This is a genomic window from Streptomyces sp. PTY087I2 (assembly GCF_001687325.1).
GTDB lineage: Bacteria > Actinomycetota > Actinomycetes > Streptomycetales > Streptomycetaceae > Streptomyces.
In genome coordinates, this window is the sequence record NZ_LZRD01000041.1 from 1 (window position 1) to 45,522 (window position 45,522).

At 69.6% G+C, this 45,522-nt stretch carries 36 protein-coding genes; 16 read left to right on the top strand and 20 right to left on the bottom strand.

Annotated features, from left to right (window positions below):
• The 4 genes from A3Q37_RS31655 to A3Q37_RS31670 form a co-directional block, all read right to left on the bottom strand.
• Positions 1–3,102, bottom strand: a 3,102-nt coding sequence (locus A3Q37_RS31655; protein WP_255311998.1) for a condensation domain-containing protein, incomplete at its 3' end; no start/stop codon positions are given.
• A 2-nt stretch (positions 3,103–3,104) separates the two neighbouring features.
• Positions 3,105–5,930 carry a non-ribosomal peptide synthetase gene (locus A3Q37_RS31660; RefSeq protein WP_079138075.1) on the bottom strand — a complete coding sequence of 942 codons (2,826 nt, stop codon included), beginning with the start codon at positions 5,928–5,930 and terminating at the stop codon, positions 3,105–3,107.
• A gap of 81 nt (positions 5,931–6,011) precedes the next feature.
• On the bottom strand, positions 6,012–6,836 hold the full coding sequence (locus tag A3Q37_RS31665) for a mycofactocin-coupled SDR family oxidoreductase (RefSeq protein ID WP_065489935.1): 825 nt from the start codon (positions 6,834–6,836) through the stop codon (positions 6,012–6,014).
• Positions 6,837–6,848: 12 nt separating this feature from the next.
• Entirely contained in the window at positions 6,849–7,529 is a 681-nt protein-coding gene (locus A3Q37_RS31670) for a thioesterase II family protein (protein WP_369691478.1), read from the bottom strand.
• A gap of 396 nt (positions 7,530–7,925) precedes the next feature.
• Between A3Q37_RS31670 and hppD the strand changes: the two genes are divergently transcribed.
• The 11 genes from hppD (at position 7,926) to A3Q37_RS31725 (ending at position 21,084) form a co-directional block, all read left to right on the top strand.
• Positions 7,926–8,957 carry a 4-hydroxyphenylpyruvate dioxygenase gene (hppD, locus tag A3Q37_RS31675; RefSeq protein WP_065489939.1) on the top strand — a complete coding sequence of 344 codons (1,032 nt, stop codon included), beginning with the start codon at positions 7,926–7,928 and terminating at the stop codon, positions 8,955–8,957.
• Positions 8,954–11,404, top strand: a complete 2,451-nt coding sequence (locus tag A3Q37_RS36135; protein ID WP_218064578.1) for an aminotransferase class I/II-fold pyridoxal phosphate-dependent enzyme — start codon at positions 8,954–8,956, stop codon at positions 11,402–11,404. Before hppD ends, A3Q37_RS36135 begins: the two co-directional genes overlap by 4 nt.
• Positions 11,401–12,513 (top strand): prephenate dehydrogenase, encoded by a 1,113-nt coding sequence (locus A3Q37_RS31685; protein ID WP_065489941.1) that lies wholly within the window; start codon positions 11,401–11,403, stop codon positions 12,511–12,513. The genes A3Q37_RS36135 and A3Q37_RS31685 overlap by 4 nt, the downstream gene beginning before the upstream one ends.
• A 183-nt stretch (positions 12,514–12,696) precedes the next feature.
• Positions 12,697–13,947, top strand: a complete 1,251-nt coding sequence (locus tag A3Q37_RS31690) for a beta-ketoacyl synthase (RefSeq protein ID WP_065489944.1) — start codon at positions 12,697–12,699, stop codon at positions 13,945–13,947.
• Positions 13,944–15,071 (top strand): beta-ketoacyl synthase N-terminal-like domain-containing protein, encoded by a 1,128-nt coding sequence (locus tag A3Q37_RS31695; protein WP_065489945.1) that lies wholly within the window; start codon positions 13,944–13,946, stop codon positions 15,069–15,071. The genes A3Q37_RS31690 and A3Q37_RS31695 overlap by 4 nt, the downstream gene beginning before the upstream one ends.
• Complete coding sequence (locus A3Q37_RS31700; protein ID WP_065489947.1) at positions 15,068–15,973, top strand: beta-ketoacyl synthase N-terminal-like domain-containing protein; 906 nt, start codon at positions 15,068–15,070, stop codon at positions 15,971–15,973. Before A3Q37_RS31695 ends, A3Q37_RS31700 begins: the two co-directional genes overlap by 4 nt.
• Positions 15,973–16,734, top strand: coding sequence for an alpha/beta fold hydrolase (locus A3Q37_RS31705; protein ID WP_065489948.1), 762 nt, complete (start codon positions 15,973–15,975; stop codon positions 16,732–16,734). Before A3Q37_RS31700 ends, A3Q37_RS31705 begins: the two co-directional genes overlap by 1 nt.
• Positions 16,735–16,777: 43 nt before the next feature.
• Complete coding sequence (locus tag A3Q37_RS31710; RefSeq protein WP_065489950.1) at positions 16,778–17,788, top strand: hypothetical protein; 1,011 nt, start codon at positions 16,778–16,780, stop codon at positions 17,786–17,788.
• Positions 17,785–18,888: a beta-ketoacyl synthase N-terminal-like domain-containing protein gene (locus A3Q37_RS31715; protein WP_065489952.1), complete on the top strand. Its 1,104-nt coding sequence runs from the start codon at positions 17,785–17,787 to the stop codon at positions 18,886–18,888. Before A3Q37_RS31710 ends, A3Q37_RS31715 begins: the two co-directional genes overlap by 4 nt.
• Positions 18,885–19,826: a 3-hydroxyacyl-ACP dehydratase FabZ family protein gene (locus tag A3Q37_RS38120; RefSeq protein ID WP_255311999.1), complete on the top strand. Its 942-nt coding sequence runs from the start codon at positions 18,885–18,887 to the stop codon at positions 19,824–19,826. Before A3Q37_RS31715 ends, A3Q37_RS38120 begins: the two co-directional genes overlap by 4 nt.
• A 43-nt stretch (positions 19,827–19,869) precedes the next feature.
• Complete coding sequence (locus A3Q37_RS31725) at positions 19,870–21,084, top strand: cytochrome P450 (RefSeq protein ID WP_065489954.1); 1,215 nt, start codon at positions 19,870–19,872, stop codon at positions 21,082–21,084.
• Between the two features lie 22 nt (positions 21,085–21,106).
• Here A3Q37_RS31725 and A3Q37_RS31730 read toward each other — a convergent pair whose 3' ends face one another.
• From A3Q37_RS31730 to A3Q37_RS31750, 5 genes are all read right to left on the bottom strand, one after another.
• The gene (locus A3Q37_RS31730; RefSeq protein WP_218064579.1) at positions 21,107–23,059 is read right to left on the bottom strand and encodes an AarF/ABC1/UbiB kinase family protein; all 1,953 of its coding nucleotides are present in this window, start codon (positions 23,057–23,059) and stop codon (positions 21,107–21,109) included.
• Between the two features lie 90 nt (positions 23,060–23,149).
• Positions 23,150–23,356, bottom strand: a complete 207-nt coding sequence (locus A3Q37_RS31735; RefSeq protein ID WP_065489958.1) for an MbtH family protein — start codon at positions 23,354–23,356, stop codon at positions 23,150–23,152.
• Complete coding sequence (locus A3Q37_RS31740) at positions 23,353–24,030, bottom strand: 2-hydroxychromene-2-carboxylate isomerase (protein ID WP_065489960.1); 678 nt, start codon at positions 24,028–24,030, stop codon at positions 23,353–23,355. The genes A3Q37_RS31735 and A3Q37_RS31740 overlap by 4 nt, the downstream gene beginning before the upstream one ends.
• Positions 24,031–24,064: 34 nt before the next feature.
• A complete protein-coding gene (fabG, locus tag A3Q37_RS31745) occupies positions 24,065–24,811 on the bottom strand; it encodes a 3-oxoacyl-[acyl-carrier-protein] reductase (protein WP_065489962.1) in 747 nt (248 codons plus the stop codon).
• Positions 24,812–24,876: 65 nt separating this feature from the next.
• Positions 24,877–25,128 carry an acyl carrier protein gene (locus A3Q37_RS31750; protein WP_065489964.1) on the bottom strand — a complete coding sequence of 84 codons (252 nt, stop codon included), beginning with the start codon at positions 25,126–25,128 and terminating at the stop codon, positions 24,877–24,879.
• A 474-nt stretch (positions 25,129–25,602) separates the two neighbouring features.
• Here A3Q37_RS31750 and A3Q37_RS31755 point away from each other — a divergent pair, with 474 nt between their 5' ends.
• Positions 25,603–25,842 (top strand): DUF6269 family protein, encoded by a 240-nt coding sequence (locus A3Q37_RS31755; RefSeq protein ID WP_065489966.1) that lies wholly within the window; start codon positions 25,603–25,605, stop codon positions 25,840–25,842.
• 71 nt (positions 25,843–25,913) lie between these two features.
• On the opposite strand, the gene A3Q37_RS31760 is transcribed toward A3Q37_RS31755, so the two are convergent.
• From A3Q37_RS31760 to A3Q37_RS31800, 9 genes are all read right to left on the bottom strand, one after another.
• Complete coding sequence (locus A3Q37_RS31760) at positions 25,914–27,728, bottom strand: BTAD domain-containing putative transcriptional regulator (protein WP_065489968.1); 1,815 nt, start codon at positions 27,726–27,728, stop codon at positions 25,914–25,916.
• Positions 27,729–28,021: 293 nt separating this feature from the next.
• Positions 28,022–31,024 carry an AfsR/SARP family transcriptional regulator gene (locus tag A3Q37_RS31765; RefSeq protein ID WP_079138076.1) on the bottom strand — a complete coding sequence of 1,001 codons (3,003 nt, stop codon included), beginning with the start codon at positions 31,022–31,024 and terminating at the stop codon, positions 28,022–28,024.
• Between the two features lie 99 nt (positions 31,025–31,123).
• Complete coding sequence (locus A3Q37_RS31770; RefSeq protein ID WP_065489970.1) at positions 31,124–31,360, bottom strand: acyl-CoA carboxylase epsilon subunit; 237 nt, start codon at positions 31,358–31,360, stop codon at positions 31,124–31,126.
• A gap of 11 nt (positions 31,361–31,371) precedes the next feature.
• The gene (locus tag A3Q37_RS31775) at positions 31,372–32,919 is read right to left on the bottom strand and encodes an acyl-CoA carboxylase subunit beta (RefSeq protein ID WP_065489972.1); all 1,548 of its coding nucleotides are present in this window, start codon (positions 32,917–32,919) and stop codon (positions 31,372–31,374) included.
• 148 nt (positions 32,920–33,067) lie between these two features.
• A complete protein-coding gene (locus tag A3Q37_RS31780; RefSeq protein ID WP_065489974.1) occupies positions 33,068–33,415 on the bottom strand; it encodes a hypothetical protein in 348 nt (115 codons plus the stop codon).
• 33 nt (positions 33,416–33,448) lie between these two features.
• Positions 33,449–34,213 carry an IclR family transcriptional regulator gene (locus A3Q37_RS31785; protein WP_065489976.1) on the bottom strand — a complete coding sequence of 255 codons (765 nt, stop codon included), beginning with the start codon at positions 34,211–34,213 and terminating at the stop codon, positions 33,449–33,451.
• Positions 34,210–35,154 (bottom strand): ACP S-malonyltransferase, encoded by a 945-nt coding sequence (locus tag A3Q37_RS31790; protein ID WP_065489978.1) that lies wholly within the window; start codon positions 35,152–35,154, stop codon positions 34,210–34,212. Before A3Q37_RS31790 ends, A3Q37_RS31785 begins: the two co-directional genes overlap by 4 nt.
• Positions 35,155–35,344: 190 nt before the next feature.
• Positions 35,345–36,136, bottom strand: a complete 792-nt coding sequence (locus A3Q37_RS31795) for a LuxR family transcriptional regulator (protein WP_065489980.1) — start codon at positions 36,134–36,136, stop codon at positions 35,345–35,347.
• A 98-nt stretch (positions 36,137–36,234) separates the two neighbouring features.
• Positions 36,235–36,918: a LuxR C-terminal-related transcriptional regulator gene (locus A3Q37_RS31800; RefSeq protein WP_255312000.1), complete on the bottom strand. Its 684-nt coding sequence runs from the start codon at positions 36,916–36,918 to the stop codon at positions 36,235–36,237.
• 986 nt (positions 36,919–37,904) lie between these two features.
• Here A3Q37_RS31800 and A3Q37_RS31805 point away from each other — a divergent pair.
• The 3 genes from A3Q37_RS31805 to A3Q37_RS31815 are packed head-to-tail and all read left to right on the top strand — an operon-like array spanning position 37,905 to position 42,131.
• Positions 37,905–40,718: a non-ribosomal peptide synthetase gene (locus A3Q37_RS31805; protein ID WP_065489984.1), complete on the top strand. Its 2,814-nt coding sequence runs from the start codon at positions 37,905–37,907 to the stop codon at positions 40,716–40,718.
• A complete protein-coding gene (locus A3Q37_RS31810) occupies positions 40,712–41,644 on the top strand; it encodes an NAD(P)-dependent oxidoreductase (RefSeq protein ID WP_065489986.1) in 933 nt (310 codons plus the stop codon). The genes A3Q37_RS31805 and A3Q37_RS31810 overlap by 7 nt, the downstream gene beginning before the upstream one ends.
• 28 nt (positions 41,645–41,672) lie before the next feature.
• Entirely contained in the window at positions 41,673–42,131 is a 459-nt protein-coding gene (locus A3Q37_RS31815) for a nuclear transport factor 2 family protein (RefSeq protein WP_079138080.1), read from the top strand.
• A 28-nt stretch (positions 42,132–42,159) separates the two neighbouring features.
• Here A3Q37_RS31815 and A3Q37_RS31820 read toward each other — a convergent pair whose 3' ends face one another.
• Entirely contained in the window at positions 42,160–43,086 is a 927-nt protein-coding gene (locus tag A3Q37_RS31820) for a LysR family transcriptional regulator (RefSeq protein WP_065489991.1), read from the bottom strand.
• 131 nt (positions 43,087–43,217) lie between these two features.
• Between A3Q37_RS31820 and A3Q37_RS31825 the strand changes: the two genes are divergently transcribed.
• Entirely contained in the window at positions 43,218–43,889 is a 672-nt protein-coding gene (locus A3Q37_RS31825) for an FMN-dependent NADH-azoreductase (protein WP_065489993.1), read from the top strand.
• Positions 43,890–43,917: 28 nt separating this feature from the next.
• On the opposite strand, the gene A3Q37_RS31830 is transcribed toward A3Q37_RS31825, so the two are convergent.
• A complete protein-coding gene (locus tag A3Q37_RS31830) occupies positions 43,918–44,976 on the bottom strand; it encodes a polyprenyl synthetase family protein (protein WP_369691477.1) in 1,059 nt (352 codons plus the stop codon).
• Positions 44,977–45,522: the final 546 nt, after the last annotated feature.

Below are 45,522 nucleotides of genomic sequence, written 5' to 3' on the forward strand. Positions count from 1 at the left end.
CACCAGCGTCCCCGGGACCACCGCGTGATCGGTCGCGTTCCATCCCTCGACCACCCACCCCCGCTCCACCGCGGAGAGCACGTCCAGCTCACCGGTCCGTACCTGCGGGTCCGCCGCGACCGTCTTCAGCAACCGCACCAGACCCGCGGCCAGCCGGCCTGCCGTCTCCTCGTCGAACAGATCCCGGGCGAACTCCAACCGCCCCGACACACCCGCCGCACCACCCTCCCCATCCCGCGACTCCACGAGCCGGAAGAAGAGGTCGAAGCGGGCGCTCCCGGTGTCCATCAGCTCGGACTCGGCTTCGAGCCCCGCCAGATCCAGCCGCGAACCATCGCTGCTCTGTACGTCGAGCGCGGTTTGGAACAGCGGGTGCCGGGCCAGCGACCTGGCCGGATTGATCTCCTCCACCAGCCGCTCGAAGGACAGGTCCTGATGCGCGTACGCTGCCAGGTCGCTCTCGCGTACCCGGTCCAGCAGTTCACGGAACGTCGGATCCCCCGACGTGTCCGTACGCAGCACCAGCGTATTGACGAAGAACCCGACCAGATCGTCCAGCGCCGCATCCGTACGCCCTGCGATCAGTGAGCCGATCGGGATGTCCGAGCCCGCACCGAACCGCGACAGCAGAGCCGCCAGACCCGCCTGGACCACCATGAACAAGCTGGCGCCGCTGGCGGCCGCCAGATCCCTGAGCTGTTCATGGGTCCGCGCGGGCAGCTCGAACAGGACGCGCCCCCCGTCATGGGTGGCCACGGCGGGCCGCGGCCGGTCGATCGGCAGCGCGATCTCCTCGGGCAGCCCGTCCAGCGCCTCGCGCCAGTAGCGCAGCTGCCGGGCCAGCTCGCTGCCTTCCTCGGCGGCGTCGCCCAGCAGGTCGCGCTGCCACAGCACATAGTCGGCGTACTGCACCGGCAACGGCTCCCACACCGGCTCCCTGCCGGCACACCGCGCCGCGTACGCGACGGACAGATCCCGGGTGAACGGGGTCACGGACCAGCCGTCACAGGCGATGTGATGGACCACGAGCTGCAGGACGCACTCATCCTCGGCCGGTACGAACAACCGGGCGCGCAGGGGTATCTCGGCGCCGAGGTCGAACCCTTCCCGGGCCTCCTCCGCCAACGCGGCCTGAAGCCGGTCCCGGGTGACCGGTACGACGGGCAGCGCCACATCCGCGGCCACCGGGTCGAGGATGAGCTGACGTGCCTGTCCGTCTGCTTCCGGGTGGATCGTGCGCAGGCTCTCGTGACGCGCGACGACGTCGTTCAGAGCTGCCCGGAGCGCCGGGGTGTCGGGCTTGCCCAGCAGCCGGATGGCCACCGCTTCGTTGTACACGGAGTCCTGGCCGCCGAGTTGGTTGAGGAACCACAGCCGCTGCTGGGCGGGGGACAACGGGATCTCCGCCGGGCGCTCGGCGGCGACGAGCGGCTGCCTCGCGCCCCGAGCCCCGGCCAGCTGCTCGACCAGGCCTGCGACCGTCGGGTTCTCGAAGACGCTGCGGAGCGGGATCTCCGCCTTGAAGGCCTTGCGCACCTTGCTCACCAGCTTGGTGATGTGCAGCGAACGTCCGCCGATGAGGAAGAAGTTGTCGTCGACCTCGACCTTCTCCGTCTCGAAGACCTCCGCGGCGAGAGCGCAGACGATCTCTTCCTGCGGAGTGCGGGGGCGGTGCGCCGGGGCGTCTCCGGCCGAAGACAGCTCCGGGGCGCCGTCCTGCCGGCTGCTCTCCCGGCTTGCGGCGAGGGATGCCCGTGCCCGGTCCCGCACCTCCTGGGCGCGGTCGGAGACGGCGAGTGCGTCGACGCGCTGCTGCGGGCCCGCCTCCGAGAGTTCCCGGAGGAACGTCAGGAAGCCTTCTTGGTAGGCCTCCAGAGCGACCTCGTCGTAGAGGTCCGCGTTGGCGTCGCAGTCGATCTGCAGACCGGCCTCGGTCGTGCGGTCGTAGATCAGGAAGGACAGGTCGTCGGTCGGCCCGGTGGCCAGCGTGCGGGGCCGGGAGGGGACCTCGCCGAAGGACAGCTTGTGGTCGAACATCATGAGATTGACGTGCGGGCCGACCAGTCGGCGGTCTGCGGCCAGCATGCCGAGTTCCTGGCGGATGTCCTCGTACGGGTAGCGCTGGTGGCGGGTGGCTCCACGCAGCTCGGCCGAGACCTGGTGCATCAGCTCGGCGACCGTGACGCCGTCGGGGAAGGCGATCCGCAGGGGCAGAACGTTGGACACCATGGACGGCACGCTCAGCGCGGTGCGGCCCAGCCGGTTCGACACTGGCAGCCCGAGGATCACTTCCCGCTCGCCGGTCAGCCGCTGGAGGTAGGCGGCGACCGAGGCGAACAGCACCGGTGGCCAGGAGGTCTCGGCCGCACGGCCGAGGTCGCGCAGACGGTCGGTCTCCCGCTGTGGCAGGTGCGCGGTCCGGTGGACGAGCTCGAACACCGCACCTGGCTGCCGTCCGGACAGGCTGACCGGCTCGGGCGCGTCGGCCATTCGTTCCGCCCAGTGATCCCGGTCCCTGGCCCGACGCTCGGAGCCCTGGTACGCGGCGTGCTCGTCGAGCAGGTCGGTCAGCGGCGCGAAGGGACTGTCGCCGACAGGGAGCCCGGACGCCAGTGCCGAGTAGATCTGCGGTACGCGCTGCGCGATGACGACGACGGTGTAGCCGTCGGCGATCAGGTGGTGATAACGGTAGAACCAGAAATGCCGTTCCTCGCCGACCTTGAGCAGGGCGAACAGGAACAGCGGGTCCCGCAGGGGGTCCACCGGGCGGTCCAGCTCCGAGGCCATCCAGGCACGGGCGGCCGCCTGCGGATCGTTCTCGGTGGTGAAGTCGAGCCGGACGGGTTCGAAGGCGAAGTCCGCCGCGGGCACCACTCGTTGGGTCGGCTCACCGTCCGTGTGATCGAAGCGGACGCGCAGCGTGTCCGCCTCCTCGACCACGTGGCGCATGGCCTGTTCAACCAGCTCCGTGTCCAGGGAACCTTCGATGTCGAGGTACTCGCCCAGGAGGAAGACCGTGTTCTGCGGATTCAGCTGCTGTGCGTACCAGATACCCGACTGGGCGGCAGTCAGCGGCAGGGAAACGTCCTGTCGTACGGACACGGCTAGTTACCTCCATTGGCGCCGCGGACAAGCTGAATGAACTGCGTCGCGACCGAATTGCGGTAGAAGTCCTGGGTGGAGACCCGGGGCAGCCCCCGGTCCCGCATCTCCCGGAGCAGCCGGATCACCAGCAGCGAATTGCCACCGAGCTCGAAGAAGTTGTCGCCGGGCCCGACCTCGGTGCTCAGAATGCGGCTCCACAGCGCGAGCACCTCGTCCGCCAAGGGGTCGGCGGGCCCGGCAGCCGGTGCGGCGGCGCCCCCGGCCGCGTTGCCGCGGACGGCCGGCTCGGGGAGGGCGGCGGTGTCCACCTTGCCGTTGATGGTCAGCGGGATGGCGTCCACCCGGGTCACCGAGGCAGGCATCATGTAGTCCGGCAGCACACCGCCGGCATGGGTGGACACGTCGGCCTCGGACACGCTCGCGTCGCCGAGTGACACATACGCGTCGATGCGTGCCGTCGCCGTGTCACCCGGGGTTTCGTACCGGAGCACAACCGCCGCCCCCGACACGGCCGGGTGGCCCAGGAGTACATTGCGGATCTCGTCGAGTTCGATCCGGTGGCCTCGGATCTTGACCTGGTTGTCCAGCCTGCCCAGATGGTCGAGCCGCCCGTCCGGCCGCAGGCGTCCGCGGTCGCCACTGCGGTAGATCCGACCGCTGCCGTACGGGTCGTCGACGAAGCGCTGCGCGGTGAGTTCGGGCTGGTGGAGATAGCCCTGCGCCACGCCCGCGCCGCCGACGTAGATCTCCCCGGACGCCCCCGCCGGCAGCACACGGCCCCGAGGATCGCGCACCGACAGGGACCAGCCGGGCATCGCCCGCCCGACGGATCGGGTCCGGGCGACGACGTCGGCGGGCTTCACGGTCTGCTCCGTGACATGGACCGTGGTCTCGGTGATCCCGAACATGTTGGAGAGCCGGCAGCGGGTGTGGGAGTGGCGGGCGAACCACGGCGCCAGCATGGAGACGTCCAGCGGTTCACCGCCGAACACGACCAGACGAAGGGCCAGCGGCGAACGCAGTCGGCCGTCGGCCTCGATGAACTGGGCGAAGGCGGACGGGGTCTGGCTGAGCACGGTCACGCCCCGTTCGACGACCAGGTCGTAGAAGAGCTCGGTGTCCCGCGTCACCCAGTAGGGCACCACGACGAGTTCACCGCCGGTCAGCAGGCAGCCCCAGATCTCCCAGACGGAGAAGTCGAAGGCGCTGGAGTGGAAGAAGGTCCATACGTCGGATCCGTTCAGCTCGAAGTCCTCCCGGACGCCTTCCACCAGGGCGGCGACGTTGCGGTGCGGGACGACGACGCCCTTGGGGCGGCCGGTGGAGCCGGAGGTGAAGATGGTGTAGGCGGCCGCCGATCCGTCCTCGGCGAGCGGAGGCAGTTCATCGGCCGCACGGTCGGCGAGGGCGATCAGATCCGCCGGAGAGATCACCTTCACCCCCTCGATGCGCGGGAACGTGCCGACGGCCCCGACGACGATCCGCATCCCCGCGCTGTCCACGGTGTAGCGCAGGCGTTCCTCCGGGTAGCGGATGTCCATGGGGACGTACGCGCCCCCCGCTTTGAGGATGCCGAGGAGGGTCGCGACGAGCTCCGCCGTACGGTCCATGGCCACACCGACGAGACCGCCGGGCACGACGCCGAGCAGGCGCAGTCCCCGGGCGATCCGCTCCGCGCGTTCGTCGAGCTGCGCGTAGCTGAGCCGGGTGTCACCCTCGACCACGGCGGGAGCGTCCGGCCGGCTGCGCGCGACCTCCGCGAACAGCCCGTGGATGGTGCGGTCCTGCGTGCCCGGGGCGGTGACGGAGGCGGTGACGCCGCGGTCCACGGTCTCCAGCGCCTCGCCCTCGGACATGAGATCGACACCGGCGAGGGTGCCGCCCTCGCCGACGGCTCGTCCGCGGTCGGCCAACTGTTCCGCCACGTGGGCGACATGGCGTGCGAAGGCCCGGGCGATGCCCGGATCGGTCTCGCCCTCGTCATAGCTGAGGACGCCGGAGACCGAGCGGTCCGCTTCGCGTCGCCAGTGCAGGACGAGAGGAAGCGGCGGTGCGAGGAATGGCCGGTAGTGCACGCCGGGCCGCTGCGTGCTGACGTACACCCCCACGGTGGGCACCGGCCCGCGGTCGCCGAGCGGAACACCGTCGGTGGCGTGCCACTGGGCGACGTACGCGGCGGCGTCCTGGTCCTCGTCCACGGGTACGGAGAACACCGGGGTCCCACCGTCGGTGTCCTCCGGGTCGAACACGGCGACGGCGGTGTCCTCCCCCGCCGAGTACCGGGCCAGCACCAGGCCGACGGCGGCCAGCAGCAGCTCGTCGGACGGCTCCTGGGCCTTGATCTCCACCCCTGCCGTGCCCGTGCGGCCCGTGCGGGACGGTTCGCCGAGACCCCATGCGACACGGGGGCGTTCGCCGCCGGCGGGCGTCGCCCGACGGTCCGCCACGGCCGGAGCGTCCGGTCCGGTTCCTCCCGGCAGGGACACCGCCAGCTCCCGCAGCTCCCGCTCGCTCAGCGCCGCGCGCCGGGCGACCAGTACGAGGTCGGCCGGGCCGTCGGCGTACCGCAGCAGCACAGCACGGACCGGGGGGCCCGACAGCGCGAGCGGCCTCCCGGCCTCGGTGTCCCGGCGCGCCTGTGCGGCCGGGGACGAGGAGGCGGCCGGGACGGACTCGTGCCAGAGGCGGATGCCGCCCACGGTCCTCGGAGCGGCAGCGCCGTCGGCGACCCGAACGGTGAGGCTGTGGCACGACCTCGCCCGGGCGGCCGGCAGCCGGCCCGCACCGACGGGAACGGCCACACGGTAGCGGACAGCTGTCGACATATGCGGACTCCTGCGGGGCGAAGGTGATCGAAGCTAGGGGCGGGGCAGGGCAAGGGTGGGGCGAAAGCGGGGAGACACCGCTCAGCGGGCGGTGAAGCCTCCGTCGACGGTGACCGTGGTGCCGGTCACCTGGCGCGAGTCGTCACCCGCCAGCCAGAGGGCGGCTCCCGCGATGTCGTCCGGCTCGACGAGCCTGTTCATCGGCTGTGCCTGTACGAAGATCTCCTCGTGCTCCTCGACGGCCACATCGAGGGAGCGGGCGATCTCGGCGAGCATGCGGCCCTCGACCAGCGGGTCGTCCCGTACGGAGCCGGGGCAGAGCGCGTTGACGCGTACCCGGTGCGGGGCGTAGTCCAGGGCGGCGGCCTTGGTGAGGCCGATCAGCCCGTGCTTGGCGGCGACGTATCCGGCGAAGTGGCGGTAGCCGACGAGCCCGGCGGTCGAGGCGATGTTGATGACGCTGCCCTCGTTCCCGGCGACCATCGAGGGAACGACGGCCTTCATCATCCGCCAGGCCCCGGTGAGATCCGTGTCGACCATCAGATCCCACTCGTCCTCGGTGATCTCGTGGACCGCCTTGCCCGAAGGGGCCGCGATCCCGGCGCCGTTGACCAGCACCTGCACGGACCCGAACCGGTCGAGAGCCTGGTCGATAGCCGTCCGGCACGCATCAGGGCCGCGGACATCGGCGCTCAGCGCGAGCACGGCGGCCCCGTGGCGACGGCAGAGGTCGGCGGTGTGCTCCAACTGCCCGGTGGAACCGAGGGGATAGGGCACCCCGTCGAGGTCCTGCGCGATGTCCAGCAGGACGAGGTCGGCGCCCTCCTCGGCGAACCGGGTGGCGCAGGCGCGGCCGAGGCCACGCGCCGCACCCGTGATGACGGCTGTCTTGCCCTTCAGCTGCATGGTCCGGGCCTCTCAGCCGAGCGTGCGGGTGATGGCGGCCAGCAGCGGCGCCGGGTCGTCGGCCAGATACATGTGGTGGCCCGGGATCTCCTGGAACCCGAACTCCGCAGCGGTCGCCTCCCGCCACTCCTCGGCCTGTTCCCTGGTCACCAGGTCGTCCGTGGTACCGCGCAGCGAGGTGACGGGGATCCCCAGCCGGTCCCGGGACAGCGGCCGGTAGTTCTCGTGCATCTCGACGTCGGCACGCAGCAGCGGCAGCAGCAGCTCCCGCATGTCGGGGTCCTCCAAAGCCTCGTGCTTGTAGCCCGCGAACGCCTCGACCTGGCCGAGGAACGCGTCGTCGTCGAGGCCGGTGGCCCGGTCGCTGCGGCCGGTCCACGGTCCGGGGGATCCACTGACGAAGAGGTGGACGGGCCGCGTGGCACCCTCCCGGTCGAGGTTGCGTGCGATCTCGTATGCGAGAACGGCCCCGAGGCTGTGGCCGAACAAGGCGACACGGCGATACCCCCGGGTCAGCTCGGCGACCCCCGAGGCGAGCTTCTCGCCGGCCACGACGGCGTCGCGGAAGAGCTCGTCGAGGAAGAGCTCCTCGCGCCCCGGCAGCTGCAGGGGGATAACGTCCGGGCTGCCCTCCGGCAGGTCCTTCCAGCCTCGGTAGAACCCGGCGCCCCCACCCGCGAAGGGCAAGCACACCAATGCGCAGTCCGCACGGCCTCGGGCATCGCCGTAAAAGGGGTCGGTAGCCATCGTCAATGTCTTCCTTTTTCGACGAAAGAAAAGATCCGGCGGGCAGGGCTTGCACCCGGCCCGTGCCATCCTGCGGGCGGCAGCTTTTCCCCGGCAATCTCCTCGGCAACAAGCTGCCATCGGCAGCAGCACCCGCCGCCGCCCCTCATGGCAGTTTGCTGCAGCGCCACTTGAGGGGATTACAGGTCGGCCACCATGCTGAGGAAGTCATTATTCTCAGACGCCGGTGCGAACTTCGACCCGCCCACAGGAATGGCTGCGCGATATGCCTGCGGGGCCCGAAACACGTCGCCGCGAAGCCTCATCGAAGCCGGACCCAAGAATTCCTGACAGGGGAGCGCCATGACCGCGTACGACGTCGAATACATAGAGATCTATGCAAGCGACCGGAAGTACACCATCGACTACTTCGTCTCCTCGTTCGGGTTCACGGAGGTGGCCCGGTCGACGACGGCCGGCCGGGATTCGGTGCTGCTGCGTCAGGGCGGCGTACAGCTGGTCGTCACGACGGGGCCCGACACCGAGGACTTCCTCTCGCTGCACGGTGACGGTGTCGCGGACATCGCGTTCGCTTGCGAGGACGTCCTCGGCACCCTCGACGGTGCGCTCGCGGCCGGCGCCACGCTGCTGAGCGAAACCGCCACGGGAGCACCGGTCGTCTCCGGATTCGGCGTGGTCCGCCACACGCTCGTCCAGCGCCCCGCGGGCAACGCCCCGGCGTTCCCGGCCGACCGGGAGTGGACAGCGTCGGCCACCGCCCCGGCCGCGGCCCCGGAGACGCCCGTGCTCCGCAAGCTCGACCATGTCGCGGTGTGCCTCGAAGCGGGCACCCTGCGCGACGTCGTCCGCTTCTACATCGAGGGCTTCGGCTTCACCCAGTTCTACAGCGAGTACGTAACCGTCGGCGAGCAGGCGATGGACTCGATCGTGGTGCGCAGCCCCTCCGACGACATCACCTTCACGATCATCGAACCGGACACCACCAAGAAGTCGGGCCAGATCGACGAGTTCCTGGACCGCAATGGTGGCGGCGGTGTCCAGCATCTCGCCTTCCTGGTCGACGAGATCATCCCCTCGGTCCTCGAGTTCCAGCACCGCGGAATCGAGTTCCTGCAGACGCCCGGCACCTACTACGACGCTCTCGCGGAGCGCATCCCGAGCCTCGAGACGGAGATCGCGGGCCTGCGCAAGGCAAACGTCCTGGCCGACCTTGACGAGTGGGGCCACCTGCTGCAGCTGTTCAGCCGTTCCCCCTTCGAACGGCGCACGCTGTTCTTCGAGCTCATCCAGCGCCAGGGCGCGCAGGGCTTCGGCAGCGCCAACATCCGCGCGCTGTACGAGGCCGTGGAGCGGGCCCGGGAACTCGCCTCGTGACGATCTCCGGGCTGCGGCTGACGGCGAAGCCCCCGCTGACCCTCGACGACTACGCCGAGCTGGCACGCACCGCGGTGGACCCGGACGTCTGGGACTTCATCCAGGGCGGGGCCGGCGAGGAGCGGACCCTGGCCTCCAACGTCCAGGCCTTCGACCGGGTGCGGTTGCGTCCCCGGGTCCTGTCCGGGGTCGCCCGCGCCGATGCCTCCACGACGGTGCTCGGCCGTCGCTGGGCGGCGCCGCTGGGCATCGCGCCGATGGCGTACCACACGCTCGTCCGCCCCGAGGGGGAGCTCGCCACCGTACGGGCGGCGGGCGCGGCGGGCCTGCCGACCGTGGTGAGCACCTTCGCCGGACGGACTTTCGAAGAACTCGCCCGGGCCGCCTCGTCGCCGCTGTGGCTGCAGGTCTACTGCTTCCGCGACCGGGCCACAACCCGGCGCCTCATCGAACGGGCGGAGAACGCCGGCTTCGAAGCCCTGGTCCTCACCGTCGACACTCCCCGGCTCGGCCGGCGCCTGCGAGATCTGCGCAACGACTTCCGGCTGCCGTCGGGCATCGCGCCCGTCAACCTTCCGGACGCCGACTACTCCTCCCCCGCCGACCACGGCCGCGCCGAGATCGATCCCGCGCTGGGCTGGTCCGTGGTGTCCTGGCTCCGGTCGGTCAGCACCCTGCCGATCCTCCTCAAGGGGATCATGACGGCCGAGGACGCGGAGCGCGCCGTGGCCGCGGGCGTCGACGGCGTCGTCGTCTCCAATCACGGGGGCCGGCAGCTGGACGGCGGGCAGGCGACGCTGGAGGCTCTCGGCGAGATCACGTCCTCGGTTGCGGGCCGCTGCCCGGTGCTCGTGGACGGCGGCGTCCGCCGCGGTACGGATGCCCTGGCCGCCCTCGCCCTGGGCGCCGACGCGGTCCTGCTGGGCCGGCCGGTGCTGCACGGTCTGGCGGTCGACGGCGAGCGGGGCGTCTCGCAGGTGCTCGACATCCTCGTCGAGGAACTGGCCGACGCGCTGGTGCTCACCGGCACGGCCTCGGTGGTCGACGCCGGACCCTCGCTCCTGGACGGATCCACCGCTCCTTCCGTCCGGCTCCGGGCCCCGACCCCGGCACCGGCCCCGGTGGCGGAGCCCCGGCGATCCTCCGGCACCGGCCTGCGGAAGGAGGAGCTGCACCGCAGCGTCTCCGCCCCGGTGCTGGACACGATGAACTTCCTCAACGAGATCACCGGGCGCTTCCCCGACGCGGTCTCCTTCGCCCCGGGGCGCCCGTACGAGGGGTTCTTCGAGACCGAGGACGTCTTCACACACATCCGCCGCTATCTGGACCACTTGCGGGAGAGCGGGGTCAGCGACGACGGCATCCGTACCGCCATCTATCAGTACGGCCCCACCGCCGGTCTGATCCGTGACCTGATCGCCGACTCCCTCCGCAAGGACGAGGGGATCGACGTCCCGCCCGCATCGATCGTGGTCACGGTCGGAGCCCAGGAGGCCATGCTGCTCTCCCTGCGCGCGCTGTTCGCGCGACCGCGGGACGTGCTGCTGGTCGCGAGCCCCTGCTATGTGGGGATCACGGGTGCCGCCGAACTGCTCGACATCCCGCTGCGGGAGGTCGCGGAGCGGGAGGACGGGCTGTCGATCGCCGATGTGGAGGCGGCGGTCCGGGAGGAACTGGCCGAGGGACGTCGGCCGCGGGCCTTCTACGTGGTGCCCGACCACTCGAACCCGTCGGGGAGCACCCTGTCCGCGCAGCGCCGTACCGAGCTGCTGGAACTCGCCGCGCGGTACGACCTGATCATCCTGGAGGACAGTCCGTACCGGCTGGTCAGTGACGGCGAGCAGCTGCCGACGCTCAAATCGCTGGACCGCGGGCAGCACGTCGTGCATCTCGGCTCCTACTCCAAGACGGTCTTCCCGGGCGCGCGCATCGGCTTCGTGATCGCGGACCAGCAGGTGCGCGACGATTCCGGCGCCACCGGCCTGCTCGCGGACGAACTGGCCAAGATCAAGAGCATGGTGACGGTGAACACCCCGCCGCTGAGCCAGGCTGCGCTCGCCGGCATGCTGCTGGCGTCCGACGGCCGGATCTCGGAGCTGAACACCGGCCCCGCCGCACACTACGGTGACGCACTGCGGGTCACTCTCAAGCAGCTCGAACGCCGCTTCCCCGGGGCCGGCCGGGACGCGTCGGGGGTGAGCTGGAACGAGCCCAGCGGCGGATTCTTCCTCACCGTCCGCGTCCCGTTCGTCGTGGACAACGCGGCGCTGCTGCGATCCGCCCGCGAGTTCGGCGTGATCTGGACGCCCATGGCGTACTTCTATCCGCATGGTGGTGGCGACCATGCCATCCGGCTCTCCTTCAGCTACCTCTCGCACAGCGAGATCGAGGAGGGAATCGCGCGGCTGGCGCGCTTCATCGAATCGGAGACGAGGCGCGGGAGATGAGGACCGCCAAGGTCATCGGAACCGGACTGATCGGGACGTCCATCGCCCTCGCTCTGACCCGACGCGGCGTGAAGGTCCACCTGGACGACGAGGACACCACCGCGGCCAGAACCGCCGAGGCGATGGGAGCGGGGACTCTCGAAGAGCCCCGTGAGCCGGTGGACCTCGCTGTGCTCTCGGTGCCGCCCACCCAGGTCGCCTCGCTCCTGACGCGCGTCCAGCGCGCCGGACTGGCCCATGCCTACACCGATATCGCCAGCGTCAAGGGGCTGCCGCGCGACGAAATCCTCGCCGCCGGAGCGGATCCGGTCACCTACGTCGGCGGCCATCCCCTGGCGAGCGAGGGACGGCCCAGCCCGCTGGCCGCGAGACCCGACCTGTTCGAAGGCCGCTGGTGGGTGCTCACCCCATCGGAGGTCTCCGACCGGAGCGTGCTCAACCGGGTCCTGGAACTCGTCGCCCTGTGCGAAGGGGTGCCGGTCATCATGGACACCGAGCGGCACGACCTCGCGGTCGCCCTCACGACGCACGCCCCGCACCTGATCGCCACGCTCATGGCGGCCCGGCTGGTGGACGTACCGGACAACAGCGTCCGGCTCTCCGGCCACGGACTCCGGCATGTGACTCGGGTCGCCGCGGGCGACCCGGAGTTCTGGCGGGACGTGCTGGAAGCCAACGCCGATGCCGTGGCGGATGTCCTGGACGCGTACGCGGCCGATCTCGGCGAGGCGGTGGGTGCGCTGCGCGGGCTGCGCAGCACGGACCGTGAGATGCGCGACCGTGCCGCGGCCGGCCTGGACGACCTCCTCAAACGCGGCAACGAGGGTCAGGCCCGGGTGGCGCACTGGCCGGGTGCACCGCCGAGAGGTCTGGTGTCGGTGCCGGTGATCATGCCGGACCGGCCCGGTGCGCTGGCCCGGCTGTTCAGCGCCGTCGGAAAGGCAGGCGTCAACATCGAGGACGTGCGCATCGATCACGCGCCGGAGCAGCCGCGCGGGCTGATCGAGATCTTCGTCGACCAGCAGGCCGCCCCCGGTCTTTCCCGGCTCCTGAGCGTGGAGGGGTGGGCCATGCCGGATACAGATGTTCTGGTCACCGACCGCCGCTGAGCCGAACGGTATTCACATGGCAGCTTGCTGCACCTTCTCTTGAGCCGGTTCCCCACCACAGCCAGGGTTTAGGCGCAGGTTCGGAACCGATCAATCTCACCCCACTGACCAATCCGCCTGCAATCCGGGGGTGGCCCTGTGCCGGAATTCCTCCCATCGAGGCGATCAGACCGAAGGACAGGTATGTCTCCAGCGCTTCCCGGTAATACGCCGGCACGGCACCGCGTGGTGCTCACCGGATTCGGCGTGGTGTCCAGTATCGGTATCGGTGCCGTCGAATTCACGGAGAGTCTCAAGGCAGGGCGCAGCGGGGCGAAGCCGATCTCGATTTTCGATGTCGAAGGTTTCGCCCACAGCAACGGGTGCGAAGTCGCGTCGTTCGACCCCGGGCAGTGGATCACCAACACCCCCTTGCAGAGCCTCGGCCGCGCCAGCCGCTTCGCGGTGGGCGCGGCCCGGATGGCGCTGCAGGACGCCGGCCTCGATCCCGCCGCACTCACCGACCGCCGCGGACTGATCTCGGTGGGCACGACCGACGGCGAATCGTACGAACTCGATCAGCTCGTGGAGGTCGAACTCGCCGACGGGCCGGAGCAGATGGACCCGGAAGTCGTCCGCAGGGTCTCCCCGGTCCGGCTCTCGACAGCCATCGCCCAGGAGCTGGAACTCACCAACGTCGAGGCCCAGACCATCGCGACGGCCTGTTCCGCGGGCAACTACGCCATCGGGTACGGGTTCGACGCGGTGAGCTCCGGCGAGGTGGAGTTCGCTCTGTGCGGCGGCGCCGACGCCATGTGCCGCAAGACCTTCACCGGCTTCTACCGCCTCGGCACCATCGCCCCCGAGTGCTGCCAGCCCTTCGACGTCGACCGCAAGGGCATCCTCACCGGCGAGGGCGCCGGCGTCCTGGTCCTGGAAACCCTGGAATCCGCCCTCACCCGCGGCGCCACGATCTACGCCGAGGTGCTCGGCTACGGCCTGAACTGCGACGCGTACCACCAGGTCGCGCCCAACGGCGACAGTGTGGCCGCCTGCATGAGCATCGCCCTGGAGAACGCCGGGGTGAAACCGGAGGAGGTCGATCTGATCTCGGCCCATGGCACCGGCACCAAGGCCAACGACATCACCGAGGCCCGGGCCATCCGCGGCGTGTTCGGATCCGCGCCGCCGCGCACGATCTCGCTGAAGTCGATGCTCGGCCACACCATGGGAGCCGCGAGCGCGCTCGGCGCCATCGCCAGCGGTCTCGCCATCACCCACGGCTTCGTCCCGCCGACCATCAACCACACCGAGACGGATCCGGAGTGCGAGATCGACTGCGTGCCCAACCACGCCGTCGAAGCGGACCTGCGCATCGTGCAGAACAACGGCCTGGCGTTCGGCGGCAACAACGCCATTGTCATCCTCGGCAAGTACGAGGAGACCGCCGCATGAGCTTCCCCATCACCGGGCTGGGCGCGGTGGCCAGTATCGGCCGGACGCCGGAAGAGATCTTCGACGGCCTGTGCGAGGGCCGCACCGGACTCGGTCCCCTGCGCGCCTTCGACCGGCAGCGGTTCAACGCCCAGCAGCTCTTCGAGATCGACGACAGGGTCGCCGGGGAGGACGAGCCGGGCCGCGCGTCGCGCTTCCTCGTCGAGGCCGTCAGGCAGGCCGCCGACGCCGCCGGTCTCGGCGAAGATCTGAGCGGCGTTCCGGTGCTGGTGGGCACCGGGCTGCGCGAACACCGTTCGCTGGAGCTGTGGTGGCGCGACGGCGTGCCCTTCGACGCCGCCGGGCTGGACTTCGGTCCCGCGCTGCGGGAGCGGTTCGGGACCGTGGACAGCCACACGTTCGCCAACGCCTGCTCGGCCTCGCTGTACGCGCTGGCCCTCGGCTGGGACCTGCTGGAGCAGGGCGAGGCGGACACGGTCGTCGTGGCCGGCTGCGACACGGTGACCGAGTCCATGTTCGGCCAGGCCGACCGGGTGCAGTTCGACCCGCCGCCCTCGGTGCGCCCGTTCGACCGCGAGCGTCAGGGCACCATCCTCGGTGAGGGGGCTGCCGCCATCGTGCTGAGCCGCACCCCGGCACCGGGGCGCCCGGCACGCGGCTGGCTGCGGTCGGTGGCCGTCAACTGCGACGCCCGCCACCCCACCGCACCGGACCGGGAGGGCATCACGGCATCGGTCCGGCAGGCCCACGCGGCGGCCGGTGCGACCCCGCAGGAGATCGACCTGGTGCTGATGCACGGCACCGGAACCCCCGTCAACGACCTCATGGAGGCCGAGGTGACCGCCGAGGTCTTCGGCGCCGCCCGGCCCGCCTTGACCGGTATCAAGGCGGGGACCGGTCACACCTCCGGCTCGGCCGGGCTGATGAGCCTGCTGGTGGCCGCACAGAGCATCACGAGCGGCCGGATCCCGCCGGTCGGCGGGCTGAGTGAGCCGCTGCCGGAGGCGAGGGAACTGCACCTGGTCCGTGGCACTCAGCTTCACCGGCCCGTGGAGGTCGCCCAGGTGAACGGTTTCGGGTTCGGCGGGGTCAACGCCGTGGCGATCGTGGCAGGTGCGGCATGAGTGCGGCGATCACCGGCGTCGGCGTGGCACTGCCCGGCGTCACGGCTCCCGAGGGGCTGCTCGCACCGCCCGTCCCCGGTGCGGCCCGGGTCGACCCGGCCGCGCTGATCGGCAAGAAGGGGTTGCGCTACAAGGACCGGGCCACTCAGCTCGGCCTGTGCCTGAGCGTGTCCGCGTTGACCGATGCCGGGCTGCTGGACGCCACCGGGCGGCCCACCGCTCCGGGTGAGCGGGTCGGGGTGGTCGTGAGCACCAACCTGGGCAACGCCGACACGGTCTGCCGGGCGGTCGAGACCATCGCCAAGGAGGGCACCCGGGGGCTTAGTCCGATGGACACCCCGAACGCGTCCAGCAACATCACCGCCTCCGAGATCGCCATCCGCTTCGACCTGCGGGGACCGAACCTGACGGTGTGCAACGGCGTCACCTCCGGTCTGGACGCCGTTCGCTGGGCCGCTCTGACCGTACGTTCGGGCCGCGCCGACCACATGCTGGTGGTGGGCGTGGAGCCGGACAACGAGGTGACCCGGGCGCTCATGGGCGGCCCGGTCGTGGACGGCGGCGCGGGGCTCGTGGTGAGCCGTGCGGCCGGGAGCCGGGCCCACGCCCTGATCGGCCCGCAGGTCCGCACCGCCGGGCTCGCCGCGTGCGCGGAGGGCCTGGCTGCGGCGGCCCCGGGCGGCGGAGTCTGGCTGACCGACGATCCGGCCCCGGTCCCCCCGGGCGCGGCCCGTCTCGATCTGCGGGGCTGGGGCGAGGCCTCCGGCGCGCTGGGCGTCCTCCAGTGCGCCGCAGCATCCGCATGGCTGGCACAGGACGGTACCGAGCCGGCGTACGCGCTGCTCGGCGGCGCCGACGTGCCCTCCGCCGGGCTCGTCCTCCTGCCGGGCGGCCACTCCTGATGAAGCAGATCCTGCTGCTGCACGGGCTGGGCAACAACGGCGCGATCTGGTCCCGCCTCCAGGACCACTGGCGCGACGACGTAAGGGTGCACGCCCCGGACCTGCCCTGGCGCAGCGATGGCATCGACGCGTGGCGTTACGAGACCGACTCGGCGAGCCGTGTCGAGGAGGTCATCTCCGCCGTGCCCGGCGGCCCCGATCTGGTGGTCGCCCACTCGTTCACGGTGCTGCCCCTCCTGGAGCTGCTGGGCCGCAGGGCGCTGAGCGGCGAGCCGGCCGGCCTCTCGGGCATCGTCCTGGTCACGCCGTTCTACCGGCGGGATCCGGACGACTTCCACTGGAACATGATCGCTCCGCTGCTGGCCAACTTCCCCGAGACCATGTCGGAGGGCATCCGCCTGCAGTCGGGCGACCGGCCCATCGACCCGGATCTCCGCGCCGACATGGCGCGCAGGCTCTGCGAGTGGATCGGCCCCTACGGCTGGCTGCGCTTCTTCGACGCCTACCTCAACTCGCCCCGGCTGCGCCCGGATCTGATCACCGTGCCCGGTCTGGTGATCGGTGCCGAGGGTGATGCCACCGCTCCCGTCGGCGAGGCCCGGCTGCTGGCCGCCGACCTGGCCGCGGGTGAAGCACTCGTCCTGCCCGAGGGCGGCCACTTCCCGATGCTGGAGCATCCCCGCTGGTTCACCGGCTCCGTCCAGGAGTTCCTCGACCGCACCGCGGCCGGGTACGGGCCCGCGTCACCGACGTACGCATGAGAACCGAACGATCCGAACCACACCGACATGAATGGAGACAGCGATGAGCCCCGTGCTCGATCCCGCTGTTGCGGCACTGCTGAACACTCCGAGCGTGGCACGGCTGCGCCCGGTGTTCGAAGGCAACAACATCAGTTTCGCTATCGGCTTCAAGCACATCAACTACGTCTCGGAAGCCGCGGTTCTGCATCACTTCCGCGAGGCGGGGCTGTCCGTCGGCTCGATGTACAAGCGCTTCGGTCTGGGTTTCGAGGTCGTGGAGCTGCGTTCCCGGCTCGGCGCACTGCTCGATGTCGACGACGAGGTGGAGGCAGAGGTCACCCCGGCGACGAAGCAGGGGGCCGGCGAGTTCACCTTCAAGGTGGCGCAGTTCGTCATGCGTGACGGGGAGCGGATCAAGTGCGCCACGTCCACTGTGCGGGTGCTGCTGCGAATCGATGATCACATCAGCGCCGACGAGCCCTATCCTGCCGGTCTCGAGGCGTTCACGGTACGCCGCCTGGGCACCGGGGACCGGATCGAGATCGCCGCGACCCCGCGCCCGTACGGGACTCTCTCCGAGGGCCGCGGCGTCATCGGCACGGACCCGGTCCTGGACGAGCTGATCGGCGAGGACAACGCGTTCGGCTGGCGCTGGCGCATGCCCTACTTCTACTGCCACTTCAACGACCGCGTGCAGATGTCGGGCTTCCTGCGGGTGATGGAAGAGGCCGAGGACCTCTTCCTCGCCTCGCGGGGACTGGCCATCAAGGAGGTGCTCGACACCCGGAACTGGATTCCCGTCGTCACCCAGTCCGACCTCCGGCTGCTCGACGAGACTCTGATGGAGGAGGAGCTGTACACGGTCTACACCATCGAGAACGTGTTCAAGAACCTTCTCTACACAGCTCGTATGGACGGATACGTCATCCGGGACGGGCAGCTGGTCCGCACCGTGACGGGCTCCATCACCCACGGCTATCTCACCGAGCACGCCCCCAACGAATGGTCGATGGCCACCCTCGACGAGGCGACCGTCGCCGCACTGAGCAGCCCGAAGGCGGTGGACGCATGAGCACCGCCACCGTGTCCCGTCCGGTGATCTCCGCATGGTCGGCGGTGTCTCCGTACGGCGTGGGCGCCGAGGCGCTCACCGCCGGGCTCCTCGCCGGCCGGCCGACCTCCACGCCGGTGGACACCGAGCGCTGGCGGGTTCCCGCGGGCGACGCCCACCTGGTTCCGGGCTTCGAAGTACGCGAGGCGCTCGGGAAGAAGGGCACCCGTTCCATGGACCGGGTGACCGGACTCGCGGTGGCCACCGTCGGAGGTCTGCTGGAGCAGCCCGACGCCGACCGGGACCGCGAGACGGGCGACCGGGCCGCTCTGGTGCTGGGCACCACCACCGGCAGCGTCGCCAGCATGATGGACTTCACCCGAAGCTCCCTGGTGGGCAGTCGGCCCTTCGACGTCGACCCGGCGCAGATGCCCAACGCGGTGATGAACTGCGCGGCGGGCCAGTGCGCGATCTGGTACGGCATCCGAGGCCCCAACACCACACTCGCCGGGGGCCGCACCGCAAGTCTCGCTGCAGTCAACTACGCGACGCGGCTGCTGGCTTCCGGGCGCGCGGAGTCGGTGCTGTGCGGCGCGGCCGAGGAATTCTCCTCCGCGCGCTACTGGCTGGAGCACCACAGCAGGGAGCACGGCTCGGAAGGGCCCGATCTCGGTGAGGGCTGTGCCATGCTGCTGATCCAGCCGGCCCACGCGTGCAGCCCGCAGCGGCCCGCGCTCGCGGAGATCCTGGCTGTCGAATCCCGGGTGGCGGTGGGAGCACGCCTGCGAGCGACGCTCGACGCTTGCGTACGTTCGGCCCTCGACGCCGCCGGCGTCCCGGCGGAGGACGTGTGGGCGGCCAGTTGCAGCGAGTCTCCCGGCGAGGCCGGGGTGGTCGAACGCGAGGTACTGACGTCGATCGTGGGCGAGCGCGCCCTGACCCGGGTACCCGCCCTGGGTGCTCTGGGCGATGTCTCCGCGGCCTCGGGTGCCTTCCAGATCGCGATGGTGCTGGCCACCGCCGCCGGCGACGCCCAGGCGGCCGGGCGGACCGCCGTGGCGACCTCGGTCGACCGGGACGGTTCGCTGTCCTGCGCCGTGCTGCGCCTGGCGGCGTCATGACCGGGCTGCCGCTGCCTTCGACGCTGCCGGGCCGGGAGAGCACGCGGGAGTCGGCTCACGGGATCGGCCCGGTCGCGGCCGGTCCGCTCGTCGTCTCCCCGCGCGGCGACGACGGAAGCTCCGCGACGCGGTTCGCCGTCTCGCCGGACGAGCCGGTGTTCGCCGGCCACTACCCGGACTTCCCCATCTTTCCCGGGGTGTGCGTGGTGGAGTGCGCGCATCGGAGCGCCCTGGCCACGGCGCCGGAACCGGTCGAGCTGTCGGCGGTGCGTTCCGCCCGCTTCACCGGTGCCGCGTTCCCCGGCGACACCCTGGACTTCCGCCTCAAGTGGCAGCGCAAGGACGGCGGCTGGCAGGTGTCCGCTACCGCGGTCACCGCCCGGGGCGACGCCGCGTCGATGCGTCTGTTGTACCGGGCAGTCGGCACGTCGCCCGACGCCCCGGCCGCGAGCGATACGCCCGCCCTCGTAGCCGAGCGGGGGGACGCCGGGCTGCCCGAGGTGATGAGCCTCCTGCCGCACCGGTATCCGATGCTCCTGGTCGACCGGATCACGGCGCTGCGCCCCGGTGAGCGGATCACCGCGGTGAAGGCGGTCACGCACAACGAACCCTGGTACGCCGTGTCCGTCCCGGGCCAGGATCTCGCCTACCCGGCCTCCCTGCTGGTCGAGTCCTGGGGGCAGTCGGCGGGGCTGCTCGCATCGGCGGCGGCCCCGGAAGCCCGCGAGCAGGTGATGCTCTTCGGCTCCGTGGCGAACGCGGTCTTCCACCGCCCGGTGCTGCCCGGCGACCTGGTCGAGCACCGCATCACGCTCACACGTTCGCTCGGCGACTCGGTGATCTTCGAAGGCGAAAGCCGGACCTCCGCGGGCCCGGTGATGTCCGTGGGACAGATGGTGATGGCCTTCCGGCCCGGTGACCATCTGCGCCCCTCTTGAGTGCCGCGTCGGCGGCCGACGCCCGGATGCCGGGGAGGAAGACATGACGGAACAGCGGAAACTCTCCAAGTACTGGATGCTCACCGATGACTTCACCCAGAATCCTTACCCGATTCTGGAGCGGGTCCGGGAGGAACAGCCGGTCTGCGAGCTCTCGATGCCCGGGGGCGGCCGTGCCTGGGTGGTCACGCGGCACGAGGACGCCAAGGCGGCTCTCTCCGACCCGCGGCTCAGCCGGGACATCAACGTGCACTTCGATCTGGTCTCGCGACTGACCGGCACCACCGTGACGCCGCCGCCCGAGCACGCCAACCACCTGGCGAACCTCGAACCTCCTCGGCACACCCCGCTGCGCAAGGCGATCAGTTCGGCGTTCACCCCCCGGCGGGCGGACGCCCTGCGTCCGCAGATCGAGGCCGTCGCGAACGAACTCCTCGACGGGCTGGCCGAGAAGGGAGGGAGCGGCGATCTGATAGCCGCGTACGCCGATCCGCTTCCGGTGATCGTCATCGCCACTCTGATGGGCGTGCCGGCCACGGACTGGCCCGACTTCCTGCGCTGGTCGACCCAGCTCCGCGCGGTCGAGGCGACCGATCCCGCGGCGGACCGCACCGTCAAGGAACTCTCCTCCTACATGTCGGCGCTCATCGCCGAGAAAGAGCGCACCCCCGGTGACGACCTGATCTCGGCCCTGATCCACGCCGAACCGGACCGCCGGCTGACCGGTACGGAGATCCTCTCCACCAGCTTCGCGCTGATGACCGGCGGCAACGACACCACCGCCAGCCTTCTGGGCGGAGTGCTCCGCGCGCTCCTCGTCCACCCCGAGGAGCGGGCCGAACTGATGGCCTCGCCCGGCCGCTGGGTGGCGGAGATGGACGAGCTGATCCGCTACGTCAGCCCCATAACCAACACGCTGCAGCGGGTCACCCTGGAGCCGGTGGAACTCGGCGGGGTGCGTATTCCCGCGGACGAGGTCGTGATCATTTCGGTGATCTCGACCAACCGCGACCGGTGCCCGTTCTCGGAGCGGCCGGACGCGCTGGATCTCAAGCGGCCCAAGCCCGCCCACCTCAGCTTCGGCCACGGCATCCACTACTGCTCGGGGGCACACCTGGCGAAGCTGATGACGGAGGTGTCGGTACGCCTCTTCTTCGAACGGTTCCCCGACGCCCGGCTTACGGTGGCCCCCTCCGCCCTCCGCTACACGCAGAGCATGGTCGTCCGCCCGCTGGAGTCCCTGCCCGTCACGTGGTGAACTCCCTTCCGGACAGCGCCGATCAGCGCTGAGCTCTGAAGAAGGTGAAGAGCATCCGCAGGCTCAGCACACCGCTGAGGACCAGCAGGTGATAGCCGACGGCCTCGAAGAGCCGGATCGACTCGGTGACCATCGGGCCGCCGTCGGACTGCATCAGGATCACCGCCATCAGTCCGGCGGTGCTCGCCAGGAGAGTGAGCAGGACTTCATGGACCAGCGTGCGGATGTAACGGCGGTCACGGCTGTCGGCGAGCACCCGGACGTTGACCGAGAGCCGACCCTCCTCCAGGGCGCTGGAAACCCGGTCGATCCGGCGTGGCAGCCGTCGCAGCGCGGACAGCGCGGAGAACAGCTCGCTCTCCAGGGGCGCGCCGACGGACGCGAACCCGCCCATCCCCGCGCCGCTCCGGTCGCCCGCCGCCCACGACCGGGACTCCGCCACCATGTCGAAGCCGGGCGACAGCCGGGTCAGGGTCCCCTCCAGCGTCGCCAGCGCGCGGAACACGGCGGCCACCTCGGGCGGGATACCGAGACCGTGCACGGAGACCAGCCGGAAGAGATCGATGAACACGCGTACGTCCGGGGCGGATCCGGTGCTGAAGTGACGGGCCATGAACCGGCCCAGCTCGCGTTCCAGACCTTGCTCGTCGACCTCCTCCGGCCGGTTGATCAGATCCAGCAGCGCATCACGCAGGGCAGCCGAGTCCGTGTGGTGCACCGCCATGAGGAAGCGGCGCAGGGCGGACTGCACCTGGCCGTCGAGACGGCCCACCGAGCCGAAGTCGATCAGGCCTATCCGGCCGTCGTCGAGCAAGAGGATGTTGCCGGGGTGCGGGTCGGCGTGGAACGTGCCGTCGATCAGGACCTGCATGAGCAGGCTGCCGAGCAACGAGCGTGCCAGATGCGCCCGTTCCTCGTCGGTTCGGACGAGTGCCGCTTCACCCGCACTGATGGGCAGGCCGGGCAGCTGTTCCAGAACCAGTATGTGTTCGCCGCTCAGCTCTTCGACGATGTCCGGGATGATCACCACGGCGTCGGTCTCACGCCTCGCCCAGGCGGCCCGCACGGTGGCCACGTTGCGGGCTTCCACCCGGAAGTCGAGCTCTTCCCGCACGGATGCGGCGAACCCTTCGGCCAGTTCGATGATGCCGAGGTCCCGGGCCCAGCGGGCACGCCGGTCCAGCATTCCGGCCATGCGGCAGATGATGTCGAGATCCCGCTCGACGCCCGGTCCCACGCCCGGTCGCTGCACTTTGACCACAACGCTCTCGCCGGAGTGCAGCCGGGCCAGATGGACCTGGGCGATCGAGGCCGCGGCGAGAGGCGCGTGATCGAAGTGCGCGAAGACGTCCTCCGGTGGTCTGCCGAACTCCTTGTGCAGCTGCTCCGCGATGCGTTCGGGGTGCTCGGGAGGGACCTGGTACTGAAGCCGGCTCAGCTCCACGATGAAACCCGGGGACAGCAGGTCGTGCCGGGTGGACAGCACCTGTCCGAGCTTGACGAAGGTCGGACCGCCCTCTTCCAGGGCCAGCCGCAACGGCTTGGCGAGCCGGGCACTGCCCGGCGCGGCTCCCTTCCCCGGCCGGCCACGACGGCCGCGCAGATACGGGCTCAGTCCGTGCCGCAGCGCGATGCCGCTGATCTCTGAGTATCTGCGGACTCTGGCCACCCCGGAGCGGAACGCACGAATCCAGCCGCCGCTGGATGTGCTCGGTACGACCATCTCGGACACGACCAGGAATGTCATGGCCAGAATAAGCGCGATGCCCAGCCGCACGCCGATCAACACCACCGGCCGCTCAGGGGTGCTGATGAGGGTGCTGGCGAGGAACATCCCCCCAATGGCTATGCCGCCCGTCAGAGCGATCCGGGTGATGCCCACCTGGATGCCGAGCAGTCGGCGCGCCACCACGGGAAAGACCACGAGGAAGAGCGCGAAACTGGCCGCCACGAGGACAGCGATTCCCACGATCATGTACATCCCTCACTGCGTTGGGAGCTGTCAGGAAACGGAAAGAGAGCCCGGAGCCGACAACGGCTCCGGGCTTCGCAGTGGCCGGGATGGTCAGCCCATGGCCTCGACAAGGCTCTTGGGCCGCATGTCGGTCCAGTTCGCCTCCACGTAGTCGAGGCACGCCTGGCGGGTGTCCTGACCGAACACCGTGGTCCACCCGGCCGGGACCTCGGCGAAGGCCGGCCAGAGGGAGTGCTGTAGTTCGTCGTTGACCAGGACGTAGTAGCTCGCGTTGTCGTCCTCGAACGGGTTGCTCATTCTTCGATACCTTCCCTGCGGGTCGTTGCGGAAATTGCATCGGCAGCGGAGGCGGCGGCCCTCGCGGCCCGGACCGCCGCGACGAAGCCGGGGAGCCGGTCGATTCCCCAGAACTTGTCGCGCCGGTGGATGAAGAACGGAACTCCGAAGACTCCGTCCCGGTCCATTTCACGGAGGAATCCGAGGCCGCGCATACGGATCGACTCGTCGTCGACCGCGTTCGCCACCCGGAGCGGATCCAGACCCAGCCCTTCGGCGAGGCCGGCGATGACCTTGCGGTCCGTGATGTCGTACCCCTTCACCCAGCGGGCCTCACTGACCGCTCTGATGTAGTCGCGGCCGCGGCCCCCCTCCTCCGCCACCAGGTAGCCGAGGTGAGGAACCCCCCAGTTGGGGTCCCTGTCGACGGGCCAGGCGATGGGCAGCCCGCGTTCGGTGGACAGGCGCTTGATGTCCTGGAGAATGTAGAGGTGCTTCTCCTTCGACATAGGAACGTAGGGTAGTTGAATACCCTCGTCGTCGAGGAGCCTGCTGCTGATCTCGTCCGGCTCCCAGTACGGACGCCACTCGATGGCGTCCGCGACATCCGGGTACCGCTCGGTCAGATCGTGAAAGGCGAGCCACGAGTACGGGCTGCGGAACGAAAAGTACCAGCGCGTTGGCTTGACAGCCATCACAACCTCCTGAAGATGCACCGTGCGGGCACGGCTATACGGTGATGCCGCCGTCGATCTGGAGCACGGATCCTGTTACGTAGCCGGCGCGGTCGGAGGCGAGATACCCGACGAGGTCGGCGACCTCGTCCGCACGCCCCAGCCGCCCCAGCGGAATCTGCCCCAGCGCCTTGTCCTTGACGGGCCCGCTGAGCACGGAGGTCATGTCCGTGTCGATGAATCCTGGCGCCACCACATTGACGCGGATGCCGTAACGCCCGACTTCCTTGGCGAGGGCGCGGGAGAACCCGATGATCCCCGCTTTGGAAGCCGAGTAGTTCGCCTGGCCGGCGTTTCCGTGAACTCCGGCGACGGAGGAGAGATTGATGATCGCCCCCGCCTTCCGCTTCATCATCGGGAACACCACAGCACGATTGAGGTTGTAGACGCCGTCGAGATTGACGTCCAGCACCTGGTTCCAGTCGTCGTCGGTCATCAGCACCAGCGGGTTGTCCCTGGTGATACCGGCCGCCGTCACGGCCACCTCGATAGGCCCCAGCAGTTCCTCGGTCTCGGCGACCAGTGCCCGTACCGATTCCTTGTCGCGCACATCCGCCTTGCGGGCCAACACGCGAACACCGATCTCGGCGAGTTCCTTCTCCAGTTCACGAGCGGCCTCGTCGTTGGCCTGGTAGCAGAAGGCGACGTCGAAGCCGTCCCGTGCCAGCCGCAGCGCCGTCGCCCTGCCGATGCCACGTGAGCCTCCCGTGACCAGGGCAACCCGGTTGTCCGTGCTTGTCATTGCTCTCCCTCGCTGTGCACCGGACGCAGCGGCCTGTCCCGCCTCATCGCAGCGCCGATGACCCACTACCAGCCGGCTGCTTCGGACACCACTTCGTAGACGCCCTTGAGGTGGACCATTCTGGCGAGCTCAGCCTGGTCTATGACGATGCCGAACTCTTTCTCCAGAGCGGCGAGGATCTCGATCGCGCGAAGCGAATCGGCCCCGTGCTCCTCCCTGAAGAGACTCGTCTCGGTGACTTCCTCGTCCTCGAGTTCGAGAATGTCGACAATGATTTCCTGGATCTTCGCCAAGCGCTCTTCGTACGTACCGCTCACGGCTGATTCAGCTCCTTCGTCATACCGATAATTTCAGCCACAACGGCCGACTCGGTCGCGATATTTCTATGAGATGTCGCTCTTCATCGACAAGGCTCGTTGCATAAAGCTGCCATACTCAAGCGTCTTCGCGGCCCGGTCCATTCGTACCTGAATTCCACTCCATATCAACCGATCCGGAGCAGTGGGACAACGGAAGGTGCAGGAACCTGCCCACCGGACGGTTCCCGTCGGTGAGCCGTCGCGAACGGCCGAGAGGCGCGGCGGGTCGCCTTCCCGGGGACAGGCCGGGCCCGGCGGCGGCTTGGCAGTTTCATGCAACCGCCCCGAGGCCACGGCGGGAGCGGACCGCGACCCGGCGGCGGTCTGTACAGAACCTGTACGGAGGCGTGGAGAACGACGCAGGAATTCCTCAAGGAGAGACGCCAACTCTGGCGGTGCGGGATTGCCCCGCCCCGGACCAGAGGAGGAATTATGCGCGAAGATCAGAATTCTCCAGCCCAGGCTGTTCACCCGCTGGAATTCCTGGAGGAGATCGAAGAGAAACTTTCGAAGGAACAGGAGGACATGCTCCCGGCGAGCATCACCCCTTGGGCTGTGCTGCTCGCCGACTACATCGACGCGCTGAGCGAAATCATCGCGCGCGGGCAGGACTACGACAGTCCGGCCCCGTTGTACGCCCTGGACCAGGGCCACGCGGGAGGCTGCGGCTGATCGTGGGCTCCGGCCCTTCGGGGCCCGCACTCCCCACCCCTGTGGGCCCCGAAGGGCCGGGGTCCACGACGTCAGGCGGCCAGCAGGGCCGGTCGGCTCAGCTCGCGGCCGAAGAGCCGGACGAGGGGCGGGAAGCGGTAGCGCGGCCAGGAGCGGCCAGCGCTCAGGCCGTCCAGCAGACAGGAGTCGGACAACTGCTCCAGGAGCTCCTCGGCGTCATCGGTCCCGGTGCCGAGAACAGTGGCCGCGACGGGAGCGGTGAGCTGTCGGGGGCCGTCGGCCGCCAGGGTGACCAGGGCTTCGGCGAGGCGGGGCGGCAGCTCGTCCAGGGCACGCCGCAACCCCGCGCCGACATCGAGGCCGCCCAGCCTCAGTTCCGCCAGTCGTCGTTCCTCCTGCTCCAGCCGGGAGGCGAACCGGGTGGTGGACCACTGGGGACGGACGACGAGCCGGGCGGCGGCAATCCGCAGGGCGAGCGGCAGGCGGTCGCAGAACTCGGCGATGCGGACGATCGCCTCGGGGTCCTCCCCGATCCGGGCGGGCCCCATGACCGCCGCGAGCAGCCGTACGGCGTCACCCGGACTCAGCGGGCCGAGTCGGATCAGCCTGATTCCCTCCAGCGAGGCCAACTGAGGGCGTCCACCCGTGACGACGGTGCAGCTCTCCCCGCACCCCGGCAGCAGGGGGCGTACCTGGGCGTCGTCGGTCGCATTGTCGAGGACGATCAGCATCCGCCGCCCGGCCAGCAACGTCCGGTAGAGCTGAGCGCGTTCGTCGACGGTCGCGGGCAACCGGTCGGGGTCGGAACCCAGGGCGCGCAGGAACCAGCCGAGGACTTCCCGCGGTTCTCTCGCGCCCCCGTCGGTCCGCAGGTCCGCGTAGAGCTGGCCGTCGGGGAAGGCGTCGCGAACGCGTCCCGCCGTGTGGAGGGCCAGTGCCGACTTGCCCGTTCCCGGCGCGCCGGTGACCACGGCGTACTGGTGCGCGTGCAGAGCGGCGATGACCTGATCCACCTCGGTGTCCCTGCCCGTGAAATCCCGTGCGGGGGCAGGGAGAAGCGCCGGCACAGGGGCGTCGCGGCCCTCGCCCACGGCCCGCACCGCAGACACCCGACCGGCCGGAGCGCTGTGCACCAGCTCCGGTGGGGCGGGCAGGACCAGCGTGCCTCCGAGCATTTCCTCGTGGAGCGTGCGCAACGCCGTGCCCGGATCGATGCCCAGCTCCTCGGCGAAGGTACGACGCCCTTCCTCGTACAGTTCGAGCGCGTCGGGCTGCCGGCCGCAGCGGTACAGGGCGGTCATCAGATGACCGCGCAGCCGCTCCCGCAACGGGTGGAGAGCGACCTGGCGGGTCAGACCCGGGACGAGCTCCGCGTGCCGGCCGAGGGCCAGCGCCGCCTCCGCATGGTGTTCGACCGCGGACAGCCGGGCCTCCTCCATCCGGGGAGCCTCGGCCAGGGCGAGTTGCTCGGTGACGCCCGTGAGCGCCGGCCCCTTCCAGAGGGCGAGGGCCCCCGCCAGCCGGCGTTCGGCGTCGGCATGCCGTCCGGCCCGGAGGTCGGCGTCGCCCGCCTCTGCCAGGGCCCGAAAGGAGTCCCAGTCGAGTGTGGCCTCGCCGATGTCCATCCGGTACCCGGAACCGCTGCGCTCCAGGGCGATCCCGGATCCCATCCGGGTGCGCAGTCGCGAAACGTAGGTGTAAAGCTGGCTGGTACTGGTCGGCGGCGGCTCCCAGCCCCACACCAGGGTGGTGAGCCGCTCATCCGTCAGGACACCGCCGCGGGCCAGGAGCAGGGCGGCGAGCACGGTGCGCTGCTTCCCGCCGGCGAGTGCGATCGGATGCCCGTCGGATGCGGCCGAAACCGCACCGAGGATGGTGAAGTCCATGGCCTCCTCCTCGCCGCACAGCCCGCTCCGGATGCTGAGCCGTCTGCCGCAGAAGACTACTGACCTGGTCTTTTCCACGGCTATCGGAGCGCTTTCGCACGCACGAAAGCGAGACGAAACCGCCGGAACAAGCCGCCCTCGTAATCTTCGGGGCATCCGGGGGCCCTGCACCACGGCGGCCCGTAGAGCAGAAGGAGAGTGTCATGCAGCGCTTCGTCATCACCTCGGCCAAGGCCGTCGCCGGGGCTGCTGCGGACGACCCGTGGACCTGATCCCGGCCGGGTCCCGGCCCCTCAGGGCCCGACCAGCTCGATGAGGTCCGCCGGCGGGGTCCGGTTCTGATCGCCGAGCGACGTCAGCAGCCGGCTAGTCCGGTCCCGCCAGTACGCCGTCCCGATCTCGGCGAAGAGGTCGCCCGCCGCCTCGAAGCAGGCCGCGGCCCCTGCCAGGTCACCGAGCACGGTACGCACCTGACCGAGGGTCAGCCCGGCTCTGGCCTCCAGGTAGTGGTCCGGCACCCGTCCGGCGACCGCCACTGCCAGGTCGAGCACCACTTCCGCTTCCGCGTTCCTTCCCTGGCACCACAGCGCCTCACCCAGGGTCCGCAGGGCATGGGCCTCACCGCGCAGATCGCCACTGGCACGTACGAGTTCCAGCGCCCTGCGAGAGGCTTCCTCCGCCCGTTCGCCCTCCCTTTCGTGGATCAGTACCTCGGCGAGACGGACCGTGCTCTGCGCCTCTCCCCGAACGGTCCCCAGGCCACGGCTTCTGGCAACCGCTTCGGTGGACAGCATGAGACTCGCCTGCGGATCTCCCCGCTCCAATTCGATCTGGGCCAGCAGGCCGAGCAGATGAGCCACCGCGTAGTGATCTCCGACCTGCCGGAAGAGCTCCAGCGAGCAGTACCCCAGCTCCCGCGCCGCGTCCAGGTCCCCACGGTGGCGTTCGCACAGCGCCAGATTGCGGAGGACCAGGGCCCGCCCCTTCTTCCCGCGTGCACCCAGTTCCTCGCGCGCCTCCTCGAAAAGACGCAGCGCCAGGTCGAGATGGCGGGAGGCCGCCTCGTACTCCCAGCACACGATCTCCAGTGTGCCGAGCGAGTGCAGCATCACGGCCTCACCGAGCCGGTCGCCCGCCGCCCGGGCGGCGGCCAGCGCCCGGTCGCCGCAGAAGCGCCAGTCCTCCAGGTAGTTGCGGTTCTGCAGGAGGGTCACGCTGGTCAACGCCAGGTCCCAGGCGAACGCCGCCTCGCCCTCCCGCGCTGTCTGGTCCACCAGGCCGGTCAGCGAGGCGCGCTCGCTCTCGAACCACTCCATCGGATCGGCGAGCAGGTTCTCCGACAGCTGTGCGGGCAGCGGATGCAGGGGGGCCGGGCCGTGGATGATGGTGTAGTCCCCGCCGTAGATCTTCCGATGGGCTTCCGAGGCGAGAGCCAGCCACGCCCCGGACACCCGCCGCAGAGCCGCGTGTCGCTCGTTCTCACTGTCCTCGGAGAGCGCCAGTTCGCGGGCGAACAGCCGGGGAAGCCCCTGGAATCGGTAGCGCACTTGACTGGTGGCGGAGGAGAGCGGCACCAGCATCTGGGCATCGACGAGTTCCTCGATCAGGTCCTCCGCGTCGATCAGATCGATGTCGAGGAGCGCGGCGCCGGCCCAGGGAGCGAAGTCGGGCACGTTCAAGGAGCCGAGCAGCCGGAACATCCGGGCTGTGGACGCGGGCAGGTCGCGGTAGCTCAGCCGGAGGCCGGCCCGGACACCGCGCTCGTCCGGACTCAGTTCGTCCAGCCTCCGGTGCTGGTCCTCCAGACGCGAAACCAGGGTCCGGACCGACCAGTGGGGCTTGGCCGCGAGCCGGGCGGCCGCGATGCGCAGGGCGAGGGGCAGCCGGTCGCACAGGGTGCTGAGCCGGGCCGCCGCCACGGGCTCAGCACTCAGCCTGCCGTCAGCGGCGACCTTGGAGAGCAGCGCTATCGATTCGTCCTGCCCGAGCGCACCGAGGTGCAGCGGTACGAAGGCGTAGTCGCCGGCAAGCGCGCCTCCCATGGGGTCACGGCTGGTGACCAGGACGCAACAGCGGCCGGAGCCGGGCAGCAGGGGACGTATCTGCCGGAAGGAGCGCGCGTTGTCGAGGACGATCAGAACGCGTCGGCCGTCGAGGACACTGCGGAAGAGCGCGGCCCGCTCGTTCAGGTCCGCGGGAATCTCGGGTCCGGGCACGCCGAGGGCGCGCAGGAACCGGTCGAGCACGGCAGCGGGGGAGCGTGGCGCCTCCTCGTCGTAACCGCGCATGTCCGCGAAGAGCTGGCCGTCGGGGAACCGGCCGGCAACCTGCAGCGCCCAGCGGACGGCGAGCGCGGTCTTGCCCACCCCTCCGATGCCGGTGACCGATCCGACGGGTAGCGCCGATCCGTCGAGATGGTCCAGCAGCGTGTCCAGCGTGGCGAGTTCGTCGTGACGACCGGTGAATGATGCGGCTCCTGACGGCAGTTGCGCGGGCACGACCGTGGCGGGGGCGGACGCGGCCGATTCACCGGGAAGAGCGAGCCGAGGGGAGTCGGCGAGGATCTCCTCGTGCAGCTCCCGGAGCCGGGGGCCGGGATCGATACCGAGCTCGTCGGCGAGGAGCCGATAGCCCTCACGGTAGGTCTCCATCGCCTCGGCCCGCCGTCCGGACCGGTACTGAGCGACCATCAGGTGCGCCATCGCCTGTTCTCTCAGCGGGTGTTCGCGTACGAAGGAGGCCAGTTCACCGATCACCTCCCGGTGCTGCCCCAGCTCCAGCCGCAGTCCCATGTACTCCTCGTACGCGTCGAGGCGCATCTCGGTCAGCCGAGCCGCCGCGGCCTCGGCGCGTCCGGCCGAGATCCCGTCGAGGGCGGGCCCGCGCCACATGGCCAGGGCCTCGTCGAAGCGGGCGCATGCCTCCTCGAGACCACCGCTGCGCGCTGCGGCCCGGCCCAGAGCGACCCGCTCCTCGAACTCGACGGCGTCGATGCGGTGATCCCCGGTGAACAGCATGTAGCCGGGATGGCTGGTGACCAGCATGTCGTCCGATCCCGCAGCCGCCTTGAGCGTCTTGCGCAGCGCCGAGACACAGATCGCGACCTGGTTGCGGGCGGTCGAGGGCGGAGCCCCATGCCAGACGGCGTCGGCCAGTTCATCGACCGAGACCACCCGGTCGGGGTTGAGGAGCAGCATCGACATGATGGTGCGCCGACGGGCGCCGGTGAGAACGACCGCCTGCCCGCCGACGCTGATGTCCAACGGCCCCAGGATCCGGAACACCACCTGAAGCACGAGCAGCCCCCTGACGTCGCGGCCCGGTTCCGTATGACTTGTTCACACCGCTATTTGATGATTGATGGGCAAGTCGAGAGGCGACAACGGAGCTGACAGCTACCTGCCAGCCCAGCGCCCGGCCGCCATCCAGGAGACCTGCGAGAAGGACGTGGCGTGGTTCCAGCCGGCCGGCTCCGGCGCCGGCTCGCTCTCCGCTTTGGCCCCGGCCCCGGCCGCACTCGACAGGGCGGTGAGCAGTGCGGTCACGGCAGCGAGTTCCTCCACGGAGGGGGTTCCTCTGATGACTTTGAGCAGGCTGGGACCAAGGGGCCCGTCGAACGCCGAAGCCGACATGGCGGTCTCCTCTACACCGGGGGGTTGCCGTGTTTGCGGGAGGGCAGCGCGGCGTGTTTCGTGCGCAGCATGGCCAGGGCACCGACCAGCGCGGAGCGGGTGTCCGCGGGGTCGATCACATCGTCCACGAGGCCGCGTTCCGCCGCGTAGTACGGATGCATCAGCTCGGACTTGTACTCCTTGACCAGCTGCTCGCGTACCGCATCGGGGTCGTCGGCCGCCTGGATCTGCCGCCGGAAGACCACGTTGGCCGCGCCCTCGGCCCCCATGACCGCGATCTCGTTGGTCGGCCAGGCCAGTGAGAGATCGGTGCCGATGGATCGCGAGTCCATCACGATGTACGCGCCGCCGTACGCCTTGCGCAGAATCACCTGCACCCGGGGAACGGTGGCGTTGCAGTAGGCGTACAGGAGTTTGGCCCCGTGCCGGATGATCCCCCCGTGCTCCTGGTCGACGCCCGGCAGGAACCCGGGTACGTCGACCAGCGTGACCAGCGGAATGTTGAACGCGTCGCACATCTGGACAAAGCGCGCGGCCTTCTCCGAGGAGGGTATGTCGAGCACCCCGGCGAAGGACTGGGGCTGGTTGGCGACGATACCGACCACCTGGCCGTCCAGGCGGGCGAGGGCCGTGATGACGCTGGTGGCCCAGCGCTCGTGCACCTCCATGTAATCGCCGTCGTCCACGATCTCGGTGATCACCTCGTGCATGTCGTACGGGCGCCCGCCGTCGAGCGGCACCAGTTCCAGCAGTCGCTCGCACCGCCGGTCGGCCGGATCGTCCGCGCGCTCGGCCGGCGGCATCTCACGGTTGTTGGCCGGCAGCATGGACAGCAGATACCGGACCTCGGCCAGGCAGCTCTCCTCGTCGTCGTACGCGAAGTGCGCGACGCCGGAGGTCTCGGCGTGGACGTCCGCGCCGCCGAGGCCGTTCTGGGTGATCTCCTCGCCGGTGACCGCCTTCACGACGTCGGGGCCGGTGATGAACATCTGCGAGGTCTCACGGACCATGAACACGAAGTCGGTCAGGGCCGGGGAGTACGCCGCGCCGCCCGCGCACGGGCCGAGCATCACGCTGATCTGCGGGATCACACCCGAAGCGCGCGTGTTGCGCTGGAAGATGCCGCCGTACCCGGCGAGCGCCGAGACGCCCTCCTGGATACGGGCGCCGGCTCCGTCGTTCAGCGACACCAGCGGGGCGCCGGCCGAGATGGCCATGTCCATGATCTTGTGGATCTTCGTGGCATGGGCCTCGCCCAGCGCCCCGCCGAAGATCCGGAAGTCGTGGGCGAAGGCGAAGACCGTGCGGCCCTCGACCGTGCCCCACCCTGTCACCACCCCGTCGGTGTACGGCCTCTTCGCCTCCAGGCCGAAACCCGTTGCCCGGTGTCTGCGCAATTGCTCGGTCTCGGTGAAAGAGCCCTCGTCGAAAAGGAGCGCAAGGCGTTCACGCGCGGTGAGCTTCCCCTTGGCGTGCTGGGCGTCCGTAGCCGGCGCCGCACCTTCGAGAACCTCGTCGCGGATCAGCCCGAGCTCGCTCACCCGGTCCTGCATCGTCATAGCCAACTCCTCGTATGGTCAGGTCCGACCGGTACGGAAACCTTCCGCCCCGCCCGACGGCGTGTTTTCACTCCCGCCCGCTCCGAAAGAGAAAAGTGCGCGGCCGAGAAAAGAAGGGAAGAACGGGGCAAGGCATTTCACCTACGGGTCAGTGCCACACCACACGCACGGCACGGTCGAGAACCCAGCCCGCCACCTCTCCCATGTCGGTCACCCGCGTCCCGACGCGCAGCGAGGCCCTGTCCAGACCGTGCCGCGCCAGGGAGTAGCGGTCGGCGGCCAGCCGTCCGCCCGCTCGCTGGAACCGGTCGAGAGCGGAGTCACTGCCCGGAACGGCCAGCGCCACGCCTTCCTCGACCAGAAGCAGCACCACCGGACTCCTCGACATGGCCTCGGTGACGGCCATCCTCCGGAAGCCGTCCGGCTCGTCGGCGCCACCCCGGTTCTCCACCAGGAGAAGCCACGGGCCCTCCCCCGGCTTCCATTGCTCCGACACCGAACTCGCCCGTGCCCGCTCGCGGTCTACCGGCTACCGGGCCCAGGCCCGCGCGGCGGACCCGGGTTTCGCCATCAGGTCACCGAGCTGGCCCGCCGCGTCGATCAGCGCGCCGAGCAGCACCCGGTTCGGAGCCTCGGGCATCCGGAAACACGGACCGGTGAGAGCCAGCGCGGCCACCACCCGCTTCCCCATGGCACGTACCGGCACCGCGATCGAGACGGCCCCCGGCACGATCGCCTCGGGGCCGTGCACCCAGCCGCGACTGCGTACGAGAGTGAGCTGAGCGCCGGTGAAGCGGGCGCTGCGCAGCCCCTCGTACAGCTCCCGGGGCTCCTCCCAGGCGAGCAGGACCTGGGCAACCGGCCCTGCCTTGAGTGAACGCGCCATGCCGACCGGCAGGTCCTCCCTGCCACCGGAGACGTCCACGGAGGAGGAGACACAGAGCTGCATGGCTCCACTGCGCCGGAACAGCCGGGCGTCGAACCCGGTCAGCTCCCGCAGCTCCGCCAGGACGGGCGGCGCCACCCTGACCAGCCGGTCACGCTGCACCTCGGCCGCCATGGCGCCGAGCCTCGGGCCGAGGACGAATCTCCCCTTGAAGTCCCGGGTGAACAGCCCGATGTGCTCCAGGCCGAGCGCGATCCGGTGCACGGTCGGGCGGGCGAACCCGCTGTCGGCCACCAGCTCCGCCAGCGTCGCCGGTCCCTTCTCCACCACAGCCAGGAGGACCGATGCCTTGTCGAGCACCCCGATCCCGCTGATCCCTCTCGGCCGGTGCTCCGCCGTGACGCTCATCGTTCACTCACCCGTCGGGCGGGAAGCGCTCCGGCGACGTCCGGGGAGACGACCTCGACGGCCCGGTCGATGCGCCGGATCAGCCCGGCCAGCGTCCGGCCAGGCCCGAGCTCGACGAGCCGGCGACAGCCGAGCTGCCTGGTGAGGGTTCGCACGCTCTGCTCCCACAGCACCGGAGAGGTGAGCTGCCGGACGCAGAGCTCCGGCCAGTCGGCGTCGCCCCTGTACGGCGCCGCATCGACGTTGGCCACCATCGGAACGGCCGTCGATGTGAACGGTGTGTCCCGCAGCGCCCGGCCCAGCGCCTCGGCGGCGGGTGCCATGAACGGAGTGTGGAAGGCTCCTCCGACCTCGATCGCAATCATCCGCGCCCCGATCCCCGGCGCTCGCCCCCCGAACTCGGCGACCGACGCGGGCGATCCGGAGATGACGGCCTGCCCCGGGGCATTGATGTTGGCGACCCATACCTCGCCGCCCTCCCCACGTATCTCGTCCGCCAGGGCCGTGACCTCTTCCGGCTCCACCCCGACCACCGCACCCATCGTGCCCTCATGTGCCAGTGCCGCCTCGCGCATGGCACGGCCCCTCGCGGCCACCAGAGCCGCGGCCCCGGTGACCGTGAGGGCGCCGGAAGCGACGAGGGCCGCGTACTCACCGAGACTGTGCCCCGCGCAGGCGACGACGGGCCCGCCGAGGCTGTCACCGCGTACCGCTTCGGCGTGGGCCATCATCGAGACGGTGAACACGGCGAGTTGTGCGAGGTCAGTACGCCGGAGATGCTCCTGGGGGGTGCGCAGCAGGAGTTCGGGGAGGTCTTCGCCCGTGACCTCGGAGATCTCCTCGGCAAGGCGCCAGGATGGGGTGTCCCGCCAGGCCTCGCCCATTCCCTGCTTCTGCGTTCCCTGCCCGGGAAACACCAAGCCGACCGGTACCTGATCCATGGACCCGCCTTCCGCACGACGCTCATCAAGGGGCACGCAGGGCCGGCCACCTGGACTCAGATGGCCGACCTCGTGCGCCGACGGCTCTACGGGGGAATCGGGCCGCCGGAGAACGGGCCCCGCCATCCGGGCGGGTCCGTTCCTGACACCCAAGGAGACTGCGCCGAGCCGAGCTCCGGCAACGGACCTTTCAGGAAAATGCCAACGGGTCGCCCCGCTTCGTGCCCGGTTTGGCTGCCGGTGGCAGCAATCCCAGCTCAGCGGCGCGTACCCCCGCCTGAAAGCGGGAGTGGGCACCGAGCAAGGTCATGATCTCCGCAACATGACGCCGGTAGGTGCGCACGGATATCGTCAGTTCACGGGCCGCCACCTCGTCCGTGACGCCGGCCTGCAACGCACCGAGTATCTGCCGTGCGAGCGACGCGCGGTAGTTGTCCCCGAAGACCGCGCGCTCGCCGGCGGGGACCGCCCGGACCCACACGTTCTCGAAGAGGGACTGCAGTGTGTTGAGCACCTCCGGCACCTGGATCAAGGATGCCCGGCGGCCGACCGCGGAGTCCGCGACCACCAGCGCGACGTTCCCGTCCACGATGAGCGCCTGCAACGGAGGAACCCGCGCGACCCGGACGGCCGCCGGTTTGTCGGTGCCCATCTGTTCGCGGACGAAGCTCTCGTCAAGCATGTCCGGGCTGGTCAGAACCCGCACGGACACGTCCTCGCTCGCGTCGTATATCAGCTCTCGCTCGGTGCGGTCGGAGCGCTCGTCGGATGCGAGCTGGCGTGCGTGCACGATGTCGATGCTCCGGGTGGCGGCCCGGATGAGCCGCTGTCCCTGGTCGAGCACGGCGTCGTAGTCGTTCCCCAGGCCGGAGATCAGACTCTCCTGGACATTGCGGTCTCTGTGAAGAGCGACCGTCGACTCGATCAGCGCCCGAACCTCGAGAAGAGCGTTCTCCAGTTCGTCATCTCCCTTGTTGAGCACGTCGCATCCACCACCTTGGCTCTGGCATCGAGGCCCGCCGGGCACAGACTCTTCTACGGGACGTTCCCACGTGTCGGATCCCTACTCAGCAGCGAGCTCTACTCCGTCAGCAGGCCGACTTCCACGGCCCGGGCTCCGGCCTGGAAGCGGGAGTGCGCGTCGAGTTCACGCATGATCTCCGCGACGTAGCGGCGGTAGGTCCGCAGGGACACGCTGAGTTCCCGTGCCGCCGTCTCGTCGGTATTGCCGGCGCGCAGCTGCTCCAGGATGTTCCTGGCGAGCTCGGTGCGGAGCCGGGGGCTGAGCTGAAGGTGGTCGGCGAGCCTGCGCCCTCGGGACCAGGCACCGGCGAAGAGCAGTTCGAGGGCACGGACCGCGGCGGCATCGTTCACGACGGCGGCCTGCCCCCCGGCCCCCCTGTCCCCGCGCACCAGCGCGGCCACACCGTCGACCACGAGGGTCTCGCGCAGTTCGCTCTCCGACACCTGCACCTCGACCCGGCAGCCGCCCGGGCGGACCAGTCCGGCCAGCTGGGCGAGCGAGGAGTCCGTGGCCGCCGCGGTGCAGAGGATGCGGACCGTCACCTGCGCCGGGATGGTGATCAGCGACCGCGCCACGGCGTCGGTGAACTCGCTGCTCCCGGTCATCGCGATGCACACTGTGTGGCGGGCCCGCCCCATGAGCGAGTCGAGTGCGTCGCTGATCGGGACGCCTCCCGTACGTGCCACCGGCGTCGGCATGACCGAGCGCTGCCGGTGCAGCAGGACCGTTGAATCGATCAAGGCGCTGACCTGCAGCAGCGTCTGTTCCAGACTTGCGGAATGATCGGCCGTTCCCGACCCCTCGACTCCGCCCGCCAAGCGTTGAAGTAATACGTCCGACATCAAGCTCCCCCCGTCAGTTCACCAGGTCCGGACCCCAGCGGCTCCTGCCGATAACGGGTCGTCACGGGATCGCCGTGCAGAAGCCTGGTGACTAAGCCACTTTTCGCCTTCCCGACTTACGCCCGGAAGACCCTGCCAAACCTTTTCCGACACTAGTTCGGGCAATCACATCCAGTCAACCTACTAAAGCATTTAGTTCAAGACGGGACTAAATACAGAACGTTCTTCAACATCATCGGCGCCACAACTCGAATCCCTGTCAGCAAACTGCACGGAAACCGTGGAAGCGGCGGTTCATGTTCCCCTTTTCGCGCATTACCGCATCGGAGTCGTCACTGTCCGTAGCGCCTCTGTCCGCTAGCGGACAACCGTTCCGCACCACGGACAGGGCACCGTCTAGGTTTCCGACATGAGCGCACGCCGTGCACACGACTCACCCGCAAAAAGGCTCCCTTCCTTCACAACGGCCTCAGAGGATCGACGCCTCCAAGCCTGAGCAAAAGGCACAAGAGGGTCTTTTCGAATGGTCCCGGCTCTGCGCGGGCCGATCGGGCCGCCTCCCGCAACCTTTGGTTTTCAGACATCGCGACTCCTCTCAGCCGTGACGCATCACCCATAGCGGAAGACTGACGTTTATCCAGAGGCAGTACAGCAATAGTCGCGCAAACCGGCCAAATCGACGCCCATGCTCTTTCGGCTCCCAGCAGGGCCCCTGAGGAAATCACGGCCGAACAGCTGGTGGATTCCTCATGTGAACTCCCGCATACGAGCCCTCTCCCTTCACGTACTCACGAACAAAGTCCCACGGAGCACGGAGAACGGGGTCACCCCTTCGAGGCGTGTGCCCGCCAGGCCCGACACTCCATCAGGCAACGGAGACAGCCGTGAACACACCTCCCCGGCAGAGCATCAGCGACCTGCTCGTGCACGCCGCCCGGCACCATCCCGATTCCGGCATCCGCTACTGCGTCGGCGGCGCAGCCGCCGGGTTCCAGGAGCAGAGCCACCAGGAACTCCTCGACGACGCACTGCGGCTGCTCGCCGGTCTGCGCACCCGGGGCCTGCGCCCCCGGGACAAGGTCGTCCTGGTCCTGGAGCGGCCGAGGGAGTTCCTCACCATGTTCTGGGCCGCGGTGCTCGGCGGCTTCGTCCCGTGCCCCATGGTGGCGCTGCGCGGCGACCCCGAACGGTGGTCGTCCCAACTGGCCCACGTCAACACCCTGCTCGACGGGCCGCTGATCGTTACCGACGAGGCCATCGGCACCGAACTTCCGGCAGTCGACGGGCTCGACGTCGCCCTCGTCGAGCAACTGCCGTCGGCGGAACGGGCCGAACCGTACACTGCGGCGCCCGAAGACACCGCACTGCTGGTGCTGACCTCGGGTTCGACAGGGAACTCCAAGGCCGTCGTCCTCACCCACGCCAACCTGCTCGCGTCCATGGCAGGAAAGAACGGCCACCACCGCCTCACCGCCGCGGACACGACGCTGAACTGGGTCTCCTTCGACCATGTGGCCGCCCTCCTGGAGTGCCACCTGCTCCCCTTGTCCACCGGCGGCCGCCAGCTGCACGTGGAGCCTCAGGTCGTCCTCGGGGAGCCGCTGGAGTTCCTCCGACTCGCCTCCCGGCACGGCGTGACCATGACGTTCACCCCGAACTTCCTCCTGGGACAGCTCAACTCCGCTGCCGAGCGGCTCCACGCCGACGAGGAACAGCTCGATCTGTCCATGCTGCGGCACATCATCAGTGGCGGGGAGGCCGTGGTCCGCGCAACCGGGGAAGCCTTCCTCGACAACTTCGCCCCGTACGGACTCGTCTCCGACGCACTGTGGCCGGCCTTCGGCATGACCGAGACCTGCGCCGGCAGCGTGTACTCCCGTGCCGCCTTCCCCGAAGTGGACCGGGGCAGTGAGTTCGCCTCCCTGGGCACCCCGGTGTCCGGTCTGCGCATCCGGATCGCCGACGCGGACGACCGGGAGCTGCCCGAAGGCGAGGTGGGCGAACTACAGCTCATCGGCCCCATGATCACCAGCGGCTACTACAACAACCCCCGGGCCGACGCCGAGGCGTTCACCGCCGACGGCTGGTTCCGCAGCGGCGACCTGGGCCGGATCGACGCCGGACGGCTCTCCCTCGTGGGCCGCAGCAAGGACAGCATCATCATCAACGGGGTCAACTACTTCAGCCATGAGATCGAGACCACTCTCGAGCAGCTGCCCGGCGTCGCGGGCTCCTATGTGGCTGCCTTCCCGACCCGCTCGGCGGGCGCCGACACCGAGCAACTGGTGATCGCTCTGCATCCCGAGGTCCCGGAAGGGGACGAGACCGCGATTTACCAGGTGCTCACAGCCGTACGCAACAGCGTCGTGATGCACTGGGGGTTCCGGCCCTTCCTCGTCCTGCCGCTGCCGAAGGACGCCTTCCCCAAGACCAGCCTGGGCAAGATCCAGCGTTCCGTCATGCGGCGACGGCTGGAGTCCGGCGCCTACGAGAGTACGAGGAGTGCCGTCGGCACCCTCACCCTGCGCATGCTCGGCGGCTACGACGCACCCGAGAACGACACCGAGCGGATCCTGTGCGAGATCTACGCGGAGATCCTCGGCGCCGAGCCCGGCACCGTCAGCGCGAGTGCCGGCTTCTTCGACATCGGCGGCACCTCACTCGACATCCTGCGCCTGCGCAGCAAGGTCGCCCAGCGCCTGGGCGTCACCGGCCTGGAGATCATCACCGTGCTGCGGGCTCCCACGGTCCGGGCGCTCGCCGCGCGGCTCGGCGAACAGCCGTCCTCGGGACCGCCCTCGTACGACCCGATCGTGCCGATGCAGACCCATGGCGCCAAGACCCCGCTGTTCTGCGTCCATCCCGGCGTCGGCGAGGTCCTGGTCTTCGTCAATCTGGCCAAGTACTTCGTGGGCGACCGGCCCTTCCACGCTCTGCGCGCCCAGGGCTTCAACAGGGGCGAGAAACCCTTCGCCACCTTCGAGCAGATGGTCGACTGCTACGTCGGCGCTGTCCGCGCGCGGCAGCCGCGCGGCCCGTACGCCCTCGCCGGCTACTCCTTCGGCGGCGCGGTCGCCTTCGAGATGGCCAAGGTGCTGCGCGGCCAGGGCGAACGCGTCGACTTCGTCGGCAGCATCAACCTGCCGCCGAACATCAAGTACCGGATGGACGAGCTCGATTTCGCCGAGACCGCAGTCAACCTGGCCTACTTCCTGGACCTGATCGGCCGCGAGCAGGCCCTGGAGCTGCCGGCCCTCCTTCGCGGTCTTCCCCGCGAGAAGCAGGTCCGACGCCTGGTGGACATCGCCCCACGCGACCGGCTCGCCGAACTCGACCTGACCGAAGAGCGGTTCGGCGACTGGTCGGAGATCGCCAATGCCCTCACCGACCTGGGCCGGTCCTATCGGCCAAGCGGCACGGTGGCGTCGATGAGCGTTTTCTACGCGACTCCCCTGCGCGGCACCAAGGAGGACTGGCTCCACAACGAACTGCGCCGCTGGGACGAGCACACTACTGGGCCCAACCACTACATCGAGGTTCCCGGGGAGCACTACACGCTGATGGGCCCGCGGCATGTCGCCTCCTTCCAGGCAATCTTCCGCCGGGAGCTCGACCGCGCTCTGTCCGACGCCGACCGCATCGCGAAAGAGCGGAACCACTGCGACACCGACACAAAGGGAGCGAAGACACCGTGCTGAAGGGCAAGAAGATCCTCGTCACCGGGGGCACCGGACAGGTCGCCAGACCGGTGGCGGAAGCACTCGCCGAGCACAACGACGTCTGGTGTCTCGGCCGGTTCGGGACCCCTGGCATCGAGCGCGAACTCAAAGAGAGGTCCATCACCACCTGGCGCTGGGACATGGAGGACCTCTCCCGGGACACGCTGAAGGGGCTGCCCGAGGACTTCACCCATGTCATCCACTCCGCGGTGCGTCGCGGCGACGACGGTGACTTCAACACGACCATCGAGGTCAACGCGGTGGCGACCGGTCGGCTCATGACGCACTGCCGCACCGCCGAGGCGTTCCTCTACGTGTCGACCGGCGCCCTGTACGCGCGCCAGACCCTCGACCACCTGTACACCGAGGACGATCCGGTCGACGGAGTCGCCGACTGGCTGCCCGCCTACCCCGTCGGAAAGATCGCGACAGAGGGTGCGGTCCGCGCCTTCAGCCAGGTACTGGGCCTGCCCACCACGATCGCCCGGCTGAACATCGCGTACGGTCCGGGCGGCTACGGCGGAGTGCCCATGCTGTACTTCAAGCGGATGCTCGCGGGCGAGCCCATCCCCGTGCCCATCGACGGGCAGAACTGGTGCTCCCTGCTGTACACCGATGACCTCGTCGCTCAGGTTCCCCATCTGTGGCGGGCCGCGGCGACCCCGGCGACCCTGGTCAACTGGGGCGGCGACGAGTCGGTGGGCATCACCGACTGCCTGCGCTACATGGCCGAACTGACGGGCGTGCCCGCCACGTCGGTGCCGAGTGAAGTCACCCGCGAGACCTACCGATTCGACCCGGCCCGGCGGCGCGCGCTGACCGGCCCGTGCACGGTCACCTGGCAGGACGGCATCCGCCGCACGCTCGCAGCCCATTTCCCCGATCACGTCCGCCGATCCGCCTGACGTCGAGGAGACACCCACCCTCATGCCCATGTCCGACCGACCCGTACCGACCCGGACCGCCGATGCCGATGAGCGGGCGCACACCGCCGCCACCTCTCCCAACCTCGAACTGGTCCAAGCCGCCTACCGGGCCTTCCACCGGCGTGACACCGAGGCCCTCCTGGACGTCCTGGCGCCCGACGTACGCTGGATCCACCCCGACAGCATGTCCGAGTACAGCCTGGGCGGCACGAGACACGGCCACGCCGGTGTCAGGAGCTTCCTGTCCCACGTGCCCACCGTGGTGAAGGCCATGCGGATCGAACCGCGTGAGTTCCTGGAGTCGGGCGATCGCGTCGTCGTGTTCGGCGTGCGCCAGGTGACGTCGACCCGGGGCACCACGGAGGAGCTGAAGTTTGTCCACTCGTGGACCCTGCGCGACGGCAAGGCCACCGTGATGGAGGACATTTTCGACAGCGCCCCCTTCCGCCGGGTCATCGAGAACTGAGCGTCGGGAACCGCTGGTCGCGGCGCAGTCACGACGCCCTGAGCGAGGCCCCCGACTGTCTGCGGACCTCCGCGAGGACGGCCGACACGGCGGGGCTCGACAGGGCACCCCGGCGAACGACGATGGACACCCGCCTGACCAGCTCGGAGCCGGAGGGGGTGATTCTGCGCACCGGATAGCCGGGACGGTCGGGGACCAGATCCGGTACCAGGGCGATCCCCCAGCCCAACGCGACGAGGCCGAGGGTGGCGTGCAGATCGGATGTCCGGGCCACCACATCGGGGTCGAACCCGACCGCGGCGCAGGCGTGCAGGGTGAGCCGGCCGAGCCCGGAGGACGGGTCCAGGACCCAGGGCCAGTCCGCGTACTCGGCGAGCGTGGCCGGCAGCGCGCCGCGGCTTCCCTGCCTGCCGGTCGTTCCCTCCGGGCCGATGGCCAGGCGGACACGGTCGACGGCCACCAGTTCCTCGTGCAGCCCCGGCAGCGTCGGCTCGGTCACCCCGTCGTAGCCCATGGCGAGGACCAGGTCGACCTGCCCGAGCCGTACGGCCTCCCGGCCACCACCCGCGGTAAGACCCTGCAGAACGATCCTCAGCTCGGGATATGTCTCGCGGATCCGGGAGAGCGCGGGCACCAGCAGTGCGGGGCCTTCGTGGAACGGCACCCCGACCCGCAGCTCCCCGCAGACCCGGCCATTGATGGCGAGCAGGTCGGACTCCGCCGCCTCCAGGTCCAGGAGGATGTGCTCGGTGTGCTCGACGAGGAGCCGTCCGGCCGCAGTCAGCCCGGCGCGCTTGCTCCGCCGGTCCAGCAGTTCCGTGCCGGTCTCCGATTCGAGGGCGGACAGCTGTTGCGAAACCGCCGACCGCGTGTAGTTGAGTGCTTCGGCCGCTGCGGCGATCGAGCCGCACGCCTGCACCGCCCGCAGCAATACCAGCTTTCGTATGTCCAGCACCGCTCGTACCGTCTATTCCCTTTATGCCGACCATCGCCGATTGTTACTCGAAGCTCCGGTACTTCAGGACCCGCTGACCGATTGAATGACATACCACCCGTCCTTCGTTCTTCGGTGAGAGGTTGCCCAGCATGCCCACACTGCTCCTCGTCGACTGCAGCGCACGCCCCGAATCCGTATCGCGCCAGATCTCGGCCGAATTCGCCCACGCCTGGTGTTCGGCGCACCCGGAGGGCGAGGTCATCCACCGTGACCTGGCAGCCACACCTGTCCGGCACGTCGACGCCGCTCAGATCGAGATAGTCTCCCGACTCGAAACGGCGGGCACCGTCGACCTGGGCGAGGCGCGCCGGGCGGCGCGGGACGCGGAGGAGCTCAGCAGCTGGCAGCACAGCTGGGAGCTGATCGATGAACTCCTCGCCTGCGACCTGCTGCTGATCAGCCTGCCCATGTACAACTTTTCCGTCCCCTCCTCCTTCAAGGCATGGTTCGACCGCGTCGCCATACCGCCCCTGATCGTGGACCAGCGGACCGGCAAGGGTCCGCTCTCGGGACTGCGAACGGTGGTGGCGACAGCGCGCGGCGGGACATACGGGCCGGGTTCGCCCCGTCACCGGGACGAATTCCAGGAGCCCTATCTGCGGGCCGCTTTCCGCATGGTGGGGCTCGCCGACGATCTGCAGTTCCTGCACGCCGAGATGACGAAGTCCGGGTACGTTCCCCAACTGGCCCCGTACCGGGGAGCTGCCGTCGGCTCGCTCAAGCGGTCGGTGGAACGGGCCCGCGACATCGCACGCGGCTGAGCCGGCGACAGCGCCGACCGCTCCTGGCCTACGTTGTGCGCGTCGCGACGAAGTCACACAGGGCTTCCAATGCCTCTTTCGGCGGACCGGGCCGCAGCGGCGCCAACGCCGAACGCGCCCCGGCGAGCCGCTCACCCATGATCGCCCGCGTCCGGTCCATGAACGTGGACCGCTGAAGCAGCGCGAGCGCCCTGATGTGCCGGTCCCCCCGCAGCCCCCAAGGGTCGGACAGCAACTCGCGGAGTTCACCGTCCGCCGGGCTCCGGTCGTCGAGCGCCAGCAGGACGGGGAGGCCCGCCACTCCGACCGCGAGGTCCTTGCCCTGCTCCTTGCCGAGGTCCCCGGAAGGCGAGGTTATGTCGAGCAGATCGTCCGATATCTGGAAGGCCACGCCGAGGTGCTCGCCGTACCGCTCGAGTGTCTCCCCCACGTGAGCGGGCGCACCCGCCTGGAGCGCACCAAGCCGCAGGGAGAAGGAGATCAGGGACGCCGACTTGTCGGAGATCACGCCGAAGTAGTGGGACAGCCGCTCCTCGGTGGAATCCGGGCCGGTCAACTCACGCATCTGGCCCCGGACAAGTCGTTCCGAGGCTTCTGCCTGCAGCGGGATCGCCTCGGAGGTCAGACCGGCCGACAGCTGAGCGGCCTTGGCGAGCAGCCAGTTGCCCGACCTGACGGCGGCGGTGTTGCCCCAGCGGGCGTTGACGCTGGTGACGCCGTGGCGGAGCGCAGCCTCGTCCATGACGTCGTCGTGGTGCAGCGAGGCCGTGTGGACCAGTTCGGAGACCACGGCCGCGTCGATGACTCCGACGGACCGCGGGTCGCCGAACTCGGCCCCGAGCAGGGTGAGCAGCGGCCGCATGCGTTTCCCGCCTGCAGAGATCAGGTGACCGGCAACCTCTGCCAGGCGCGGATCGTCCGCCTCCCGCACACACTCCCGAAGCCGCGTCTCCACCCGCTCCAGATTCCGAACCATGCGACGTTCCAGAGCGCTTTCCCGAGCGGCGAGCCGCGTGATGATCGACCGCCCTCGCGTCTTCGCAATCAATGTGGACATCTGACTCCCCCAGTTCGCAACCCTCGGCATCCCACACCGAAGGGTAGAAACACTTCGACGGGCCACGACGGATAGTCCCGCGCACTTATCTGAAAACGGACACCGGCAAAGCCGAACGGACCATTGGCCCGAGACGTTCCTCACATAGCTGGCAGCAACCTGCCAAAATACGTTCCCGCCCTTCCGTTTCCTCCGCGCAATCCCGGCGCCACCTCCGGCCGCCGTGGACCACCCTGGACATGTCGACAGCGACGGGCCGCCGCCCCTACCCGCTACACTGGCGCTGGTGCGCAGCCACAGGCCACGCACGGGCAACTCCGCCTTCGTGGGATCTGTCTAAAATCCCAAAACCGCAGGTCACGGGCGCAGGCTTCGGAGCCCCAAAACGTCTTTTCCCGATCTCAAAACACCCCAGAGCCCGTCTCGCTGTACAGGCACCGCGCACCTGAGGTCGGCGCACAAGACTCCCCAGAACGCTGGCCGCTGCTGATGTAGCGCAGCTGCCCCAGACGCCACACGGGCAGAGCGAACCTCGACGTTTTCAAGCACGATGCAGCTGTGCCACGGGCCGCCCAG

What these genes read in the sequence shown, in the direction of transcription:
- A3Q37_RS31660 (WP_079138075.1), bottom strand. Translation starts at nt 5,930, where the DNA reads ATGTCGACAGCTGTCCGCTACCGTGTGGCCGTTCCCGTCGGTGCGGGC.
- A3Q37_RS31665 (WP_065489935.1), bottom strand. Translation starts at nt 6,836, where the DNA reads ATGCAGCTGAAGGGCAAGACAGCCGTCATCACGGGTGCGGCGCGTGGC.
- hppD (WP_065489939.1), top strand. Translation starts at nt 7,926, where the DNA reads ATGACCGCGTACGACGTCGAATACATAGAGATCTATGCAAGCGACCGG.
- A3Q37_RS31685 (WP_065489941.1), top strand. Translation starts at nt 11,401, where the DNA reads ATGAGGACCGCCAAGGTCATCGGAACCGGACTGATCGGGACGTCCATC.
- A3Q37_RS31690 (WP_065489944.1), top strand. Translation starts at nt 12,697, where the DNA reads ATGTCTCCAGCGCTTCCCGGTAATACGCCGGCACGGCACCGCGTGGTG.
- A3Q37_RS31695 (WP_065489945.1), top strand. Translation starts at nt 13,944, where the DNA reads ATGAGCTTCCCCATCACCGGGCTGGGCGCGGTGGCCAGTATCGGCCGG.
- A3Q37_RS31700 (WP_065489947.1), top strand. Translation starts at nt 15,068, where the DNA reads ATGAGTGCGGCGATCACCGGCGTCGGCGTGGCACTGCCCGGCGTCACG.
- A3Q37_RS31705 (WP_065489948.1), top strand. Translation starts at nt 15,973, where the DNA reads ATGAAGCAGATCCTGCTGCTGCACGGGCTGGGCAACAACGGCGCGATC.
- A3Q37_RS31710 (WP_065489950.1), top strand. Translation starts at nt 16,778, where the DNA reads ATGAGCCCCGTGCTCGATCCCGCTGTTGCGGCACTGCTGAACACTCCG.
- A3Q37_RS31715 (WP_065489952.1), top strand. Translation starts at nt 17,785, where the DNA reads ATGAGCACCGCCACCGTGTCCCGTCCGGTGATCTCCGCATGGTCGGCG.
- A3Q37_RS38120 (WP_255311999.1), top strand. Translation starts at nt 18,885, where the DNA reads ATGACCGGGCTGCCGCTGCCTTCGACGCTGCCGGGCCGGGAGAGCACG.
- A3Q37_RS31725 (WP_065489954.1), top strand. Translation starts at nt 19,870, where the DNA reads ATGACGGAACAGCGGAAACTCTCCAAGTACTGGATGCTCACCGATGAC.
- A3Q37_RS31730 (WP_218064579.1), bottom strand. Translation starts at nt 23,059, where the DNA reads ATGATCGTGGGAATCGCTGTCCTCGTGGCGGCCAGTTTCGCGCTCTTC.
- A3Q37_RS31735 (WP_065489958.1), bottom strand. Translation starts at nt 23,356, where the DNA reads ATGAGCAACCCGTTCGAGGACGACAACGCGAGCTACTACGTCCTGGTC.
- A3Q37_RS31740 (WP_065489960.1), bottom strand. Translation starts at nt 24,030, where the DNA reads ATGGCTGTCAAGCCAACGCGCTGGTACTTTTCGTTCCGCAGCCCGTAC.
- fabG (WP_065489962.1), bottom strand. Translation starts at nt 24,811, where the DNA reads ATGACAAGCACGGACAACCGGGTTGCCCTGGTCACGGGAGGCTCACGT.
- A3Q37_RS31755 (WP_065489966.1), top strand. Translation starts at nt 25,603, where the DNA reads ATGCGCGAAGATCAGAATTCTCCAGCCCAGGCTGTTCACCCGCTGGAA.
- A3Q37_RS31760 (WP_065489968.1), bottom strand. Translation starts at nt 27,728, where the DNA reads ATGGACTTCACCATCCTCGGTGCGGTTTCGGCCGCATCCGACGGGCAT.
- A3Q37_RS31770 (WP_065489970.1), bottom strand. Translation starts at nt 31,360, where the DNA reads ATGTCGGCTTCGGCGTTCGACGGGCCCCTTGGTCCCAGCCTGCTCAAA.
- A3Q37_RS31775 (WP_065489972.1), bottom strand. Translation starts at nt 32,919, where the DNA reads ATGACGATGCAGGACCGGGTGAGCGAGCTCGGGCTGATCCGCGACGAG.
- A3Q37_RS31785 (WP_065489976.1), bottom strand. Translation starts at nt 34,213, where the DNA reads ATGAGCGTCACGGCGGAGCACCGGCCGAGAGGGATCAGCGGGATCGGG.
- A3Q37_RS31790 (WP_065489978.1), bottom strand. Translation starts at nt 35,154, where the DNA reads ATGGATCAGGTACCGGTCGGCTTGGTGTTTCCCGGGCAGGGAACGCAG.
- A3Q37_RS31815 (WP_079138080.1), top strand. Translation starts at nt 41,673, where the DNA reads ATGTCCGACCGACCCGTACCGACCCGGACCGCCGATGCCGATGAGCGG.
- A3Q37_RS31825 (WP_065489993.1), top strand. Translation starts at nt 43,218, where the DNA reads ATGCCCACACTGCTCCTCGTCGACTGCAGCGCACGCCCCGAATCCGTA.
- A3Q37_RS31830 (WP_369691477.1), bottom strand. Translation starts at nt 44,976, where the DNA reads ATGCCGAGGGTTGCGAACTGGGGGAGTCAGATGTCCACATTGATTGCG.